The organism is Paenibacillus sp. Y301 (genome assembly GCF_059445505.1).
The window spans coordinates 1-57671 of record NZ_JCAIUL010000015.1; the positions used below are offsets into that span (position 1 = coordinate 1).

Annotated in this window: 52 protein-coding genes, 1 pseudogene and 1 other annotated feature (1 of these 54 running past the window's edge); of the genes and pseudogenes, 46 read left to right on the forward strand and 7 right to left on the reverse strand. The window is 40.3% G+C overall.

The genetic code is table 11. The features are described 5' to 3' along the window. Positions 1–383: 383 nt before the first annotated feature. Positions 384–842 (reverse strand): hypothetical protein, encoded by a 459-nt coding sequence (locus tag AC1D69_RS20360; RefSeq protein WP_495457967.1) that lies wholly within the window; start codon positions 840–842, stop codon positions 384–386. Between the two features lie 345 nt (positions 843–1187). Here AC1D69_RS20360 and AC1D69_RS20365 point away from each other — a divergent pair, with 345 nt between their 5' ends. The 11 genes from AC1D69_RS20365 to AC1D69_RS20415 all read left to right on the forward strand — a co-directional run bounded on the left by AC1D69_RS20365 (position 1188) and on the right by AC1D69_RS20415 (position 9400). Then, positions 1188–1496, forward strand: coding sequence for a hypothetical protein (locus tag AC1D69_RS20365; RefSeq protein WP_495457968.1), 309 nt, complete (start codon positions 1188–1190; stop codon positions 1494–1496). Positions 1497–1621: 125 nt separating this feature from the next. Then, on the forward strand, positions 1622–2332 hold the full coding sequence (locus AC1D69_RS20370) for an SHOCT domain-containing protein (RefSeq protein ID WP_495457969.1): 711 nt from the start codon (positions 1622–1624) through the stop codon (positions 2330–2332). 50 nt (positions 2333–2382) lie between these two features. Then, positions 2383–2601: a binding site (T-box leader), on the forward strand. A gap of 91 nt (positions 2602–2692) precedes the next feature. Beyond that, positions 2693–3955 carry a tyrosine--tRNA ligase gene (gene tyrS, locus AC1D69_RS20375; RefSeq protein ID WP_495458061.1) on the forward strand — a complete coding sequence of 421 codons (1263 nt, stop codon included), beginning with the start codon at positions 2693–2695 and terminating at the stop codon, positions 3953–3955. Between the two features lie 240 nt (positions 3956–4195). Beyond that, complete coding sequence (locus AC1D69_RS20380) at positions 4196–4348, forward strand: hypothetical protein (RefSeq protein ID WP_495457970.1); 153 nt, start codon at positions 4196–4198, stop codon at positions 4346–4348. Positions 4349–4562: 214 nt separating this feature from the next. Further along, complete coding sequence (locus AC1D69_RS20385; RefSeq protein WP_495457971.1) at positions 4563–5078, forward strand: DUF6933 domain-containing protein; 516 nt, start codon at positions 4563–4565, stop codon at positions 5076–5078. 4 nt (positions 5079–5082) lie between these two features. Continuing rightward, positions 5083–6771: an SWIM zinc finger family protein gene (locus AC1D69_RS20390; protein ID WP_495457972.1), complete on the forward strand. Its 1689-nt coding sequence runs from the start codon at positions 5083–5085 to the stop codon at positions 6769–6771. Between the two features lie 119 nt (positions 6772–6890). Beyond that, a complete protein-coding gene (locus tag AC1D69_RS20395) occupies positions 6891–7466 on the forward strand; it encodes a Uma2 family endonuclease (protein WP_495457973.1) in 576 nt (191 codons plus the stop codon). A gap of 202 nt (positions 7467–7668) precedes the next feature. Next, positions 7669–7857, forward strand: a complete 189-nt coding sequence (locus AC1D69_RS20400) for a hypothetical protein (RefSeq protein ID WP_495457974.1) — start codon at positions 7669–7671, stop codon at positions 7855–7857. Between the two features lie 571 nt (positions 7858–8428). Continuing rightward, on the forward strand, positions 8429–8854 hold the full coding sequence (locus tag AC1D69_RS20405; RefSeq protein WP_495457975.1) for a helix-turn-helix domain-containing protein: 426 nt from the start codon (positions 8429–8431) through the stop codon (positions 8852–8854). A 160-nt stretch (positions 8855–9014) separates the two neighbouring features. Then, a complete protein-coding gene (locus AC1D69_RS20410; protein WP_495457976.1) occupies positions 9015–9257 on the forward strand; it encodes a hypothetical protein in 243 nt (80 codons plus the stop codon). Next, complete coding sequence (locus AC1D69_RS20415; RefSeq protein ID WP_495457977.1) at positions 9254–9400, forward strand: hypothetical protein; 147 nt, start codon at positions 9254–9256, stop codon at positions 9398–9400. Before AC1D69_RS20410 ends, AC1D69_RS20415 begins: the two co-directional genes overlap by 4 nt. Positions 9401–9604: 204 nt before the next feature. Here the strand turns inward: AC1D69_RS20415 and AC1D69_RS20420 are convergent, their stop codons facing one another. Further along, on the reverse strand, positions 9605–10285 hold the full coding sequence (locus tag AC1D69_RS20420; protein ID WP_495457978.1) for a DUF2278 family protein: 681 nt from the start codon (positions 10283–10285) through the stop codon (positions 9605–9607). Positions 10286–10539: 254 nt separating this feature from the next. Between AC1D69_RS20420 and AC1D69_RS20425 the strand changes: the two genes are divergently transcribed. The 3 genes from AC1D69_RS20425 to AC1D69_RS20435 all read left to right on the forward strand — a co-directional run bounded on the left by AC1D69_RS20425 (position 10540) and on the right by AC1D69_RS20435 (position 13752). After that, on the forward strand, positions 10540–12063 hold the full coding sequence (locus AC1D69_RS20425) for a DUF1538 domain-containing protein (protein WP_495457979.1): 1524 nt from the start codon (positions 10540–10542) through the stop codon (positions 12061–12063). Beyond that, on the forward strand, positions 12047–12715 hold the full coding sequence (locus AC1D69_RS20430) for a P-II family nitrogen regulator (protein WP_495457980.1): 669 nt from the start codon (positions 12047–12049) through the stop codon (positions 12713–12715). Before AC1D69_RS20425 ends, AC1D69_RS20430 begins: the two co-directional genes overlap by 17 nt. 128 nt (positions 12716–12843) lie before the next feature. Continuing rightward, a complete protein-coding gene (locus tag AC1D69_RS20435) occupies positions 12844–13752 on the forward strand; it encodes a DMT family transporter (protein ID WP_495457981.1) in 909 nt (302 codons plus the stop codon). On the opposite strand, the gene AC1D69_RS20440 is transcribed toward AC1D69_RS20435, so the two are convergent. Next, positions 13733–14029 carry a hypothetical protein gene (locus AC1D69_RS20440; RefSeq protein ID WP_495457982.1) on the reverse strand — a complete coding sequence of 99 codons (297 nt, stop codon included), beginning with the start codon at positions 14027–14029 and terminating at the stop codon, positions 13733–13735. The genes AC1D69_RS20435 and AC1D69_RS20440 overlap by 20 nt on opposite strands. Continuing rightward, positions 14016–14960: an ArsR/SmtB family transcription factor gene (locus AC1D69_RS20445; RefSeq protein WP_495457983.1), complete on the reverse strand. Its 945-nt coding sequence runs from the start codon at positions 14958–14960 to the stop codon at positions 14016–14018. Before AC1D69_RS20445 ends, AC1D69_RS20440 begins: the two co-directional genes overlap by 14 nt. 144 nt (positions 14961–15104) lie before the next feature. Here AC1D69_RS20445 and AC1D69_RS20450 point away from each other — a divergent pair, with 144 nt between their 5' ends. The 8 genes from AC1D69_RS20450 (at position 15105) to AC1D69_RS20485 (ending at position 27843) form a co-directional block, all read left to right on the forward strand. Further along, positions 15105–17858: a glycoside hydrolase family 2 protein gene (locus tag AC1D69_RS20450; protein ID WP_495457984.1), complete on the forward strand. Its 2754-nt coding sequence runs from the start codon at positions 15105–15107 to the stop codon at positions 17856–17858. 213 nt (positions 17859–18071) lie between these two features. Further along, entirely contained in the window at positions 18072–19010 is a 939-nt protein-coding gene (locus AC1D69_RS20455) for an ArsR/SmtB family transcription factor (protein ID WP_495457985.1), read from the forward strand. Positions 19011–19302: 292 nt separating this feature from the next. After that, positions 19303–20655, forward strand: a complete 1353-nt coding sequence (locus AC1D69_RS20460) for an ABC transporter substrate-binding protein (RefSeq protein WP_495457986.1) — start codon at positions 19303–19305, stop codon at positions 20653–20655. Between the two features lie 79 nt (positions 20656–20734). Beyond that, on the forward strand, positions 20735–21622 hold the full coding sequence (locus AC1D69_RS20465) for a carbohydrate ABC transporter permease (protein WP_495457987.1): 888 nt from the start codon (positions 20735–20737) through the stop codon (positions 21620–21622). 2 nt (positions 21623–21624) lie between these two features. Further along, complete coding sequence (locus AC1D69_RS20470) at positions 21625–22431, forward strand: carbohydrate ABC transporter permease (RefSeq protein WP_495457988.1); 807 nt, start codon at positions 21625–21627, stop codon at positions 22429–22431. Beyond that, entirely contained in the window at positions 22428–23495 is a 1068-nt protein-coding gene (locus AC1D69_RS20475; RefSeq protein ID WP_495457989.1) for an acyltransferase family protein, read from the forward strand. The genes AC1D69_RS20470 and AC1D69_RS20475 overlap by 4 nt, the downstream gene beginning before the upstream one ends. A gap of 5 nt (positions 23496–23500) precedes the next feature. Further along, positions 23501–25261 carry a glycoside hydrolase family 2 protein gene (locus AC1D69_RS20480; protein WP_495457990.1) on the forward strand — a complete coding sequence of 587 codons (1761 nt, stop codon included), beginning with the start codon at positions 23501–23503 and terminating at the stop codon, positions 25259–25261. Positions 25262–25431: 170 nt separating this feature from the next. Continuing rightward, on the forward strand, positions 25432–27843 hold the full coding sequence (locus AC1D69_RS20485) for a family 43 glycosylhydrolase (RefSeq protein WP_495458062.1): 2412 nt from the start codon (positions 25432–25434) through the stop codon (positions 27841–27843). A gap of 108 nt (positions 27844–27951) precedes the next feature. Here AC1D69_RS20485 and AC1D69_RS20490 read toward each other — a convergent pair whose 3' ends face one another. Continuing rightward, positions 27952–29013 (reverse strand): type I restriction endonuclease, encoded by a 1062-nt coding sequence (locus AC1D69_RS20490; RefSeq protein WP_495457991.1) that lies wholly within the window; start codon positions 29011–29013, stop codon positions 27952–27954. Between the two features lie 329 nt (positions 29014–29342). On the opposite strand from AC1D69_RS20490, the gene AC1D69_RS20495 reads away from it, so the two are divergent. From AC1D69_RS20495 to AC1D69_RS20520, 6 genes are all read left to right on the forward strand, one after another. Further along, positions 29343–29567, forward strand: a complete 225-nt coding sequence (locus AC1D69_RS20495; RefSeq protein ID WP_495457992.1) for a hypothetical protein — start codon at positions 29343–29345, stop codon at positions 29565–29567. A gap of 84 nt (positions 29568–29651) precedes the next feature. Next, positions 29652–30491: an HNH endonuclease gene (locus AC1D69_RS20500; RefSeq protein WP_495457993.1), complete on the forward strand. Its 840-nt coding sequence runs from the start codon at positions 29652–29654 to the stop codon at positions 30489–30491. Positions 30492–31023: 532 nt separating this feature from the next. Then, positions 31024–32289 (forward strand): hypothetical protein, encoded by a 1266-nt coding sequence (locus AC1D69_RS20505; protein ID WP_495457994.1) that lies wholly within the window; start codon positions 31024–31026, stop codon positions 32287–32289. An 11-nt stretch (positions 32290–32300) separates the two neighbouring features. Next, positions 32301–32918: a hypothetical protein gene (locus tag AC1D69_RS20510; RefSeq protein WP_495457995.1), complete on the forward strand. Its 618-nt coding sequence runs from the start codon at positions 32301–32303 to the stop codon at positions 32916–32918. Further along, the gene (locus tag AC1D69_RS20515) at positions 32899–33993 is read left to right on the forward strand and encodes a hypothetical protein (protein ID WP_495457996.1); all 1095 of its coding nucleotides are present in this window, start codon (positions 32899–32901) and stop codon (positions 33991–33993) included. Before AC1D69_RS20510 ends, AC1D69_RS20515 begins: the two co-directional genes overlap by 20 nt. Positions 33994–34281: 288 nt before the next feature. Further along, positions 34282–34467, forward strand: a complete 186-nt coding sequence (locus tag AC1D69_RS20520; RefSeq protein ID WP_495457997.1) for a hypothetical protein — start codon at positions 34282–34284, stop codon at positions 34465–34467. A 290-nt stretch (positions 34468–34757) separates the two neighbouring features. Here AC1D69_RS20520 and AC1D69_RS20525 read toward each other — a convergent pair whose 3' ends face one another. Beyond that, positions 34758–36386: a DUF2075 domain-containing protein gene (locus AC1D69_RS20525; RefSeq protein ID WP_495457998.1), complete on the reverse strand. Its 1629-nt coding sequence runs from the start codon at positions 36384–36386 to the stop codon at positions 34758–34760. A 496-nt stretch (positions 36387–36882) separates the two neighbouring features. Between AC1D69_RS20525 and AC1D69_RS20530 the strand changes: the two genes are divergently transcribed. From AC1D69_RS20530 to AC1D69_RS20545, 4 genes are all read left to right on the forward strand, one after another. Beyond that, positions 36883–37212: a nucleotide pyrophosphohydrolase gene (locus tag AC1D69_RS20530; RefSeq protein ID WP_495457999.1), complete on the forward strand. Its 330-nt coding sequence runs from the start codon at positions 36883–36885 to the stop codon at positions 37210–37212. 286 nt (positions 37213–37498) lie between these two features. Further along, complete coding sequence (locus AC1D69_RS20535; protein WP_495458000.1) at positions 37499–37825, forward strand: nucleoside triphosphate pyrophosphohydrolase; 327 nt, start codon at positions 37499–37501, stop codon at positions 37823–37825. Next, positions 37809–40259 carry a DEAD/DEAH box helicase family protein gene (locus tag AC1D69_RS20540; RefSeq protein ID WP_495458001.1) on the forward strand — a complete coding sequence of 817 codons (2451 nt, stop codon included), beginning with the start codon at positions 37809–37811 and terminating at the stop codon, positions 40257–40259. Before AC1D69_RS20535 ends, AC1D69_RS20540 begins: the two co-directional genes overlap by 17 nt. A gap of 6 nt (positions 40260–40265) precedes the next feature. Continuing rightward, the gene (locus tag AC1D69_RS20545) at positions 40266–40886 is read left to right on the forward strand and encodes a restriction endonuclease (protein ID WP_495458002.1); all 621 of its coding nucleotides are present in this window, start codon (positions 40266–40268) and stop codon (positions 40884–40886) included. Positions 40887–41014: 128 nt separating this feature from the next. Here AC1D69_RS20545 and AC1D69_RS20550 read toward each other — a convergent pair whose 3' ends face one another. After that, positions 41015–41359: a helix-turn-helix domain-containing protein gene (locus tag AC1D69_RS20550; protein WP_495458003.1), complete on the reverse strand. Its 345-nt coding sequence runs from the start codon at positions 41357–41359 to the stop codon at positions 41015–41017. Between the two features lie 160 nt (positions 41360–41519). On the opposite strand from AC1D69_RS20550, the gene AC1D69_RS20555 reads away from it, so the two are divergent. The 14 genes and pseudogenes from AC1D69_RS20555 to AC1D69_RS20620 form a co-directional block, all read left to right on the forward strand. Beyond that, the gene (locus tag AC1D69_RS20555) at positions 41520–41969 is read left to right on the forward strand and encodes a hypothetical protein (RefSeq protein ID WP_495458004.1); all 450 of its coding nucleotides are present in this window, start codon (positions 41520–41522) and stop codon (positions 41967–41969) included. A 25-nt stretch (positions 41970–41994) separates the two neighbouring features. Further along, positions 41995–42324 (forward strand): S-layer homology domain-containing protein, encoded by a 330-nt coding sequence (locus tag AC1D69_RS20560; RefSeq protein WP_495458005.1) that lies wholly within the window; start codon positions 41995–41997, stop codon positions 42322–42324. After that, positions 42308–42532, forward strand: coding sequence for a hypothetical protein (locus tag AC1D69_RS20565; protein WP_495458006.1), 225 nt, complete (start codon positions 42308–42310; stop codon positions 42530–42532). Before AC1D69_RS20560 ends, AC1D69_RS20565 begins: the two co-directional genes overlap by 17 nt. Positions 42533–42773: 241 nt before the next feature. Next, positions 42774–43100 carry a nucleoside triphosphate pyrophosphohydrolase gene (locus tag AC1D69_RS20570; protein ID WP_495458007.1) on the forward strand — a complete coding sequence of 109 codons (327 nt, stop codon included), beginning with the start codon at positions 42774–42776 and terminating at the stop codon, positions 43098–43100. 598 nt (positions 43101–43698) lie between these two features. Next, complete coding sequence (locus tag AC1D69_RS20575; RefSeq protein ID WP_495458008.1) at positions 43699–45441, forward strand: ABC-F family ATP-binding cassette domain-containing protein; 1743 nt, start codon at positions 43699–43701, stop codon at positions 45439–45441. Positions 45442–45798: 357 nt separating this feature from the next. After that, complete coding sequence (locus tag AC1D69_RS20580; RefSeq protein ID WP_495458009.1) at positions 45799–46755, forward strand: ABC transporter permease; 957 nt, start codon at positions 45799–45801, stop codon at positions 46753–46755. 33 nt (positions 46756–46788) lie between these two features. Further along, entirely contained in the window at positions 46789–47685 is an 897-nt protein-coding gene (locus tag AC1D69_RS20585; RefSeq protein WP_495458010.1) for a carbohydrate ABC transporter permease, read from the forward strand. A gap of 76 nt (positions 47686–47761) precedes the next feature. Then, positions 47762–49426 carry an extracellular solute-binding protein gene (locus AC1D69_RS20590; RefSeq protein ID WP_495458011.1) on the forward strand — a complete coding sequence of 555 codons (1665 nt, stop codon included), beginning with the start codon at positions 47762–47764 and terminating at the stop codon, positions 49424–49426. 152 nt (positions 49427–49578) lie between these two features. Beyond that, positions 49579–51120, forward strand: coding sequence for a response regulator (locus AC1D69_RS20595; RefSeq protein WP_495458012.1), 1542 nt, complete (start codon positions 49579–49581; stop codon positions 51118–51120). Then, entirely contained in the window at positions 51117–52895 is a 1779-nt protein-coding gene (locus AC1D69_RS20600) for a sensor histidine kinase (protein WP_495458013.1), read from the forward strand. The genes AC1D69_RS20595 and AC1D69_RS20600 overlap by 4 nt, the downstream gene beginning before the upstream one ends. A gap of 12 nt (positions 52896–52907) precedes the next feature. Next, a pseudogene (locus AC1D69_RS20605) lies at positions 52908–54651 on the forward strand (ABC-F family ATP-binding cassette domain-containing protein). Positions 54652–54905: 254 nt separating this feature from the next. Continuing rightward, positions 54906–55871: an ABC transporter permease gene (locus AC1D69_RS20610; RefSeq protein WP_495458014.1), complete on the forward strand. Its 966-nt coding sequence runs from the start codon at positions 54906–54908 to the stop codon at positions 55869–55871. A gap of 14 nt (positions 55872–55885) precedes the next feature. After that, positions 55886–56755 (forward strand): carbohydrate ABC transporter permease, encoded by an 870-nt coding sequence (locus AC1D69_RS20615; protein ID WP_495458015.1) that lies wholly within the window; start codon positions 55886–55888, stop codon positions 56753–56755. A 60-nt stretch (positions 56756–56815) separates the two neighbouring features. Then, on the forward strand, positions 56816–57671 hold the 5' portion of the coding sequence (locus tag AC1D69_RS20620) for an ABC transporter substrate-binding protein (RefSeq protein WP_495458016.1). The gene runs 713 nt beyond the window's last position; only the first 856 of its 1569 coding nucleotides appear in the window; it begins with the start codon at positions 56816–56818; its stop codon lies beyond the right edge, outside the window.

Below are 57671 nucleotides of genomic sequence, written 5' to 3' on the forward strand. Positions count from 1 at the left end.
CCGTCTGTTTTTTGAATTCCTCATTAAACCGTTGTCGTTGTTCCCTCATAAAAGGACACCTCTTTCTTTGTTAAGTAAATTATCCAGTTTCTCTTAACAGGTGTCCACTTTTTATTCTAGCTACAGATTTCCTGTTATACATGAATAAAATGGGCTATACCAATTATTTACCGGGAGGTCTTCCCTTTAAATTAAAATCAGCCCCGATGAAGACCTCCCGGTAAATGATATCGTGGTAATCTAAACTAAAAGAACCGCAAAGAGCAGTTCCTTTTTCAAATAGAAGAAACAAATGGCTTTACGACCGCATCCCTCCAATGAAAGTTGGGTTTATCCAAAAAAATACTTTCACTGGAAAGGATAAGTTTCACTCCATGGATGCACTACGCTTGATCTACACCATCCGGACCATCCACGATGTCCAATACGCCAACAGCCAACGTACCCACCGCAGCCACTTTTATTAGCCCTTTAGCGCCTTCTTTAACTTTATCATAATCCTCTTCGGACAACCCTTGTACAACTTCTTTACCATTGGCATAGGTATATTTCACAGCACCGACTACACCTTTAGCTGTTGTAGAAAGGGCACCACCGATATCTTTCATTCCATTACTTGATTGTTGGTCATTGTTAGTGATGAGCCCCGCCGTTGTGTCATATACGCCACTAGCTAGGTCACCTGCCGTCGTACCTGCAATAATCGAAGCTTTCTCCACACTGTCACCGATTTCCTTTACGAAAGGGCTACCGGTAAGCTCGCCAACGACGCGGACACTTCCACCGATCACTTTGCCTGTAACTTCACCTGCGACTTGACCAAGACCTTTTAAGAAACTCATAACCACAACCCCTTTGTAGGATCTGAATAAATTGATTGTACGCTGAACGGGGTGACCATGACAAGGGACGAATGAATTGAGTTACACGGATAATCCTCATAATAGATATTCTCATCAATCTGTAGCCAAGGCTATTGGATCATGGTAGAGTCGCATGTAAATAGCTACAGGAGGTATTTATGGAAATCGAATTATTATCCCTATTAGGAATAGGATTTATTCTAGGCATCAAACATGCCATTGAACCGGATCATGTCATTGCTGTATCAACCATCGCTAGTCAAAATACATATATATGGGGCAGTCTCCGACCCACCAGCTCCTCCGCGCAACAAAATCTCCTACATGAAGTCAATGATCATTGGTATGATCCACGGACTAGCTGGAAGTGCAGCTATGGTGTTATTAACCATGTCTACCGTATCAACAGTGTGGGATGGAGCAGTATACATCCTATGTTTCGGAATGGGTACCATCGCCGGAATGTTATTTTTCACAACGATACTGGGTATTCCATTCGTCCTTAGTTCTAACCACAAGCGTGTTAACATGTCTCTAACATCCATTACCGGTGTAGTAAGTATCCTATTTGGATTGTATTATATGTACAATCTTGGGGTTACTGAAGGATTGTTTTCATTATGGATGGGGTGAGATAGGAAAGAAGACCCTCACATAATGCTATGGACCTATTTTGCAGAAATATGGTAGAATTTAGGAAATATTGGAATTGGGGAAGAATAATGAGTTTAGGAATGTGGATATTGGTTTTTATAGTCATGTTTATTATTATTGCTGTGTTTCAGTTAACAAGAATGAAGAGAATGAAGGATGTAGCTTTAAATAATCTTCAACTCATGAAACAACAATTGAAGAATACACCAACGCAAGAATTTGTTTCAGCTGATAATAAATATATTCTTTCGATTGATGAAAAGGCCAAGAAGATAAACTTTACCACACAACAACATAATAAGACTTACGATATAGAAGATATTTTAGGAACTCAAGTCATTAATCATGTATCTACATCACACGATACAACAACCAGAGAGACGGTATTTGGTAACTTGTCCTCGACTACGACGACACATAAAAATATCAGTCAGATTGAATTGAAAATTTCAATGAATGATATGGAGACGCCATATTACAGTATTTTCTTTTTTGATAGTCTGGTTGGAGTGAGTGCGGGTCATCCATTTATAGAAAAGGCTGAAAGTAAGTTGAACCACTGGATTGCAATTATTAATATCATGAGGGGTAAAGGAAATGGAATTCGAGTTGAAGGACTCAGTGGAATTCAGGGGTTACCCGCTAACTTGCAATCGATATTAGAATCAGCAACAGCACAAGCGCAAGTATCGATTACACCATCTGAACCCCAAGACTCCGTTGCAGATGAGTTAATCAAAATCTCCAATCTTCTACAACAAGGAATGATTACCCAAGACGAATACAATACACTCAAAGCTAAGTTGATTTCTTAAATAATTGACAATAGACTTGTCATTCTCTATACTGATTTTAATCTAATACACGGTATACGTTGAAGGAATTAGTAGCAGGCTGTCACTGTTCATCAGAAAGCTAGGGGTCGATGTGACCTAGCACAAACAGTCTCGTGAATTACACTCCGGAGTATCTTAGGTAACACTAAGCGGACTAGCCAACGATAATAGGGCTATGAGTGGTATGAATAGTGGCAGCACTGTTTATGCAATTTGGGTGGTAACACGGTTATTATATCGTCCCTATGTCTATTGTAGACATGGGGGCGATTTTTGCATTTTATTGTATGCATATGGATGGACCAAGACTTATAAAGGGGATGGATGATCATGAGTAACATGAATATTATTGATGAATTAGAATGGCGCGGTGCGATTAACCAACAGACAGATGCAGAGGGTTTGCGTGAATTAGTTAGTGAGAAGAAGATTTCCTTGTACTGTGGTGTCGATCCAACCGGAGATAGCATGCATATTGGACATTTAATTCCATTCATGATGTTGAAGAGATTTCAAGCCTTCGGACACATACCTGTTATTCTGATTGGTGGAGCAACAGGAACTATTGGTGATCCAAGTGGACGTTCATCCGAACGCCAATTACAGACATTAGAGCAAGTCCAAGACAATGTGAACGCCCTAACAGCTCAGATGAAGAAGTTATTCGTTACGGATAATGATGCTCAGTTGAAAATGGTCAACAACTACGACTGGACTCATTCCATCAATATTATCGATTTCTTGCGTGACTATGGGAAGAACTTCAGTATCAATGCGATGCTGGCCAAAGATGTGGTATCTAGCCGTCTAGATAGTGGGATTTCTTTTACAGAATTCACTTACCAGATTCTCCAGTCCATGGACTACCACCACTTGTATGCTGAAGAAGGCGTTCAATTACAGATTGGTGGATCGGATCAATGGGGTAACATTACGAGTGGTCTAGATTTGATTCGGAAAAAAGAAGGTTCAGAAGCGAAGGCATTCGGATTAACGATTCCTTTAATGTTGAAGGCAGATGGTACGAAGTTCGGTAAATCTGCAGGCGGAGCAATCTGGCTAGATCCTGCTCAGACATCACCTTATGAGTTCTACCAATTCTGGTTGAATCAAGATGATCGTGATGTCGTGAAATACCTGAAATTCTTCACGTTCTTAACGAAAGAAGAGATTGAAGAATTAGAGAATAAGGTTACAACAGATCCAGGTAAACGTGAAGCGCAAAAGGTACTTGCTGAAGAAATGACGAAATTCGTTCATAGCGAAGAAGCATTAGCGCAAGCGATCAAAATCTCACAAGCCTTATTCAGTGGAGATATTAAATCATTAACAGCCGATGAAATAGAGCAAGGGTTCAAAGAAATGCCTACATTCGAAGCAACCAAAGAAACGAAGAACATCGTGGACTGGCTAGTAGATCTAGGAATCGAACCTTCTAAGCGTCAGGCAAGAGAAGATATTAATAACGGAGCCATTTCGATGAATGGTGAAAAAGTAGAGGATGTTAACACGGAAGTAACTGCAGACCAATCATTTGATGGTCGGTTTATCATCATTCGTAAGGGTAAGAAGAAATATAGCTTGATTCGATTAGTGGATTAGGAAGGGTTTGGTTACAACAGACTACAGTTGAAGAAAGATTGAGTTTGCGAGTATGATGCACAACTAATAAGAAAACCGTGGAATCCATGACATGGGTGCCTCGGTTTTTTAATGCTATTTGGATGAGTAGAGCCAATTTAATCAATCTAGCCCAAAGTAATGTTGAATGGAAGACTGTACCTATTTCATAATGAGAGTATATACTCATACCAAGCCAAATCGTTGCTTGGGGGAAATTTGATGGATAATGATAAAGATGATAAGGAAATGGCCACAAAAAATCAAGATACTCAAAAGACCACAACTGCGAATAATGATGACGCTGTTATGAATATAGCTAAAAAAGATATGGATAAATACAGGGAAATGCTTGATAAGTTGGCTAAAAACTAATGCAAAACCGTTTCGTAAAATGAGGTTAACCAGCTAAATCTGGTTAACCTCATTTTTGAATTAAATAGTAGGATATTCAAGGACGTATAAAGCTGATCTTGCCAAATGATATACTCCCTTATCGATCAAGTAGTCTCCAGTTTAGAATACATGCTACTATTGAAAAGATAACAATTACAATATTACAATTCATACATAAGGGCAAGGTGAAGATATGTTTATAGAATGCACTAAAAAACTAGCGGATGCTATGAAAATAAAGACAAATGATATTACGCCGATTAAGCGTGAGCCATTCTATGAATGGCATGGTAATCTATTTATGTTCGATCGAAGAAAAGGCGTTATTCTCATGAACAATCAGACGCGATACTGTATTGTGTTATACGGATTAAAGGCTGAACATTTTAAAAAATTTGACCGTATTGTTCTAGATGCTATACATGAAACATTCCTCGCAGAGGGTTTCTCGGAGAAACAAGTAGATACCTATATAGCCAATTGTGGTGAAGTGAGTTATACCAAGACGCATGATCGAAGTATCCTCAGTCAAATCAAAGAATTCCATATTCATATATCTTGGGAAATTGAAGAACACATACCCAGTGAAACTTTGAATTTAGTAGAACTTAATAAATGGACTGGTCGGTTGATGTGTGGATCACTTGGCTATGCAGAACCTATAGATTTATTGAAGAAGGAAATGAGTAAGATCGAGAGATGGAGCTGATCATATGAATCTTTATAGTATTGAGAACGATATTGATAATAAAATATTTGCAAGAGGGTATGACTATTACGAGAATGAATATATAGCATCAGTCCAGCTAACGGAGGACAATGTCTTTGAGGCGCAAGTTGAAGGCACGGATCTTTACAATGTTAGAGTTAAACTTGATCATAATGATGACATAATCGCAACTCTGTGTAATTGCCCGTACGATATGGGTGAGTATTGTAAGCATCAGGTAGCTGTGTTTCTTGCTTTGCGTGATCTGAAAGAAAGTATAGACTCTGAAGGTACCATTAAATCTCCCGTGTTCAAACAAGGAAAGATTCCTGATATCAAACAGACATTAACTAACATGACAAAAGATGAGCTTGTGGAATTTCTGCTAGATATTGCATCTGAGTATGAGGAAATTAGGTATCGTATTGCGTTGAATTTCAATTATGAGCAAGATGAAGATGAAATCGCTCAGGCAATTGACCTTATCCGAACCTATATAAGTAATAATTCCGATAGATATGGATTTGTATCCTATAGAGGTATCAGTGCTGCTACTAAGGGAGCAGATATGATTCTGGATAAGGCTCGGGTTGCATGTGTACAGAATAACAACATACACGCTATAGAACTTGCACTTTGCGTCATTCATGAAATGATGGAGCTGCTACAGAGAGCAGATGATTCCGATGGTGTAATTGGAGAAGTCATAGGGGAAAGTCTTGCTTTTATGAGTGAGATTACAGCCAATAAGGAATTAAGTTTAGTGGACAAAGAACATATTTTCGAGAAGTTGATCGCAGAATCAACCCATAGACGATATGGGGATTGGGTGGATTGGAAGCTAGACATTCTTGTAAGATGTTCTGAACTTGCGGATACTCCGGACTTAAGGAATACATTAGAACAACATTTACTATCCATCATAAACAGTGGAGAAGGAGATTCGTGGAGTGTCAATTACTTAACGGAAAAGATAAATCTAATCAGATATCATATGATTCAGGAACATGATGGGCTGATAAAAGCACAGGAATTTATAGAACAGAACCTTCACTATTCGAAGTTTAGAGTAATGGCGATAGAGATAGCATTGGAGAATAAGGAGTATGACTACGTCATTAAACTTACTCTTGATGGAGAACAGAAGGATGCAAGCTGGCCGGGTCTTTTAAATCAATGGAAGAAATATCGGTATACAGCATTTCATCTCGCAGGGAAGCTTGAGGAACAACGAGCGTTGGCAATGGATTTCATATTAAATGGCAGTACAGAATACTACAATAAATTGAAGAACACATATAATACACAAGAATGGCTCTCTATCTATCCTCAAATCATTCTTCTATTGGAGAATCAGAAGTGGAATTCTGATGACGTATATACCTACATCCTGATCGAGGAAGGCGAGCGACTCAAACTTCTTGAGTATGTTAAAGGAAGACCCTCATCGGTAGAGACGCTATATAGTCACCTTATTCCTGAATTCAAGGAAGAGGTTTACAGGGTTTACGGGCAATACATTGAGCAAGCTGCTTCATATGCAAGGAACAGGAAGGATTATCAAAGCGTATGTGCGATTATTCGGAGGTTGAAGAAAGTGGGTGGGAAAGAGCAGGCATCTGAGATCGAGCAGAAACTGTTCAACCATTATGCCAATAGACCAGCATTCAGAGATGAATTGTCTAGAGTGTAATCTACTGATTGTTATTGTTTAAAAGACTTGGTTGATGTGAAAACTCAACGTAGGAGCAATAATCTGGTTAGCCATGCTACAATGATTTAAATATGATTTATAAGAGGAGGTCAAATATTGTGTCAAAACCAGATGAGAAGAGCCCTCACACATATGAAGAATGGTTAACATGGGACGGAACCTGGGAGCTAATTCATGGCAGAGCATATAATATGTCTCCTGCATCAACCTCTTTACATCAATTTATTGTGGGAGAGCTTCATTTTGCCCTACGGACTTTTTTTCAAAATCGGAATTGTTATGTATTTGTTGCTCCTTTTGACGTCTATTTTAGCGAAAATGATGAGTACACTTCACCTGATCATATCACGCAGCCAGATCTCTCGGTTGTTTGCTCCAAAGATCAAATATCCAAAAAGGGCTGTCACGGCGCGCCTTCATTGATCGTAGAGGTATTGTCACCCTCCACCGCACTCAAGGATTTCAATGAGAAATTCAATTTATATCAACATTATGGGGTTCAGGAATATTGGATTGTCGACCCGGGTAATCGAACAGTTCATATCTATACACTGCACAATAGTACGTACGCTGTGAGGAAACTATATATGGAGCAGGAAACGATCCAATCCGTTGTGTTTGCAGATCTAGAGGTATCAATGAACAGAATATTTAGTCTCGAAAATAACTCATAATCTACATTCGGATGATGCTAGCCTTGAATCACAATATAGATCAGACATACAACAAACTCAATGTCTTGTAGGCATTGAGTTTGTTGTATGTCTGAAGGGGCACGGTCACAAGGATCAATGAAGATAGATAAATGGAATAAGAGCAATTCAAGTCAAGAATGACTTCTCTTTTTGAATTAGGATAGATCCAGGAGGTGAGAAAATGAAACAGGCTAAAATCGTCATGGCGGTGCAACAAATGCAGGAATATATTGATGACCATATATATGAAGAGATTACCCTTAAGCAGCTCTCTAATGTAGCGGGATATTCTTCGTGGTATTCATCCAGAATTTTCAAAGAAATCGTTGGAAGAACGCCTTTTGATTTACTAGTTTTCGCAAACTCGTGACTTTAGTCGTGAGTTAGAAGACTTCGGATAAGGCGTGTTTAAGACACGTTAATTTACCTGACATATGTTATCCTAAAAACTGACTTATACGGCTTAATATCAATAAATAATATGGGTTTGTTTTATGACAACATATGTCTGAGATGAAACATGGGGTATCGAGGATACATTGAGGCACGGCCGGTTGTTGCAGTGAATTAACTCGGGGTGCGTGTGTTCCACTTGTAAGTGAGAACTTGTTATTATAACGACAGTGGAAAATGTGTTAGAGCAGTTAGATAGACATCCATATGAATACTCATGGTTTGAATAACCCGAGGAATCCGTGATAGTTACATGGGGGCTCGGGTTTTTGTGTGTCGTAAGCTTTTAATCGATCTTTCGAGTGTATGAGAATATGAAAGAGTCAATGAAGGATGTGAAAATGTCCCTTCCTGAAGCTATCTTACCTTAGCAGAATAAGGATATCATTTACATTTATAATAACTGGATTATAATTAACTTAACTTATTAGTTAAGTTAACAATATTGTTTATTTAATTCCAATTAAGTAGAGGAGGAGCTGAGTAAGTTGATAAAAAATGAAGCAGCTTATCAAAAAGCAAAGGAAAAATTGAAGGAAGATAAGGATTTTATTGCGAAAGAAAAAATGCGTTTTAAAGAAATGGGTCTAAATGATGAGCAGATTGATATGGCAATTGAACCGTTAATTTCATTTCACGAACAATTAAATGAAGAAGTGGAGTATTATGAAAGAATAAAAAGAGGATCATTTAATCCAATTCACAAGTTTACGGACATAGGAAAAAACCTCATTGCTTATCGAATATATATCAATATGTCTCAATCCGATCTAGCTAGAAAGCTGGAAGTATCCGATGCACAGGTGTCCCGAGATGAGCGTAACGAGTATTATGGAGCCACTGCAGAGAAAATCGAAGCGGTTATGAGCGCAATGGGAATGAAGGCAACGATAAACATTGAGGTTGCTACATGATACCGAGTCAACTGCAACACCTTCTATTAAAAAAACTCATTGTCGTGTAGTCAGGGTCTGTGAAGAAATACTTATATCCATAACTACAAGAAGACTTCTCAGTTCTAAACTTATTGTTTCATTTGTGGTAGATGATTCTGAGTATGGGAGGTAAGAACAAATGAAACTCGTCAAACTTGAGAATGAAGAACTATCTAGCGCTTTATCGCATGGAAAGGCTTATATTCAGGTAGGTAAATGCAAATTTATGCTGGTTGAGATCGAGGAAGTTACCCAGTCTCCTTATTACGATGTCACAGATCATGAAGAAGAGAAGCTTTTACTTGAAGCAATTATTGGCAATAACCCGTCCTTGTCAAAGGAAGAAGTGTTAGAGCAGTTAGCTAGACGTAAGAAACGATGAATATCATTTGGAAACAGACGGCATTACAGTCATTAATCCAGTTGGATATATGGAGAGAAGATAAAGGTTGGTCGTTAATTAGCGATCATTTGGTAGATGTCATTGAGAATTATTTTGTGAGGATCGATGAAAAGAATGATTAGACAGATTAATACATATTGATTACAATAACCGTAACAGATCCCACCTCGCCTCTTTACAATGCGTACCAAGGTGGGCCTTTTTTTTTAAATATGAGAATTTATAAGTACTTCTGCTTATAAATAGTCTTATATTTCAATGCTAAACGTTTCTTCGCCACTAAAGGACGGAGAGGCCGTTTATGCTTGGAAGGAATCAATGGATCTTCAGACTTCTCCGGTTCGTTGTTGCATGTGATCACAGAATTCTGTTGGATGACCATGGTCATCGGTACACCAAGATTGAGACGAGAAAGCTAAGAAAATACCAACCCACTTGTCAATGAATTGGATGAGTAATCCACCGTCTTGATAAGCTCCGTTATCCCCCTTCCAACGTCCAACATTTCCTTGATTCATATGAATATTGTGCATGCCATTTCCGGGTTTGAATCTAAATATTGAATCGCGTGCGCCATCAGGACCCCATCTAGAGCCGTAGACATATAGAGTGGCTTCATCATCAATAGCTTTCTGAATATATTTGGTCATGAGATCATTTAGATCATTATCTGGTCCAGTCATATGATGAGGTAAAGGTTGCATGGCTGAAGAGTCGAGCAATGGGCTACGGATATAATCAAGAGCAATGTCTCGGTTGTTCTTGTTAATGGGCGTGTACCCTAGGTTCAACTCAGGTAAAGATGTGATCGCGGATGCATTGAAATGCTCATCGACTAAATAGAGAACTTCCGATTGGTCAGAGCTAGACATGACGTTCACTGCAATTCTGTAGTGCGTATCATGACCATCGATCACTTCAATTTGAAAATGGGGATCGTGATCATCACGTTCCTCTTTGTAAGCTACAACTTTACATTTTAATACACCGAATCTTCTAACGGGCATGATTACAGCACCTTCCATATATATTAGGCAAATAGTTGATGAACCTTATTCTAGTGTGCAAAGTGTGGGAGGAGCTTACCAACAGCGTATGATGATAGGTTGAGGTCATAAGCTTAGTATAATCGGTTATTGCATTTCGGAAAATATTAGTATCAACTAAGTTCGCGATGCGATAGAGGCGTATATAGGCAATGATTCTCACATAAAAATCACTATGATTAAAGAAATACATTAAATCATCAAATATTGACAATTTGACAGAAGGGACTGACTTTGATTTGAATGTGCTATTTGAAAAATTAAAAGAAGTACTGTATGCCGTTCTGCCGATTACGTTCATCGTGTTGATCTTACATTTCACCTTGGCACCCCTGGATTCGATGTTGATCTACCGATTTCTGATCGGTGTAGTGTTTATTGTGGTTGGCTTATCTATCTTCTTATTTGGAGTGGATATTGGCATTACGCCGATAGGGAACTCCATGGGATCCGTGATCGCCAAGACCAACAAAATATGGATCGTAGTCGTTGCAGGTCTAGCACTTGGTTTCTTCATCTCGATTGCAGAACCTGATTTACACGTCCTCGCAGCACAAGTCGATACGGTTACATCAGGAATGATCTCGAAGATAAGTATTGTGGCCATTGTGTCCGTTGGAATCGCGATTATGTTGGCCATAGGTCTTATAAGAATTGTGTATAACATCCCCTTGTATAAAGTATTGATGGTCCTGTATCTGATGATCTTCGCAATTGCGATATTTACATCACCGGAGTTTCTAGCGATATCATTCGATGCGTCGGGTGCAACCACCGGTGCACTCACCGTTCCGTTCATTCTGGCTCTTGCCATGGGTGTGTCTGTATTGAAGAAAGATAGTAAAGCATCCGAGAAAGATAGCTTCGGATTAGTTGCTATCGCATCGACAGGAGCCATTCTATCGGTGATGATTATGAGTATTGTGACCAAGACAGATAAAATTACAGGCAGCTTAGAGCATCACACCTCAACCTCCACATCCATCATCGGTCCATTTATCCACGAAATTTCCAAGATCGCAGGAGAAGTATTTATCGCACTACTTCCGATTTTACTCATATTCATGGTGTTTCAGAAATTTTCCTTTAAATTGTCCAGAAGAACCTTTAGAAAAATAGTGATTGGCGTATTCTTCACCTTTATTGGCCTTGTTCTATTCTTATGTGGTGTATATGCCGGGTTCATGGATGTAGGGACCGCACTCGGACATACGTTAGCTTCATTAGACAATAAAGCTTACGTTATTATTATAGGATTCATTCTGGGTCTGGTGACCATATTGGCCGAACCTGCGGTTTATGTATTAACGCATCAGGTAGAGGATGTAACAAGCGGGTATGTCAAAAGAAAAGTGATTCTGTTTACACTCTCTATCGGTGTCGGCTTTGCCGTTGCGTTATCGATGTTACGAATTATTGTTCCTGAAATTCAGCTCTGGCATTATCTCTTGCCTGGATATATCATCTCGCTGACGATGACGTTCTTCGTTCCGAAATTATTTGTTGGTATTGGTTTCGACTCAGGAGGCGTCGCCTCTGGGCCAATGACAGCTACGTTCATATTAGCATTTGCACAAGGTGTGGCTGAATCCATCGATGGAGCTAATGTGTTAGTAGATGGGTTTGGCATGATTGCCATGGTGGCAATGACACCTATTATTGCTTTACAGGTGTTAGGATTTATTTTCAAAATGAAATCTAAAAAAGGAGGGCTAGAGAACAGTGGAGGAACTAACTGAAATCGTAGAACTTGAGTTAGTCTGCATTATCGTGAATTTCGGATTGGGAAGCAAAGTATTGCATATAGCTAAACAACATGGGATCTCGGGAGGTAGTGTATTTCTTGGAAAAGGCACGGTACACAATCGAATTCTACAATTCTTAGCATTATCTGATGTGAGAAAAGAGATTGTATGGATGATTTCAGACACACAGACGGGAACTCGCGTCCTCCATGAGCTGGATAAAGAGTTCAAATTCGATAAACCCAATCACGGCATAGCATTTACTACATCGGTCTCTAACGTTATAGGGGCTAGGAAATATAAAAAAGAAATTAGGAATGCAAGAAGAAAGGGAGGGGATCACATGTATCACAACATTACAGTGGTAGTAGATAAAGGTAAAGCAGAGTATGCGATTGAGGCAGCGACCCAAGCAGGGGCTAGGGGTGGGACCATCATCAACGCGAGGGGTTCAGGCATCCATGAGACTAGTAAGTTATTCTCTATGAATATCGAACCGGAGAAAGAGATTGTCATGATCCTATCGGAAGAAGATAAGACCCAAGCGATCGTAGATGCTATACGAACACAGCTCAAGATCGATGAGCCAGGTAACGGGATTATCTATATTCAAGATGTGAATGAGACATATGGGTTGTATAATTGAAGAAATGAACTAATTCACAAGCCAAGAAATCTGAATACGGATTTTTTGGCTTTTTTCTATTAGCTGTAGAGTGTTGTCATATGGATGTTATAATAAGGAAAAAATATAGAGCGAAGAGGTGCAGCATCTTGCAGAAGAAGAGTGTGTACTACGGTGGTCTTATATTGGTATCGGCTATATGGGGACTTAACTTTGGGTTGTCACGCCTGGCCATGGATGTTTTTGATCCGGTGCTATTGGCATTTCTAAGGTTCTCGTTGGCTGTTCCATTCTTTTTCATATTGCTCAAAATGAAGGAGAAAAGTGTTGGGTTGCCTCTTGGGGTGTTGGTAAAGTTAATGGGTATTGGATTAGTCGGTATCACCCTGCTTGAGATTATGGTGCTATACTCCATCCAGTATACGACGTTGGCTAATGCCTCCCTGCTCAATGTAGCACCGTGGCCAATATTCGCAGCGTTATTCGCTCCATTCATTACGAAAGAGAAGGTAACCGCTCGACTTCTGATCGGGGGCGCTATTGCTATGGTTGGGGTCTATTTCATCATCAGTGGGGGGACAGGGTTCGAATGGTCTTCCAAGCATATGGTCGGAAATCTTATGGCTCTTGGCGTCAGCTTCATCGGAGCACTATTCAATCTGTCATGCATGCCACTGATGAGAACATACTCAGCTTTGCGTATAAGCACTTGGTATATATTTTTTGGTGCGCTATTTATGTTCCCTCTAACTCTATCATCCTGGGGAAAAGTAGCATGGGCAAACTTAGGCGCTACCGAATATTTGGTGGTCGGTTACAATGTCATCTTCTGTACTGTTATTGCTTTTGTCGTATGGAATGCCTGTATGTACCAAGTAGGAACGGCTCGATCTAACTTTTTCCGCTATGTCGTCTCAGCCGTTGCTGTCCTGATGGGATATATGTTCTTTAAGGAAAGTGTGGGCTTATGGCAGATCATTGGGGCAGTATTTCTGGTTGGTGGTTTGATATGGATTACTTCTGAGCGGACTGAGAGTGCTATTGCTGTAAAACTCTAGTTAAGCTTGGGGATGAGAGCAAACCCTCTATCTTGATATGGGGATCGTGATCATCACGATCGTCTTTGTGAGCAACAACTTTGCATTGTAATACTCCGAATCCGAATCTTTTAACTGGCATGATTAATGCATCTCCCGTGAAACCAGACTGAATATTCTTACATAATAATACATATTGAGTACAGTAACAGATCCCACCACGCCTCTTCACAATGCGTACCATGGTGGGACTTTTTTTATTTAGGGCAGCAAATGCATCCAGCTTATGGTCGTTCACGTTCAGAACGGCGAGTAAAGGAGAGCACGATATCCTGGGCATGGTCACCGAAATGGCTGCCGAAGAGATTGAGACCGCGCCTGTTAACCGCATCCTCTCGTATTTCGAAACGGAGCCGAATAGGTTTATTAAAAGCCAGATCGAGCATGTCGAGAGTTGTTGGAGAAGAGGGAACATGGTTAATCTGACTGCCTTTACTTGAAATGCTCCATTCGGTCAGCATACCGTATTCCGTTCCACTCTTCCATCGTTCTGGTGTTAGCTTGCCTTTGCGATCACCGAAGTCGGAAGGACAAGTATAAATGCCGACGAGCTGGTCATTGATGGTTAGGGTAATATCAGTTGCCCAATCCTCACGGAACGAGGACGCTTCTGAACATAGTTCTGCCGATATACGAATCTCATCCAGTATGACGCCTGGGGGTAGAGGATTGGCGAAATAGTATTCGACATAACCGGATTCTGCGAACCATAGTAGGGATGCATCGATTCGATCCGGCATATAGAATACTCGTGGATCATCCTGGGATCCGATAACACTCCCGTCTTTTCCTGCCATGCCGCAGGACGGTTGTATAGAACAGTTGGAGAACATGCCGATGGGCATATGTATCTCTTCTGTTGGATGTAGTCCTTCTCCTGGTTTCGAAGGAAGTTCAAGTTGGATAGCACGGCAAGTGACCGAGCATATTTTCTCACGGTTCGCACCCTGTGTGGAGACGATCAGATTTACCTGCTCCAGTGTTTGTACGTTGATAGAAATAGTGGGCTGGGCTACACCAAGGACCTCGGCTAACTGACTGACACTCATCGACCTGTCACCAAGTGCTTCAAGTATACGAACACGGACATCTCCAGATAGCGCCTTAGCTACGTCCAAGATACGCGATGCTGGATAACGAATACTTTCTTGTATTATTATTTCGCTCATAAATTGTTTTCCTTTTCGTAATGATGGAATGAGATTATTGTACAATGAAGATTGGGTATTGTAAAACTATAATAAACATTGCGAAAAACATATACTGGTGCTAAAATGGGCTCAACTTCACATTTGAAAGGTTGTGTTCATGTAATGAGTACTTCTGTATTGAATTCTGAAAGTCTGAACATTCCTCGGTCTGAACATCCCCATCCGCATTGGCAACGTATGGATTGGATGAACTTGAATGGTCAGTGGTCATTTTGTTTTGACCCCAACGATGAAGGGATTAGAAGTCAATGGCATACCAATCATGAAATCGCTTACAATTCTTTGATTACGGTTCCTTTTTCTTGGGCAAGTCCTCTATCTGGAATTGGCAGTGATACTAAAGGGATAGGCTGGTATCGCCGTACTCTGACTTGGCAGCCTTTCGTACAAGGTTCACGACTATTTCTGCGCTTTGGAGCCATAGATTATTCTTGTGATGTGTGGATTAATGGTATGCATGTCGGTTCTCATCAAGGTGGTTACGGCTCATTTGAGTTCGAAGTTACTCAGTCCTGGCAAGTTGATTGCGAGAATACGATTGTCGTAAGAGTAGAGGATTTCGATCACGATGATCAGGCACGTGGCAAGCAGGGATATGGAGAGATTCGCGGGATATGGCAACCGGTTTGGTTGGAATCCCGACCGCAAACGTATGTGAAGGATGCTAAATTTGTAACCTTCATTGACGGACAGGTTGAAGTGACGGCAAGAATCACAGCGCATGAAGCTGGAACAGCAGAATTAACGCTGCAATTTGCAGAGGGTTCTATCCAGCATAGAGTAAATCTAGACCTTGTAGCAGGTGAGAATGAAATTAAGATCTCTTTAGTAGTGAATAATCCCCAGTTGTGGAGTCCAAATACGCCTTATCTATACGAAGGGGAAGTGCAGTTATCAGGATGTTTTGGCACAGATGTAGTGAGTACTTATTTCGGAATTCGTGAAATCCAAACCGTTCGCTTCGAAGAACGCGGATATCGCTGGATTACATTGAATGGCAAGCCCATTTATTTGAATGGTACCCTTGACCAGTCCTTTAACAAGACAGGTTATTTCACTTATCCGTCGGATGAAGAAATGCGGGATGAAATATATCTCATGAAACGTTTGGGGTTGAATTTTGTTCGTATTCATATCAAGCCTGAGGAGCCACGTAAGTTGTATTGGGCCGATAAGCTAGGTATTCTCGTTATGGAAGATATGCCTTGTTTCTGGGGTAACCCGGATGAAAAAGCGCGTACATCCTATGAAAGGGAAGCACTTGAGATCATAGAGCGGGACTATAATCATCCATCTATTTTCTCATGGGTTATGTTCAATGAGACTTGGGGACTGAAGACAGACGCTAAAGAAGCGGGCGTGACGGCTGACATACGACAACAGAGCAGTTATCTGCCGGAGACGCAGGAGTGGGTCCGAGAGAAATATCACTGGGCCAAGCGGCTTGACCCAACCCGGATTATTGAGGATAACTCACCATGCAACTATGATCATGTCGAATCGGATATCAATACATGGCATTTGTACATTAATGGGTATGATCAGCTTCGTTCCCATCTAAACGAGGTTGTGGATAAAATATTTGTGGGTTCTGACTTTAACTGTATCGGCGGTAACGTACAATCCGATGCACCGCTAATGAACAGCGAGTGCGGCAACGTCTGGGGTATTGAAGGTGGAGCGGGTGACAGTGATTTGGCATGGCATTACCGTTATATGATGAATGAATTCCGTCGACATGATAAGCTGTGCGGGTTCGTATTTACTGAATTCCGCGATGTTACGAACGAGTTCAACGGCTATTACCGGCTTGACGGGTCCGATAAAGATTTTGGTTATGATGCCTTTGTACCTGGCATGACCATTGCTGATCTGCATTCACCGGATTTCATCGTTATCGATGCACCACCGTGTCAATCCGTGGAAGCAGGCATGAAGGTTAATGTTCCTCTGTTGCGTTCTAGCTTCTGTGACCAACATCATGGGGGGAAGCTTCAGTTGAAGTGGGAACTGTGGTACGACAATATGGGTACCCGAGTTGTTGCAGAGTGCGGACATATTCCTGTGAAGTGGGATAGCTTCGGAGTAACTCCTCTTCCGACTTTGACCGTTACTATGCCCGGTCAGGACGCAGTGGCGGTGCTCGCCATTTCCCTGATCAATGAAATAGATGATGTTCTTACCCGTAACTTCATTACGTTTGATGTAAGAAGTAATAAAGAGGACGGAGTATTTGAAGGGAAAGGTGACTTTGTAAGTATTCCAGTAGGGAACTTTATAGAACAGACCTTTAAGCACCAGTGGGGAGCTATTCAGGGTGGAAAAGTCAACGGTGCTGGAGAAGGAAGCTACGTATATGACGTCACTCTACCGGATTCAACGGAGAAGAAGATGATTGGTGAAATTGAAATTATGTTCGAAGCAGGTGCTAAGCGAGTGCTTGCGCGCAATGTTGAAGGAGCAAAGGACAACGAGATGGGGATGAGCGCCATGCATGGTGCTGATGCGAAAGTGGAATATAATCCGAATACGTATTATATGACCGATGATGTGCGTCACCCTTCACAAGTCAATGTTCTAGTTGATGGTATACGGATTGGCTCATTGTATTTACCGGACGACCCGGCCGATAGTAGAGGGGTATTGTCATGGCATTATCAGGGGGTTGCGAACAAGTTAGACGAGGCAGGTTCTTATGGTTATTTGTGCAAGGTGAATGTTCCGGGTCAGTTAGCTTCCAAGCTGGATCGTAACCGTTCTTTCCGCCTGGAATTGCAAGCAGAGGTAGGCGGGATCGCTTTGTATGGCCGTAATGCTGGACGTTACCCGTTTGATTTGCTGATTCGGTATAACTAATCAAATCTTACAGTTTTCTATCGTTTTTATTACAGGAATATTGTTTATATTGTATAAGAAAACCGGCATATTAGGTGTCGGTTTTTCTGATTTCACAGGAGAAATGCTTATCTGCTAACGATTATCTGATATATTTAATATTATTGCTTTAATACAGTTTATTGTAGTAAGGTACTTAAGAGATGATGTATGTAAATTTCGTAGGAGGTTCTTATGCTAGAAGTTGGTATACACGAAGCGGATAAGTTGGTTCAGGTCGCTCACGCCCTTTCAACGCGATCCAGAGTCGACATTCTTCGCCTTCTTAATACACGGAGCATGAATATTATCGAAATTGCCGAGGCTTTGCAGCTTCCAGTTTCGACGGTCGCCAATAACGTGAAGGTGCTCGAAGCGGCCAGACTGATTAATACCGAACTACTTCCGGCCGTGCGCGGGGCCATGAAGGTATGCAGCCGGAATTATGACGATATTCTGATTGGGTTAAATTCGATTGTCCGATCAACAAGGGACGGAATGAAGTTGTATGAGGTGGAGATGCCTATTGGGCATTATGGTGATTGTGAGGTTCACCCGACATGCGGGATGGCTACACATGAAGGAATGCTGGTAAGAGAGGATGAACCAGCCAGTTTCTATCATCCGAAACACGTGGCGGCTCAGATCATCTGGTTCCGCAAAGGGTATGTGGAGTATCTGCTTCCCTTGGAGATCCCCCAAAATGCAAAGATTCAATCGATTGAGCTATCGATGGAGATGTGCTCGGAGGCGCCCAATTACGACAATGATTGGCCATCGGATATTTCAGTATGGGTGAACGGAACAGAAATCGGAATGTGGACCAGCCCTGGAGACTTTGGAGACCGACGGGGCGTGCTGAATCCGTCATGGTGGCTCGATTGGACGACTCAATACGGATTGCTAAAAACATGGCGCATCGACCAGGAACGAACTACGCTGGATATGCAAAAAGTGTCGGATGTCACATTGAATGATCTGTATTTGAATCAGCGTCCGAGCCTCCGGGTCCGGATCGGAGTCAAGTCGGATGCGGTTCACAAAGGCGGCGTGAATCTCTTCGGTAAACAATTCGGAGATTACGATCAGGATCTAGTCATGCGTGTATCCTATACCATGGATGAGCTAGAATAAGAGAAACCATCATTTCATACCGAAATGATGGTTTCTCTTATTCTAGGTTAATAATTGGGCATGTATTTAGGAAAACTTGTCCTTTTATTATAGATCGAGATAGGGACTTGCATCATTCATTACAATATATTTGTAATGAATGGGTTAATTAATAAAGTGTTACAATAAAATAGTTTGAAAGCGTTGACAAATGATATATTCGGCTTTATATTAGCTAAATAGGTACAATAAATGTGTAATAAAACAATATTGATGTTTTGTACCTTCACCAAAAGTTATAAGGGGGGTCAACATGAAAAAAAGCTTTGGGATCATGCTTGCTTTATTGTTTTCTTTTTCCGTGATTTTAAGTGCATGTAGTGGCAGCAATAATGGCAACTCGGGAAGCAACAATGGAGCAGCGGGTACAAATGACGGAACGACCGGCCAAAATAATGAAAGCGCTTCAAATGGTGATGGAGAGAAGGTTACCCTGTCATTCTGGACGTTGTTCTCGGGCGGTGACGGCGACAATATGCAGGCGATGATAGATTCCTTTAACAAGGAACATCCTAATATTCAAGTTAAGAATACGAAGCTGGAGTGGGGAGAGTATTACACGAAGCTCATTACCGCAGTTGGTAACGGCAATGGTCCGGATATCGGTATTTCGCATATTTCCCGTCTACCTGACCTGATCAACCAAGGAGTTGTGTCCGAATTGGATGATGTGGCTACCGAAGCTAGTGTAGACTGGGCAACCTTTAATCAGAATATTCTGGATGCTTCCATCGTGGATGGAGCTCATTATGCGGTGCCAATCGATACGCATCCATTCATCATGTACTACAACAAGAAATTGCTGAAGGAAGCGGGAATGCTTGATGAAGCAGGCAAGCCTATTATGGAACAGTCGGCAGACGGGTTCATCACCTTCTTGACTACGCTTAAAGAGAAATTGCCTCCGAAAGTAATGCCATTTGCTATGTCAAACACAAATGACGACCCGTTCCGTCTGTGGTGGTCGCTCTACTCCCAATTAGGCGGCAATGACGTGGTTTCCGATGATCTGAACTCGGCGCAGATCGATACAGATAAAGCGGTTCAAGCGGCTCAGTACATTCAGGACTTATATCATAAATATAAAGTGATTAAATTGAACGATCCCGACTTCTATAAGAATTTCCAAAGTGGCACGGCAGCCATTATGATGACAGGTGTTTGGGCAACAGGGACTTGGGAATCCACGAAGGATCTTGAATTCGGCGCGATGCCGATTCCTAAGGTATTTGACCAAGAAGCTACCTGGGGTGACTCACATACGGTAGTTCTTCCGGTAACAAAGAAAGAAGATCCGGCGAAACGGAAAGCGGCAATTACTTTCGCCAACTGGCTTGCGGACAACGGTCAGGTCTGGGCGAAGGCTGGCCATATTCCTTCCAAGCCTTCCGTCTTTGAGAAACAGGAATTTAAAGATCTTCCATATCGTAGTGACTATGTATCTGTAGCTTCTACTGTTAAATTCAGCAAAGCATCTACGAAGAATTGGCAAATACGCGATTTGGCCATGTTTAAATACTTGAACGAAGTGTGGGCGAACAAATTGACTCCGACAGACGGAATTGCCAAAATGACAGATGAAGTGCAGAAGGTATTAAACGAATAATAGATCAAGGTAATGAATTCGGCAGACTTTGCGGCATTTGCCGTAAAGTCTGCCGGTCATATGGGGAGGTAATACGCTTATGAAAATGAAGAAATTGAGAGTAGATGTGCAGGCATTACTGTTCCTGCTCCCCTTCTTGGTCGTTTATTTCCTCTTTACCATCTGGCCAATGATCAAGGGCGTGGAGATGAGCTTCTATAAATGGACGCTTATCAAGAAGATGAAGTACGTTGGATTGGGCAACTATGAACGGATGTTTCATGATCAAGATTTTTGGGCATCCATCTGGCACTCTACGATTTTTGTAATCATCACAACACCGTTAATGATCATATTGGCAATTATTTTGGCACTCATAGCCAATCGTAACTCCAAGCTACAAAGACTTTACCGCAGCGTGTTCTTTATTCCGAGTATCCTTTCCGTGGCGGTTGCCTCCTTTCTAGGATTGTTTGTTTTTCAGCCTTATACGGGGCTTATAAATTCTTTGCTTCATTGGGTGAAGCTGCTTCCTGAAAGTTCGGAGATCTTTTGGCTGTCAGAGACGAATTTGGCTTGGATCGCCATCTCGCTATTAACATTATGGTGGACCGTCGGTTTTAACTTTATTTTGTACTTATCGGCAATGCAGGATGTACCGGATGAGGTCTATGAAGCGGCGCGTTTGGATGGAGCGAGCGATTCACAAGTGTTCTGGAAAATTACGCTCCCACTGCTCAGCCCGATTACCAAAACGATAACCATGCTGCAAATCATAGCCTCTTTTAAAGTGTTTATGCAGATCTATGTCATGACTGGCGGGGGTCCGTTGGATGAGACTCGTCCTGTCATACAACTGATTTGGCAAACGGGCTTCCGTAAGAATGACCTTGGATATGCATCCGCCATGTCCTATATGCTATTTGTTATTCTTCTTATGCTGTCTGGTCTGCAGTACTGGATGAATAACCGGAAGGAGGTTGACTAGCGATGAAATGGTTCTATCGGATTGTTTCAATGTTTATGGCCATATTATTTGTTTTTCCACTGATCTGGATGCTTGTGGTATCGGTGAAAAAAGAAGGCATGAAAATTACGTCCGTAGTGGACTGGTTCACACCACCGTATTCCTTCGCTGTCTATCATGAAATTATTTCAGGAACGAAATTAATCAATTGGTCTTGGAACAGTTTTTTTATAGCCGTTTGTGTAACCTTATTGACCCTGATGATCTCTGCAATGGCCGGGTTTGCATTGTCCAAGGTTCCGTTCAGGTACAGGACGTTTATGTTTTTTTTCGTCCTCGCTGGCCTGCTTATTCCAGGGGAAGCGATCCTCATTCCGCTGTACCAGGTAGCCAAGGATATGGGGATTTTGAATTCTTACATGGGACTGATATTTCCGGCTCTAGCTTCACCCTTCGCCATTATAGTGCTTAAGAGTTTCTTTGACGGAATCCCGAACGATCTGCTAGAAAGTGTTCAGATGGACGGCGGCGGTCTCTGGCGGATATTCGTAAGTATCATGCTTCCGCTTACCCGTCCCGCGCTCGTATCGATCGCTATTCTAACGTTTATTGGCTCTTGGAACAATTTCCTCTGGCCGTTCTTATCAGTTACCGATGACAACCTGTTCACGTTACCGATGGGGATTCCTACATTAATGAACCAGTATACGGAAGATTATGTGAAGCCCATGGTTATAAATGCTATAGCTTCTCTGCCGATCATGCTTCTATTCCTGATATTTGAACGTCAGATCATCAAGGGAGTCAGTCTCTCGGGAATTAAAGGATGAGCGGAGTCTTAACGGCTACGGATCAGCGTGAAAGAGCGATTGATATATTCAAGGGCCTGTTAGTGCTTGGGATGGTGTATTGCCATTGCTTGCAATTCTTCAGCGACCAGATGATCTTCCCGCAAGGGCAACAATTTATCGACGTCATTAACTTGATCACGTTCTCAGGTTTTGTGTTCAGCTTCGGTTACGTATGCCAGTTGGCTTACTATAGCAAGCCGTTCTCGCGGGTATGGCACCGTATGTTGGTAACGGCAATTAAAACCCTATTAGCCTTTTATGTTTCCGGGACAGCATTTCGGTTGTTTATTGATACACGTCCGCTGGAATGGAATACGGTTAGGCCGATCTTGCTACTGAGCGACATGCCGGGCTGGTCAGAGTTTTTGTTATCCTTTACTTATGTGATCGTTCTCGGTTTGTTGTTGTTTGTTCCATTGAAATGGGTGATCGGACGAAAATGGGTCGGGTTCTCCATGGCGGGAATCCTGCTGTTGACCACATTTATTCCTTATGAGGCGATCCATGTGGTTGCTTTGGCTCCTTTGCTTGGTACAAGAGATTTTGCTTCATTTCCAGTGATACAATATTTCTCTTATTATCTGCTAGGCATGTTGTTTGCCCGCTATCGAATCGCTTGGGACTTACGTGTGCTGGCTGGAGCAGTCATTGCCTCGGGTGCTTTTGTCTGGAAGTGGCTCTCGTCGGCGAATGCTTCCCTGCCTGAGCGGTTTCCACCCTCGATTTGGTGGGTCGTTGGGCCGGCATTATTGTTGTACGGATATTATCTTGTGTCTCGGTTGATGGAGAAATATCCGCTTCCGTTTTTCCCGCTGGAGGCGATGGGGCGGAATGTACTTTGGTACCTAGTCATGAGTAACGTACTTATCTTTGCGCTGAAATCAAATCAATCTCAGTTACTATTGGGGTTGCTGGATACGTTGTGGATGGGACTTGGGCTGCTTGGGGTCATCGGATTCAGCATATGGATTATTACCAAGCCAACGCGCCGCACTGCTCATATAAATAAAACTAAGATATACCTATTGGAAAAGAAGGAGTAGAAACAATGGCTGACCAACGAGTACGCAATGAATATCCCCGGCCACAATTTATACGTGAGGCATGGATGAGCTTGAACGGGGAATGGGAATTCGATTATGACGACGAAGGGATGGGGGAGCGAGAAGCATGGTATGAAGATCATGTGTTCGGTAGTGAAATCAACGTACCGTTCTGTTACCAGAGCCGATTAAGCGGAATAGGTGATACAGGATTTCATGATATAGTCTGGTACCGGAAAGTATTTTCCTTACCGGACAATTATAAAAAGGGACGCATGCTCCTTCATTTTGGCGCCGTAGATTATGAAGCGAAAGTATGGGTGAACGGGAAGGTTGTAGTGCAGCACGAAGGTGGACATACGCCGTTCCATGCCGACATTACAGATGTCCTTACTGAAGGTGACAATACCGTCGTTGTAAAGGCAACCGATTACAGCCGGGATGTGACTTTGCCACGGGGCAAACAGTACTGGGAAGAGAAATCCGCGGGGATATTCTATACACGCACAACTGGAATTTGGCAGAGTGTATGGCTTGAACCGGTATCGGAAATACATATTGGGAGAATCCGGTTGACTCCTGATATAGACGCAAATAATATTGCATTGGATGTTTTTCTGACCGGTTATCGCCCGGGAGTCGTGGTTAGCGTAAAAGCTACCATTACATTTAACGAAGAATTTGTTGTGGAAGATACGTTTTCGCTGCGACATGAGTCAGCCAATCGGCATATTCATCTTGAAGATTTCAACGACCATGGTCTGGGACGCTGGTGGACGCCTGAGAAACCGAATTTATATGATCTGGAATTAACTTTAAGTGTAGACGGTGTGGTTGCGGATACGGTGAAGAGTTATTTCGGCATGCGAAAGATATCCATAGAAGATGGAAAATTACTGCTGAATAACCGCTCCTATTTTATGAAAATGGTGCTGGATCAAGGTTATTTCCCAGAGGGTATATTGACTGCCCCAAGTGATGATGACCTGCGCCGGGACGTGGAATTGACGAAGGAAATGGGCTTCAACGGAGCGCGCAAGCACCAGAAAATTGAAGACCCGCGCTACTTGTATTGGGCGGATCGCCTGGGACTGCTGGTGTGGGGAGAGATGGCGAATGCTTATCAATTCTCGGAGTCATATGTGGCGCGAATGACCAAGGAGTGGATTCAGGCTGTGGAGCGGGATTATAATCATCCGTGTATCGTGACCTGGGTGCCGATCAATGAGAGTTGGGGCGTGCCCAATATTCTGGTTGATAAGCAACAACAGCAGCACGCATTATCGGTCTATCATATGACGAAATCACTAGATCCGACGCGTCCTGTCATTTCGAATGATGGATGGGAGTTAGTGAGCACCGATTTGGTGACGGTCCATGATTATGAATGGCGACGCGAAGTGTTGACGGAGCGGTATGCTACCAAGGATGCGGCACTAAGCGCCCAACCGGGTAATCGGTGGATTCTGGTCCCCGGCTTCCCTTATGCAGGTCAACCGATTCTGGCAACGGAGTTCGGAGGTATCTCCTTCAAGAAGAATGAGTGGGAAGGATGGGGATACTCCGGGGCGGTGAATGAGGAAGATTTCGCAGAGCGGTTGAAGAACATCGTGGAGCCAATGCTGCAATCTCCTGTCATTCAAGGATTCTGCTACACACAATTCAGTGATGTGGAGCAGGAGATTAACGGCTTGTTGACTTATGACCGGAAGCCGAAGCTTCCGCTGGATATGATTCGCTCTATAGTAGAAGGAACTCGGAGTTAATACGACAAACGGCAGATTACGTTATCTAACGATCTGCCGTTTTTCTTTTGAGGGAAAGGAGGATAGTTGCTATGCGCTTTGGGAAATGGCTGGTGATCGTTATACTGCTGCTAGCAGCGGGGGCTTGCTCACCTGTGGAGCAAGAGCCGACCCGGACTTGGAGTAACCCTATGTCATTACCGGATGAATGGGAAGAGTATGGACTTGGAGACCCCTTTGTTTTTTCATTTAACGGGTATTATTACTTGTACGTGAGCACGCGAGATACCGATGCTGGGGTTAAAGTATGGAGCTCACCGGATTTGATGGATTGGACGTATCGCGGATTGTGTACGGAGGATCCGGTTACAACAGCTGCGTATGCGCCCGAGGTCCGGTACTGGAACGGCAAATTTTATATGTATACTTCCCCGGCGGGAAATGGCCATTATGTGCTGGAAAGTGAGACGCCCGTGGGACCTTTCCGTGTGGCGACGGACAATTTCGGAAGAACGATCGACGCCTCGACTTTCGTGGACGATGACGGCACCTGGTATTTCTATTATGCGGGAACTGGAGGGATAGATGCTGCACCGATGGATTCACCGTTGTCTGTAACGGCTGCTGGTGCTCCCACAGGAGCGTATATGGATGGCTGGACTGAAGGGGCAACAGTATTTAAAAGAAACGGGTTGTACTATATGACCTATACCGGAAATCATGTGTTCAGCAATGGTTACCGGATCAATGCGGCGGTCAGTGAGTCGCCCTTAGGGCCATTCAAGCCGTTTGAAGAGAATCCCGTCTTGGTACGAACGGAAGGGAAAACGGTCGGACTGGGTCATAACTCGCTTGTCACCGGGCCGGATCTCGATTCCACGTACATGATCTATCATAATCTGGAGGGACCGGGCATTGTAGGGCCACTGCGCCATATGAACATGGACCGTCTATTCTGGGACGGTGACAGATTCTCTGTAGCCGGACCCACAGACACGCCCCAACCTGCTCCGGCTTTGCCCGTATTTTTGGACAGATTTGAGCGGGATAAACTCGGCAAATCGTGGCTTGAATCGGGGAAAGGAAAATGGTCGATCGATCGCGATAAGGGAGCTGTTGTCCAAGCGGCGGATACGACTGGCACAGCTATGATACGGACTAAATCCGAGACGGAGTCTGAGTTTACGGCAGAGTTTTATCTTCGCGCGGAGAGCGAAGCGAAAGCGGAGTCTAGGATTGGAGGCGTCTTCTCATACAAGGATGAAAAAAACTACGGAGCGGTATGGTTAAATCCCAAGATGGGTCGGATGGAGCTGACTGAACGTTCCGGCGGGACAGATCATATCCTTGGAGAAGCTGATCTACCCGAGGACTTTGATTACAGTCAGTGGCATAAAATCCGGATCGAGCATGCTCCTGCCGGGATTGTTGGTAACGCCAATCTGCACGTATATATTGACGAGATGCAGAAATACGCCGGATCGTCGGCGACAGGTGGAGGCGCTATCGGTTATGCTGCGGTTGGACTGGATGTGTGTTTCGGTTACGTCGCGTATAGCAATGATGTGAACGGTAGCAGCGACGGAAGGTCCTATCAGCCGTTGCCGGGACAAGTGCAAGCGGTTCATTTGGAGGAAGGTAAGGAAGGTGAAACCTATGGGGTTACACAGGAAGTAGATGCGGATGCCAAATCTCCATATCGCCCGAGCACTATGAGTATGGAGAGCGATGGCAACGGCGGTTACGTACTGTCCGGATTGCAAGCGGGGGACTGGGCGAACTACTTAGTGAATACGGGGGAATCCGCGCCGTATTCGATTCGGTTCCGTATCCGTCCTCTATCGGAGAGTGTGGGATTCCAACTGGTTGACCAGGATAACAGGGAGATTGCGGGATTCTCGGCAGCTCAGGAGGAAGCGGGAGAATGGCAGACGGTATCCTCAGGGGAAATCATGTTGCCAGCGGGGCAACAACGCTGGAAGCTGAAGATTACAGGTGGAACTCTGGACCTTGACTGGTTTCGGGTTGAGCGTTACCAGTCTGTCGAGAAATGGGAGGATAACTTTGACGATGGCAATGATTTTGGCTGGACTCGGTTTGAAGGCATGTGGTCCGTGAAGGATGGAGAACTGCGGGCTTCTTCGGTGTCACCTGCCAAATCCTTGGCTGGCGAACCCGACTGGTCCGATTATAGCGTTCAGGCCGATCTACAGCGGAGGGAGAATGAAGGGCGAGCGGGTCTGCTCGTTCGGGCTACGGAACCGGCAAATGGGCTGGATCAGAATCAGAACCGGTCCGATTACGTCCGCGGATATTACATTTATGCCGATGCCGAAGGTTTGCATCTTGATAAAATCAACTATGGCATTATCCCATTAAAAAGCGTGGCCTGGGGAACGAATGCTCCTGGAGCGGATGGCAAGTTTCATTTAAAGGTGTCTGTGCGAGGTGCAACGATTGAGGTATATACGGGCAATTCAAGCGAATCGGTCCTTTCTTATACCGATCGCAGTGCTTCACCATTTCTTCAGGGACGGATCGGTCTGCAGAGCGAAGATGTTGCGGTCCGCATAGATCGGATCGGGGTAGATCTGTTACATTAAGAGTGGATAATCTTTGATGCGAGATAAAAAAACCGAGAAATCCATAATTAGGAATTCTCGGTTTATGTTTTACTATAAGATGTTTAGTCGCAAGTAGCATAGTATTGCTTACACAAACCTACTTGCAACTTCATGGAGTTTATCACGAAGCTCACTAATATGAGATACATTTGATAGTGTAATCGTTGTCTTCTGTTCATCATTAAATTGTATATATTTATTGCTACTGTTAAACCCTAATCGGCAGACCCACTTGCGAATGCTATTATCGATTAGAATGTTAAAATAGCTTAGATTATCTCGATAGCTGATTCTTTCAGAATCAATAATATCTTTAAGAAGTATTTTGATTGTTACATACCCTTCCAATTCTTCTTCGGTAGTTACAACTTCCGCTTCAGAGACTATTTCTTTAGTGGTAGCGCTCTCGCCTTCTGCTTGTACTGTTACACTGTCATTATTATTTAAGGCTGCTTTTATTTTATCATTCATCATGTCATTAACAAATTCTTTGAGAGATTTTTTGACGATAAGATTAAACTTTTCAATAACTTGTTTTGTTTTTTTACCAGTATAAACATCAGATAGAATAAAAGATACGAAATCATCGGTAGGATTATCCCACTGAGATTTAAGGAAGTTTTTAATTTCATTTGTATATTTGAGTTCAGATGCGGTCGTAATAATATCTTCAATGTTGAAGTTTTCTTTTCTGAATTTATATAGTTCGCTTAGTTGATTGTCACGGATATCCAATAGATTGAACTCGAAAAACGGGACAGTGTCCATTTTGTTCTGTTCTTCTAAATCTGTATAAAAGCGATAGGTTAATCCGTTGGTAAGTATAGCGAATTTGGCCTTTGTAGTTCCGAAATATCTGAATAATTGAGAGTCATGTTTAGTTAACTTCTCCTGAATAGATTTTGCTTCTACTAGAATCATAGGTTCGCCACTCTTCATAATGGCATAATCGACTTTTTCACCTTTTTTGATGCCTACATCCGCAGTGAATTCAGGCAAAAACTCTTCAGGATTAAAGACATCATAATTTAGAAGTTGGAAAAATGGCATAATTACAGACGTTTTAGTAGCTTCTTCTGTTAATATGCTATCTTTTAATTTTAGTACTCTATTAGCAAAGGTCTTTACTTGTTCCGGAAAATTCTCCAAATTGCACACCCCTTTTGGTTATTTTTACCTATGTAATTCATTTTATCATATTAGGTCTTAAGTAGGTGATTTTTTATTGTATTTAGAGAGGACCGAGAGATAATATAGACAAATAATGTACATATGACTAGTTTCTAATAGCTATATTTTAGGGAGGTTATCCCTCCCCTTTGTCGAATCCTCACTAATAGACATATCATCCTACTCCATCGCAAAAGAGGTTACTACATGAAAAAAGAACTCTAAGAGCAAATCATTAATAATATAACGTCGCAGCAGTTTGCTGCCTAGACCCCAGAATATATGAGATTGGAAGAGAAGCGCTAGATGTGGAAGAAGCGTGGAAGATGTTGTCCAACTATTTGGCGAGGGTACCCCGTAGGGCACTTAAAGTCGTACGGGAACAAAGCAGCGACGGAGAAGCGGTATTGGTGCAGATTCGGATTTGTAAGGATATTATCGATACATTGAAGAACACGGTAGGGCAGGAAGAGTACAATGAACTCCGGTTATATGAACAGGGTGAAGTACCCACTTACGTGTATTCGAAATAAAATCATATCCGTGAGATCAAGGATGAAAAGGTAATTGCTACCTGCGGACATTCCAATCGCAAAAAAACTTTGAGAGGTGTTACTATGAATTTTGTTCCGTCCTATAAGATTGGTGATGTTGTGGAAAACGGAGATATTGTTAGCGAATTTAAATGTGGGAATATGGGTGGAATGCGTCGATCCAAACAAACAAACACATTAGTTATTATTTCTGATCATACAAAAGGATTGTATGATGATAAATGGTTTAATGATGTTCTTCACTATACAGGCATGGGAAAATCCGGTGATCAAGATAAGAGTTTTATGCAAAATAGGACTCTTTCAGAATCGGCTTCAAATGGAGTTGAAGTTCATCTGTTTGAGGTGCTTGAACCTGCACAATATATTTATAAAGGGGAAGTTATATTATGTGATGAGCCATATCAGGAGGTTCAAAAAGGTGAAGATCATGTATTGAGAAAAGTATGGATGTTTCCGATTCGTTTAAAATCAGGAGAAATAGTGATAGATGAAAAAGTTGTAAAAGAACATGAAGAAAGGAAGCAACGGCATGCTGGAAAGCTATCGACTTTAGAAGTGAAACGTAGAGCTGAAGACAGCCAAAGTGAAAGGGTTGCAGTCAGATCCGTTAAATCATCAGCCTATATGAGGAATCCATATGTATCAGAGTTTGCAAAGCGATTAGCGAATGGTAAATGTCAATTGTGTGGAGAGAAAGCACCATTTCATGATAGAAATAAAAAACCATATTTAGAAACACACCATATTGAATGGCTATCTGAAGGTGGGGCGGACAGTATTGATAACACTGTAGCCCTATGTCCAAACTGCCATAGGAAGATGCACATCGTTAAACTAGAAAGCGATAGGATGTTACTCCAGGCAAAAGCAAAAGGTCTATTGGAGGGGTATTCTACATGAGTTGTTGTATCAAGGGTACATATCCGATTTCTTATTGCTGACAGGAATGACTGGTTAACAATAATGAATAAAAACTACCAGGTATTTAGCTGTGAAATTCCAAGTGTAGAACAAATACATGCGTAGTATTAGATTTCTGAAAAGGCTCTTTTTTATGTATAAAACTTGGCAATGGTATAAAAAGGCATATCACCTTCTTCAAGGAGGTTCTAATGGGAACACAGTAACATTCAATATAGCAGGCCTCCCAATTTTTTTATGGGTGGATAACTAGTTAAACTAAAGAAATGTCTGACTATAGGGCAGTGCATTACAGTCACTCGACAATAGAGTAAACCCTATGAAAGTCAATTACCTACATCAGATACTATCAAGAATAAATAAGATCATTAGTTGCAACTGAATGAAATTTATAGTATAAGTAGCCCCCTCTAAGGGTGGTCATTAAGAAAATCCGTGTGTATCAATACTAAGGTATGTTATTATTTGGATATTATTATTAATAGTATGAGTCAAATTGGGGGACAAAGATTTGAACACTTTGGGTGTGCTTAGGAAGTTTTTTGGGAAATCTAATCGAGAAACTGTTGAAAAACTAATGAGAGAAAAAGGGGTTTACCCATCAGATAAAAAAATTAAAACGAAAAGAGAGTTATTACCTCATTTTTTGAAACTTTCAGAGGTTATAAGTCTTGAAGAATTAAATGATTTTGTTGAACTTGCTGTATTTGTTAAAACAAGAGGGCTTCCAGCATATACTCACAAATTAGCTGATAATAATTATTTTAGTAATAAATCTCCAGAAGAATATAAAAGTAAATTTAATTGTACAAATAATCCGATTTCAGACATTTACACTGTAACAACATCATTAGTTAAAGATTCACAAAATAATTATTTTGAGATACATTTTATTGTTAAAAAGTATGAAGAATCTTGGAGAAATGGTGAACTTAATATTGAAAGTTTATCAGCAGTTTATAATTCAAAAGTAACTATAGATTTAGAAAATAATATTCTTACAATTATTTGTGGAGATGATGAAATTCATGGAGTAATTGAGAAATTTATTGGCGTTGTATTCAGATTACCAATTCAGACATACAGAATAAAAGATACAAGAAGTACATTGTCTTGGACAGATAATGCAAGTTATAAGACTGCACTTTTTCTTGATTTTATTTTTAATCGATTAAAATCAAAAGATATCGAATCAACTTTCTCACATCTGAAATTCAAAGTTAGTAGTGACGATATTAAAGAGGTGACGATTAATGGGAAAAATATTATAGCATCATATCTTGCATGTGAATATGTCGTGTTAGGTAAAGATATTATTCAATTCAAGACTGTTATGCAAAAAGATTATCAAACTTTTACATGTAATTTCGAACTTAAAACTAGTTCAATGGATATATTGAAAATTGTTATTCTTGATCTTCAAGACGAAGTGCTAAAGGATAGTGTCATGAATATAATTCAAAGAGAGTATATCTCCATGTGTGAAAATGGGATTTATGACTTAGAATCAACAAGAGAATTACTTAATGAAATATACACTCGATTTAATGATAAAGACAAATTATTTAATGAAGTTATAGAAAACAATATTATTTCAGTAGTTACACATATAACTAATCTATTAAACTTTATTGAAAAAAAAGAACAATCAAGAAATGAATTGATGGAAATGCGTGAAAACATCAATATTCTATTTGAAACTCTAGATTTAAAGAATAAGAAAGTACATATTAGGGAGATATCTTCTTGGTTGACAGAAGAAGAATTAGAAGTTTAGGGGTGTGAAACTTGTTACTATTTGATAAAGAGTGTGTCTGTTTCAAGTGTAGCAATCCTGATATAGATTTTTTTTCATTGAAAGTTAATATGTTTGATGAATTTGTAATAACACAGTCCAATACTGATACTATACATGCGAGTTATAACTGGATTGATACTGTTCGTTATAGTGATAAAGTGATAAAAAGAACTGTAAAATCAGTTTTTTTGTGGTTTTTCAAAGAAGAATCACTATTATATATTTTTACTAATTCAGAAAGCAGTTCATTTTATGTCAAAAATAAATTGAATGAATATTTTAATGCACAACTAATAAAAATAAATTTATTTGATGTTGTTCGTCATCATCTAATTAAATCGAATAATCAATCATTTCAATTATCTAGTTTATTAGTTTCCAAAATAAGTGGAGATAGAAAAAGATTGGTTTCTATTAAAATAGATAGGGAGAATAATGAAAGATTAAGTGAATTTGTTAATGAGGAAAGTTTATGTTGTATCAATCTTATTGACAATATAAATGGACTACATTTTAATATTGATTGTGCTTCTGTTATTTCTTTTAATGACACATCAAAGATAAATCAGATTGGTGAGGTTCTGAAGAATGTTAATAAATATGCTTAAAACAATTTTAAGATGGTATTCAACAATAATTTTACTCGTAATTATTAGTAGTAGCATTATTATTTTCTTTTTAGATATACCTGTAAAATTGCCTAATGATTTTAATGAAAAAATGGAAGTATCAAGCTGGATTTTTTCTGGAGTTATATCTCTAGTTTCCTTCCTCTCATTGTTTATAACTTTTGTATATGATAATAAATTACTAGTAGCTTCTAGGTATTTAAAGCAAATCTTGAAACCATATGGCCTTGATTTAGAACAATATAGAACAAGTTTAGTTGAATATGAACAACATGTATCTAAAGGAATAACAATTACTGCTGTTTATTGGATAATTTTCATTATATCCGGAGTCTCAATTCTTATTTGGGGTATTTTTCTAAAGTTATTAAATACCACCTTTGTATTTTCGTATGATAATTTATCTAATCTTTGTTTAATTGTTATGTGGTTGATGCTATCTATACTATTATTGTTTCTATCAGTATTTCTGAATTTAATTAAAAATAATAAGAATCCGCTCGGAAGTGGTTACCTTCCCAGTCCAAAGGTATTAAATGATTTTGATTTTATATTCAAAAACGAAAAATCTAGTGACATTAATGAGATATTCTCAATTATCTGTCCTAGACTAGAATTCTATGAGAATCCTACTGGACAACAAGAATATGATTTGAATATTATGTTTCCAGTACAACTAGGGAATTATAAGTATGTGTTTAAAGTGTTTAATAATAATAGTAAAACTGTATTGAGGTGTTATGGTTACTTGGGAGTAAGTTCTGGTTTAGGTGAGAAATTGTATATACCTTTATCTATTGATATTTCTAAGGAACTCTATAATGAGATCAAAGCGGGAAGGGCAGAACTTAAAATTTACAATTCCAGTAATCAAGTTATGTCTAGGATTAGTTTATTAATAACTAAGGGGTTAAATGGTAATGTGTACTACAGCCATGTTAATAGAGTTATCACTTATATAAGAGAAGAGCGTGATCTCGATGTTGGTCTTATAAATTCTATTAGCATTAACACTCATAGTTTTCAAAACGAATTTATTACAACATATAATTAATTTCAAAAATATTGTAAATATAAGTTACCAATCTTAATCTAGATTAAGATTGGTAACGGTAGAATGTATTCATACCTAAACACTGATAAGAGAACAAAGTTTCTTACGAAATCATCTATAATTGTAAAAGAGTTCTAGTGCTGTTATGACAATTGTTCTTGAAATTAGTTAGAGCTTGGGTTAAATTATCTATCAAATTGATTGATAAGGAAGCACCTATTCAATCACAGTCTATTAAGCTGTGGTATGAACAGGTGCTTTGTTACTTAAAAAAGGAGGTAATGATCAATGAGAATTATTACAACAGATGCTGATTTGCAGAATTGTATTTATTTTGATCAAGAAGTTGAGGTCTGGATAGAAGGCGAGTTAGATATGATTGGGAAAATAGTGAGATACACCGAGGATATAGTACAAATGAATGATGTGAAATACATAAGAGAGAATACTTCTCTAAGTGTAGAATCTATCTAATGAAGATTAGATTAATGTAATAACAGAACGCTTAGATTTGATTCATTTGTTGGAGGATACTCGCTTAGGTCATCAAATTCTAATAGTATCAATCTCAGCAATTCAAAGCAAACAATAATACTTAAATTAAGGAAGCGATATATTACAATAATCATAATTTCTAAAATTATGGTTATAACCCCTTTATCCGCATTGTTATTAGTTAAAAGGGGAAGAGGGGCTAGTACAAACTACGCCCCTCCTTTTCACTTGTGGAGAGTGTAAAGTGAAATCCATCTCTCACATTTTTTTCACTCCATTCTTGATTTAAAGAATCTCTCTGTATCCTTATCCATGAAGTGTACATAGCAGCCTTTCATTCCACGCGTTAAAAGAACCCTGTAAGTGTTTTTCACTAATTCAACAAATTGTTCCTTAGAGCGTTTTACAACAGTGTCGTAGGAATGTTCTTTATGCCCTGCCCAAGATTGACAATCAAAATCATAGGTTAGGTCCTTCCCGAATATGATGCCTACATAATCGAATTCAAACCCTTGTGCAGTATATACACAACCGACTTGGTTAATTCCATTAGGATCATAAGCCCATAAAGATGATTGAGGAATACTTATATCCAATCTTCTAGCACCAGGTTTAGCATTCCATGGTCTATTAAAGTCACCAACTATTACATCTTCAATTAGCGTTCCATCCGGATTTGGTTCTGACCATTTCCAACAAAAACCTGCTGTTAATCTTGCAGAGTTTCCTACGCTAACTTTCTCTTTTATTGCATTGTCTAAATCTACTGGAGAATTAAAAACCTTAAACTCAAAATCATCATTTGAATCCCAAATAACATTTGCAGTTTTTTTAATGGATAGTGTATTGTTAATCCAATTTATGAATCCATCTGAACCGTTACATCTGAATTGTGCATCTAGTTCTTCCAGATATATTTGGCAATTGTTTTCTAATGCATACTTAGTGATGTAAGATACAGAACCAATCTCATCTGGTCGCACTACTTGATCATCATCAATGAAAAAGACAGAGACTTTGGAGGCGTTAATAATTTCTGCAATTTGAGGTAGATCAGTTCTGTGTTCCTTCTTCATGAATCTATTATTACTAGTCTTCCTAATTCGATGCGCCTCGTCACAAATTAATACGTCTATTTCATTGTCTTTTGCATCCATATAGCTATTAAAATATTTAAACTGAGCACTGCCTCGTTTGCCGATTATTTCACGTAAAGTCTCAGTAAATGCTTTAGAACCAGTGGCATAGTGGGCATTATACCCATCTAATAATAGGTCTGCCATTAGATTAAGAGCAATAACCGACTTGCCCGTTCCAGGACCGCCTTTTATAATAACAACTTGTTTCTGTTTATCATGAAATCCATCTCGAGCAAAGGCAAATATCTTATCATAAATTATTTGTTGCTTATCCAATAAGATATACTCCGAATTCCCTTTTATTGTAGTACCTACATGATCCATTAACTTCTTACTTGCTCTGTATTTACTGTTTTCAATTTTATTGAGAATTTCCATACCATCACCGCAACTTACCTTTGACTGAAGATAATCTTTTAAGTTGTTAACATCGTCTCCTGTGAATAACGGATATTTGTTTAATGATTCGGTAAACTTATCGGCAAATATCACATCATCTGAGTAATAGTTATAATTATGTAGATAGGCACAGGAATATAGATCAATAGGATTATCTCCATCATAAAATGCAGTGAGTGTGTCTTGTAAGTACAATTGATACTGCCCAACCTGTACTGAGGGATGAAGAAGGTCTTTTTTTGAACCGGCCACCCATGTAACAACCTCATTTTGACCATTCGACTCTTCGCAGCGGTCCCATTGCTTAAGCTCAATTATTACGGCATTCTCTGCTCCATCAGCATTTTTGCCAGTAATCATGCAATCCAGCCTCTTGGAATTAATGGGTAATTGGTACTCAAGGAAAATTCCATTGTCGTCGGTTAAGTCTGAATATTGAAAAATTTGAGAAATTGCTCTCAGGGAATTCTTCCAGGAGTTAACTTCAGAGTCTGAGGGGAAATATCTGAAATGAAGAAAGAAGCTTGATTTTAATTTTTCAGCAATTTGATTCTGGATTGTGTCTTCTATAAACTGTGCAGATGTTCCCGAGTATAGTTTCATTTTGATGCACCTCGATGTTATTATTTAGGCTTATAGGGAAGTCGATATTCGCAACTGAAGTCTTTCGACAAAAGTTCACAGTAATCCTTCACATGACGTTAAGGATAAAGCTAACTATTTATTAATTTCAAATGAAATCATTTCTTAGTAACTAATTTAAGTGGTATGTTATTAATAATTAGTGCACTTTAGTTAGGTAGATTGATATCTTTCAATGAGCTTTATAAATTATACACCTTAGGAGGTTTCGGTATTGCAACAACTCACATCAAGAATAGTTGATTTTAGGGATCAGAGAAACTGGGGACAGTTTCATAATGCTAAAGATTTAGCGATTTCACTCTCACTTGAAGCGAGTGAACTCTTAGAGTTATTTCAATGGAAACAAAGTGATAATGTTGTTATGGATAGAATGGAGGACATTAAAGATGAACTTGCAGATGTCTTGTATTATGTGCTTTTAATGAGTCATGATCTTGGAATTAATATAGAGGAAGCTCTTGAATCTAAACTGATGAAAAATGATATGAAGTACCCAGTGGACAAGGCGTACGGGAGTAATAAAAAGTATACGGAGTTATAGAGGTGGTATATATAGCTCAGAGCAATTACAATATTGCGATTACTTATCCTACACAATATTAAGCTGTAGAAATTAGGAACGCCTTAAGGAGATGGGGCGTTCTAATCCATTCAAGGATCTGAAAAAACCAATACGATAAAAGAGATCAAATAATAAACCTTACAAGCCCCTAATTAATTCCATAGTGATATAATGACGTAAGGAAACCAGAGTTACATAGAATGGAAGTTACAATAAAGTAAGACTCATTTTCTACAAACTACTCATATACAGAGGAGATATTCTAATGCCTACATATAATAAATTAGTAAGAGATAGCATTCCATTCATCATTACATCCCAAGGAAAAAAATGCAGAACGAGCATTCTAAATCCAGAAGAATACAAGGTGGAATTGAAAGTAAAGCTTAATGAAGAATCAGAAGAATATTTCAAAGCAGACAATAATCAAGAAGCTTTGGAAGAGCTGGCAGATATGTTGGAAGTGATTCGGGCCTTGGCAGAGACGCATGGATCGGATTGGGAGGAACTTGAGAAGATTCGGGCGGATAAGGCGGAAGCACGGGGTGGGTTCCAGGAACGAGTGTATCTAATAGATGTCGATGAAGCTTAATATTAAGTTAATTACAGATAATCTGGCTGATGATTTGATAGCAGGGATAAAGAATGCTTCGAGCATATATATTATGACATCCTTTCTGATGCAGTCAGGTGTGAGCTTGTTAGCTCCACATTTGAAAAATGCCTTAGAACTCGGAGCCGAGGTTAAGATATTAGCGGGAGATTATCTATATATAACCCAGCCCGAAGGGCTTCGAGGACTGTATGCCATTGATGATAGAATAGAGGCGCGATTATGGCGCAGTATGGGGACGTCTTTTCATCCCAAAGCGTATTTGTTCGACTATGACAATGGAGAAGGGCTGCTGATTGTTGGCTCTTCTAATTTCTCATTCTCTGCCTTAAAGACAGGATTTGAATGGAATCTAGCGATGAATGCAGAGGCTGAACCATATACGTTCCAGAATGCATTGGAAAAATTCATACAGAGCTTTTATAACGAGACAACTCTACCTGTCAATCCTGATTCAATTAGCTTGTATGAGCATGAGTATTTGCAGTACCATCAGAAGAATCCTGAGTTGATCCGAAGGATCACGGAGATGGAAGAAGCAGAGATTCGAAGTGAAGTGCAAGAGAAACCGAGAGAGGAAGAGAGCGAAGATTCTCTTGTTTCGATCAGTCCTAGACCTGCTCAAGAGGCGGCACTTGAAGCGTTAGAGCGGACACTTGAAGAGCAGTACGACAAGGCTATGGTTGTTATGGCAACGGGGCTTGGCAAGACGTATCTCGCAGGATTCCTTGCGCAGCGTTTTAAGAGAGTACTGTTTATCGCGCATCGTGAAGAAATTCTTTATCAAGCTAGAAACTCTTTCAAGCGGATTATGCCGAATAAGTCATACGGGATATATAACGGACAATTCAAAGAAGGAGAGGCCGACTGTGTCTTTGCTTCTATTTATACGTTGGGAATGAAGAAACACCGTGAAGGCTTCGCGCGGGATGATTTCGATCTGATCATCGTGGACGAGTTCCATCATGCCGCTGCTGTATCATATATGTCGGTGAATGAGTATTTCAAGCCTGTATTTCTGCTGGGGATTACAGCTACGCCAGATCGGTTGGACGGGAAAGATGTATATGCGTTTTGTGATGGTAATGTTGCGTATCAGATTCATTTTATTGAAGCGATCCGAAAAGAGTGGCTTGCCCCATTTCACTATGTGGGTGTGTATGATGAGACGGATTATACGAAAATTAGATGGATCGGAAATCGTTATGACGAAGAACAATTACTATTAGTTCAATTGAAAGAGTCACAAGCTGAGAAAATTTATGAAGCATGGAATCGGCATAAGCAGACTCGGACAATCGGGTTCTGTTCTTCGATTCAACAAGCGGATTATTTGGCGGCTTATTTCCGTAGTAAGGGTGTATCTGTGCTTAGTTTACATTCGCGTACAACGGAGATGTCTCGTGGAGATGCGATTCAAGCATTGGAGATAGGGGAACTGGAAGTTGTGTTTACAGTCGATTTGTTTAATGAAGGAACGGATATTCCGAGCGTGGATACGCTATTGTTCGTACGTCCGACAGAGTCGCTCACGGTATTTACTCAACAAGTAGGCCGTGGACTGAGATTGGCAGAAGGTAAATCTCATTGCGTCATCATTGATCTGATCGGTAATTATCGGAATGCTGATGTGAAGCTGAAGCTATTTGCAGAACCGAATGAAGATGCTGGCAAGGGCAAACGTGAGGAGATCATCCCTACGCTACCACTGAATTGTGAGATCCACTTGGATACAGAGGTGGTCAATCTTCTACAAGAATTGACTCGTAAAAGACTACCTCACCGCGAGAAGCTTCAACATGATTTCGTCAGCTTGAAGCAGGAGTTGGGTCGAATCCCAACATACCTAGAGCTTCATCTACATGGGAACTCGGGTAGCCAACAATACAAGAATGAATTCGGTTCTTATATCGGATTTCTGCATTGGGCGGAGTTGTTAAGTGAACATGAAAGTGAGTTGTACCTTCGTTATGAAGCATGGATTCATGATGTAGAGAAAACGGTGATGACGAAGAGTTACAAAATGATTGTATTGCTCTATATGCTAGAGCGTGGTGAGTCACGTTGGACAGAACCTATAACACCGGACGAGATGGCTGAATTCTTCCATAGATATCTTACGGAGAAGGAGTATCGCAGACGGATTGATTTTGCGGATAAGGATTCGAGAAAGATGTGGGAGTGGAACGAAGCTACTGCAACGAAAATAGCCCAACTGATCGCTCTTATGCCAATGAGCAAGTGGAGCGGGGCCAAAGGTAGCATGACACGGTTTGAAAATGGGTTGTTCTCGCTCGGGTTCGAAGTGGACATGGAGGATCAGGCTGTGCTGCACCGTTGGACAGAGGAAATTTGTCTGTATCGATTACATTTGCATTTTGAGAGAAGAGAAAAGACAGAAACGAGGAAATAGACAGATATGAAAGAAATAATAGGGTTCATGGTGGTCGTTATTGTACTCGGTGTCATTGCAGGTTTATTACAGCCAACGAAGAAGAAAAAGAAAAGAAGTGTACATAAGAAGAACAATGTAAGTAAAAAGAGTAGTACGAATAAAGCAGGGAGTTCTATTCAAAGATCATCCATGGTATGTAGAACGGACGAAGTGATTTTGACAAGGCCGCTGGATGATTTGAACGGTGCTGAATTCGAGCGTCTGCTTGCACTTTATTTTCGAGGTCAAGGTTATATGGTCAAAGAGGTAGGTGTTGGTGGTAAGGATGGTGGCGTTGATCTAGTCATTATCGATAAGCGTGGAGAGAAAACGGCTGTTCAAGCTAAATGTTATGCTGACCATAATAAGGTTAATGTACAAACCGTTCGTGAACTAGTAGGAACCAAACGAAATCATGATTGTATTCTTTCATTGATAGTAACTACTTCTGATTTAACTGGGCCAGCCAAGAGTGAGGCGGAGGAGTTCAAAGTGGATTATTGGCACGGCGGTTTAGTTGAGCAAAAGCTTCAATCTTGGGGTGAATGGCAACCAACTAATAAGAAACTGAAGTCAGTAACAACTAATAGGGCCAAAGTGAATTAGTCTGAGTTCAACGATGAAATAAGATGTTGGTGGGAAAGTATCAATGCAGTAAAAAGACACTGATGAATAGGATCTCAGTGTCTTTTTTGCTATATTGATTGTTTAATATATCTGTCGTGTACTGTATTTCACTTATTATTAAAAATCTCTCTCAACACATTCTTGGCCATTGCAATTTGCTGAGGATCTGATTTCCGAAGCATCATCATAATTTCATTAACATTCGCATCCGATTCTGTCTGTTCGTATTCTTCATTTATGTAGTTAAACAGTTGAGCAACATTAACATCCAATGCGGTTGCTATTTTTTCGAGATTCAATAAAGCTACATTTTTTTCACCTCGTTCAATCTGTCCAATATATGAAAAATGAAACCCTCCTTTTTCTCCAAGGGATTCTTGTGACATTCCTCTTTCTTTTCTTAAGACTCTAATTCGTGCACCAACTAGTTTAAGTATTTCTTTCTCCTTCATTTACTACACTCCTCTATATTCAAAAGTGTAGTCAAGTTTTGAAATGATAAACACCGTATTATAAATATTATTAATATCTATAAGTATCAAAAAAATGTATAATGGTTTTATTACTAATTTATGTATTTGTATGGCGAAATAATTAAAGAAGGTGATTCCATTGAACAGTATTTCCAACAGTTCAGAAATCAAATCACGCTTATTAGACAGAATTCATGGTTATCATGCACTATCGCAATCACATATGGATTTGGCTACGTTACTTTTGAAAGGAAATTTGACCAGTACTTGTGTGATTATAGGACAGATGTCAGTAAAGGCTATGCTTAAGGCAGTTTACTTGAAGGAAGATAATCGGGGCGTATTCACGGATATGAATCAGATTTCATTCGAGGAACTACTATCTTTTGCACGAGATCATGACCTTATTGATTGGGATACAGAGCAATTATTAAGCAAAATATTCTTTCTATCGAGTCTAGAGAATATATCATTGGTCATGAACCTTGATAAGGATCATGTGATGATGATCATGAGGAGAGTAGAGGAATCATTAAAAGTACTATCTGAGAGAATAGGAGTCTTTAATGAGGGGAAATATTACTTCTAACGAGTCTATAAGCAAGGCTGCGATTTTGGGCTTTATTAGCCCAGAGGATTACAGCGACGGTAAGTTTGCACAATGGTTTTCTAACGGATTGGTGAAAAGTGACCCAAGTTTCGCTATAGCCTTGAAAGAAGTTGAAGGTACTATTTTACCATTCACAGAGTATTATAGAAACGTAATTAGCAACGAACAAGTTAACGATTTGAGTCTGATGTTAGGTACAGGAGTGATCAGTGGCTACGCTGATGGTAGTTTTGGTGGGAACAGGAATGTAACTTTCAAAGCTATTTGGGGCAAGAGTCTTAAATTTAATTACGATATAGCCGATTTGAAATTGTACTATGGTATCGTATATTGATCTATTTAAGGATGCTAAATACAAGAGTGTGTATACTAATATGTTTGGTGCTGATGATAACACAAGGATGTCACGCGTTGCTGATAGCACACATGACTTACGTTATGTAGTTTACGTAGATTTTGCACTTACTACTAAGGATGGTGCTCCTGAGACTATGGCTATACTTAATTTCACTACATCCAGGTTATTCGGTATTAGATTATAAGGTTACCTTTAATCATTACAAAGCTGGACAAACGGTGCGTACTTGGGCCTACGGTACTAGATTAGGTAAGTTACAAGGCGATTCTGATACCACTACTGCAATCGATGGTTCGGAGGTTTATATCGGAATACCATTTAAGTAGTAAAAACAAATTCATGAGCAACATAAAGTAGATATCACAACATAGAAGAACATTTATTTCTTGCAAATAACCACACGCGTATACGGAAGGAACGGTTCCATGCCTACATACAACAAATTAGTACGAGATCGTATTCCATTCATCATTACATCCCAAGGGAAAGAATGCAGAACTCGCATTCTGAATCCAGAAGAATACACGGCGGAATTGAAAGTGAAACTTCATGAAGAATCAGAGGAATACTTTAAGGTGAATAATGATCAAGAAGCTCTAGAAGAGTTGGCAGATATGTTGGAAGTGATTCGGGCCTTGGCAGAGGCACATGGATCGACCTGGGCGGAGCTTGAGAATATTCGCGCGGATAAGGCGGAATCCCGTGGGGGATACCAGGAACGCGTGTATTTAATCGATGTTGAAGAAGTTTAATGAAATGCCGACAAAACATAAGGATACGAGTATTAATCCCTATATATGTTTGGGTGTATAATGGAGGGAAACAGAAGAATCAGGAGGTGCCATTTGTGAGTAACTTAGAATCATTAATGGATGAGATTATTATCGAAAACCATGAGGCATTGAAGGAGTTAGCCGAGTGAAGAATATAATTATTGAAAATAAGCGGATAGGTGTAGGACAATAATAACTATATAGTGGCTTTGTGTATGTGTTTTCTCAGGTTACGTAAAGGAAAACGATGGAATGCGTACGAAGTAGCGAAGGTGGCGGAATTGTCCTGTAGAAGCGAAAGCGTTCGCCTACAAGCTTTCCGTAGGAAAGCTACTTCGAAAGCATATGCTTGCACTCTGATTTCAACCGCTAAAAAGCGGAATACAATCAAGAAATCAGAGGGCAACAGCGATCGGAAGGACAATCCGTCATCGTAGCGGCATCCTACGAGCACTCTAAGTTCTATTTTTCCATGTCACGTACAACTTTAATCTGAAATGATTGTAGTTAGATGTAAACAGTGTTATTCTACAACTTCAGTACATCTAATAATTTAGTTAGAAAGAAAGGTAACACTATGATAACAGTTGATAACTTATCCTTCTCATTTCCGCAAAAAGAACTATATAGAAACATTACATTTACGCTTGAAGAGGCACAACATTGCGCTTTTATAGGAACAAGTGGCAGTGGGAAAAGTACACTGATCGATATATTGATGGATCCCGAAAGATATCTGTATGAAGGTAAGTTAGAGATAGACCCAACGTGCAGAATTGGGTATGTTAGTCAGTTCTCACCACTAGACAGAAGTAAAGAAACAACCGTATTCGAATATATCGGTGAAGAATTTATTAAGATACAGAATGAAATAAATGTGATTTGCACGGAGATGGAGACATCTACGGATATTGAAGCGTTATTAGAAAAATATCAACTCGCTTTAGATGCATTTGATGCGATGGATGGGAATGATTATGAGAGCAACATTCATAAGCAACTAAATCTTGCTAACCTCATGAAGCTAAGAGATGTTAGAGTATCCGACCTGAGTGGCGGGGAATTCAAGCTGATTCAAGTTATTAAGGAAATGCTGAATAGTCCAGACTTAATGATAATGGATGAACCCGATGTATTTTTAGATTTTGAGAACCTCAATGCGCTGAAGAATCTGATTAATGCGCACAAAGGGATGCTGCTCGTTGTTACGCATAACAGATATCTATTGAATCATTGTTTCAACAAAATGTTGCACCTTGAGAACATGGAGCTCCAAGAGTTCGACGGGCGATATATTGAGTATAACTTCTCATTACTTGAGACGAAGATTGAGTTACAAGAACTCACCATCGCTGAGGCTGAAGAAATTGAGCGAAATGAGATCATCATCGATAATCTTAGAGCTATCGCAGAATATAATTCAGAAGCATCTAGAGGAAGAGCGCTCAAAGCTAGAGTGAGATTTCAAGAAAGATTGGAAGCACGTAGACTTAAAGCGCCATTCGTAGATATTAAGCAACCGAATATTAGCTTAGATATGGATCATGAACTGGAAGAAGACACTACGGTTATAAATGTCAGTAATTATGGTGTTGCCTTTGATGAGTTACTGTTAGAGAATGTTAACTTTGAGATCAAATCTACGGATAAAGTAGCCTTGATCGGTGCAAATGGTACGGGGAAAACAACGTTACTCCGGGATATTTTTAAGAATAATCATGAGTCCATTGAAATAAATGCTGATGCGAAAGTGGCTTATTTATCTCAGCTGCAAGGCGAAGTTCTAAAGGATTCGAATACCATCCTCGAAGAATTCATCGATGCTGGGTTCGAAACGTATGATGAGGCTAGATCCTATCTTGCTCACTATGGCTTTGAAGGCGAAATCGTTAATCAGAAGATCGAATCTTTATCGGGTGGAGAAAAAAATATCCTTCAATTAGCGAAAGTTTCTGCTAGTAAAGCCAATGTTTTACTTCTGGATGAACCGACAAGTCATTTAGACACCTATACACAACTCGCACTAGAGAAAGCCATTCAAGAATACAAAGGCGCGATTCTCATGATTTCGCATGATTTCTATTCTGTGGTCAATGGGATGGATTATGTGTTAATCATTGACGATAAGACGATTAGAAAAATGACTATAAAAAAATTCAAAAAGATGATTTATGCGCATCATTTTGACAGAGACTATTTAGAGATGGAACAAAACAAAAAAGCAGTTGAAACGAAAATAGAATTGGCTTTAAAAGATAATCATTTCGAACTTGCAAAAGGTTTGCTTGTTGAGCTAGAAGCGCTGATTAAGTTGCTGTAAATCATAACCCTACTATGGACCGCTGTGCCGAGGGAATATATCAAGAAGAGGACATAGAAGAATGGATTATTGAACATCAAGTGTAGTAATGCTTGATGTTTTTTTGTGTAATGATGAGTTGGAGTTCAAGAAGGCCATCTCATTCAGTATTTTTATGAAACTGGTGAGGGTCTTTTTTTGTTTTATATAGCTCGATAGATTCGTATTAGAGGGTCAAGGGACTCCACGTTGAGAAAAAATTATCCTTCTATGATTGAAAAGTATCATTTTTAGTTGTTTAAGTAGATATTATTGATTTTGCTCTCAGGATAAAATATATGGAGAACAACAAGAGCAAAGAGCAAGGGGGATTGAGTAGTGGCACAACTTTCCGTAGAGAACGAGCTGAAATTAAAACCGAAAACAAAGAATGTGTTCAATCGATTTATGGCACAAATGGATATCCAATTGATGGTACTTCCAGGTTTACTGCTTATTTTTGTGTTTAGTTACATTCCGATGTACGGTGTCTTAATGGCATTTCAAGATTACAGTATTTTCAAAGGTTTTGGGGCGAGTGAATGGGTGGGGATGAAGCATTTTGATATGTTCTTCAACTCGCCGGAGTTTTGGACAGTCATGCGAAATACAGTTGTCATAAGCTTGTTGAAATTCTGTATAGGTTTCCCAGCACCCATCCTTCTTGCATTGATGCTTAATGAAGTAAAGAACATGATGTTTAAGAAAGTCATACAAACGGTAAGTTACCTTCCCCATTTTATGTCTTGGGTGATCGTCGCTGGATTGATCATGTCAATGCTTTCGACCGACAATGGAAGCGTTAACATTCTACTTGAGAAGATGAACTTTGTTGATGAACCGATTAACTTTCTATCGATTCCCAACATGTTCTGGGGCATTCTTGTATCAACGGGTGTCTGGAAAGACATCGGCTTTGGATCCATTGTATATTTAGCCGCTATCGCTAGTATTGATCCTAGTATGTACGAGGCTGCATCAATGGATGGAGCAAGTAAATTTAAACAAATATTTTTGATCACGTTACCTTCTATCATGCCAGTTGTCATTATATTTATGATATTAGCGATTGGGAATTTGCTGAATGCAGGCTTCGAGGATATACTCCTACTTGCTTTAAACCCAATACTTAGGGAAGTGTCTGATGTCATTGATACTTACGTTTATCGAGTGGGTATTCAAAGCTCGAGGTACTCATATGCCACTGCGGTAGGTTTGTTCAAAGCATTAATCAGCGTCGGACTTCTAACGATAGCCAACTATGCAGCACGCAGAGGTGGCAACAGCTTATGGTAAACAAACAACTTAGTCCGGAAAGGCGATGATGCAATGATCAGATATAGCTTTGGAGACCGCATCATGACGGTTACCATCTACATCCTACTTACAATATTAGCTTTTATAACCTTCTATCCCTTCTGGAATGCGCTCGTCATTTCATTTAACACGGGTATAGATACCTCGAAAGGTGGCATAACCTTTTGGCCACGAGACTGGACGTTGGAAAATTACGGGATTGTACTTAAGGATAAACGAATGGTCAACGCATTCATGGTCTCAATCGCAAGGACGGTTGTCGGTACTATATCGTCGATATTGTTCACGGCTATTTTCGCTTATGGTATCTCGAGGAAAGAGCTGATAGGTCGCAAATATTATATGATCATGTGCATCGTTACGATGTATTTCAGCGGCGGGCTCATTCCTACTTTCTTGCTCATTCGGGAAGTACATCTGATGAATACGTTCTGGGTATTTATTATCCCATCACTTATCAGCGTTTGGAATATGATCATTTTTCGGACCTTCTTTCAAGGCTTGCCTGCAGGTCTTGAGGAAGCGGCCAAAATCGATGGGAGTGGCAATTGGGGAGTCTTTTTCCGGATTGTTATGCCACTATCTGGACCCGTTATCGCAACGCTATCACTTTTCACGGCAATCTATCATTGGAATGATTGGTTTGGACCAAGTATCTACATTACAAATGAGAAGTTGGTTCCTATACAAACGATGCTCAAGCAAATATTGAACTCTAACACTGTATCGGATCAAATGTCTCAGCTTGATTCAGCGGCACAGGGCCAACTGGCCAAAATGAGAACGGTATCAAGCAAGTCTCTGTCCATGGCGACAATGATGGTGGCTACACTTCCGATTATTATGGTGTATCCGTTCGTGCAGAGATATTTTGTGAAGGGTGTTCTTGTTGGATCTTTGAAAGAGTAAGACAAGCATGTGGAATTGGTTTTTGAGCGAAAGCTTTGAACATATAAATATGAGCTTGAAAGGGGAGTTTTAACAGATGAGGTTTAAAATTAAATTGCTCGTCCCGATCGTCTCCACATTTATGGCCGTTTCATTATTGGCTGGTTGCGGCGGCAATGGCAATGGAGGTAACTCCAGCAGTGGCAAAGCTAATAATACTCCAAAAGAGACGGCTAGCGAAACGTCAACATCTGTGTATGAGCTTGGTAAAGAGCAGCTTGATTTCACGCTTTATGGTCATTACGATTGGTACACCATGCCAGCATGGGGTGGCGAAATTACAAGTACATGGATTAGAGATAACAAGAAAGTAAACGTTAAACCGATTCATTCGGGTGGTGCAGCTCCTTCGAAACTGAACACGATGATCGCGAGTGGCGAGCTACCTGATGCGATTTGGTTGGAGCGCGTTGAGGTTGAGAAATTACGTGCGGCCGACTTGCTCGTACCGTTTGATGACTATATTGATAAATATCCGAATTTGAAAAAGTGGTTGGGCGATGAGGGTATTAATATGCTTCGTTCCGATGATGGTAAATTGTATCAATTCCCTAACTGGTATACAAAGCAACCGAATGGTAATTCAGGTTATGTTGTGAACAAGAAGATTTATACAGAGCTTGGTTCACCTAAGCTAGAAACAACTGATGACCTATATAGTTATTTGAAGCTTGTAAAAGAGAAATACCCGGATGTTATTCCTTACGAGCCGCATTTAGCTAAAGACGGACAAGGAATTGATGTCTTGTATTCAGCTTTTAAAGAAAATAATCAAGGATATCCTGGCATGCGCGCTGTTAAGAACGGGGATAAATTGACTTCGATTTTCCTTGATCCTGAATTCCGTGAAGCACAACAATATATCACTAAGCTATTCCGTGAGAAATTGATTACCCAGGATGCTATGACACAAACGGTTGATCAGATTGAAGAAAAAGTAATGTCAGGCCGCATCGCGGTGTACGCAAGTGCAAGTCCGACGGAAATTGGTATGAAAGCTGATGCCGAGCTTACCAAAAATGATCCAGATGCAGGTTACTTCATGATTTGGCCGATTCACAAGGAAGGTCTTGATAAAGATAAGATTTACCCTGGAACATACGGGATGCTTGGTTGGAACGTAACAGTTATTACGAAATCAGCTAAAGACCCAGAAGCAATCTTCGCTTTCTATGACTGGCTGACTGGCGCTGAAGGACAAACCGTATTAATGTGGGGCCCTCCAGGCATCTATTGGGATGGCGTAGAAGCAGACGGCGAGACGCCGAAATTTACAGACAAATATACGTCTGATCGAGCTGGACTAGGGAAGTTGCAAGCGGACACAACGGACCTGAACTGGGTTGGTAATACGGTGTTCCTAGATACAACGAAAGCTAAGTTTGAAGCGAACTTACCCGTGGAGCAACAAAACTGGGCAACTCGCTATCAACGTGAAATAACTTGGGCAACGCAATCTAATGTGACAGAATTCATTAACATTGATCCACAACCAGAAACAGAAGAAGGCATTATTCGTCAGCGTATCGAGGATCTGTACCTTGAAGTGAGAGCAAAAGTATTGTTCGCTAAATCTGATGAAGATGTACTTGCCATCCTTGATAAGGCGGAGAAAGATGCTCAAACGGCTGGTTATGACAAACTCCTTGCATTCAAAACAGAGAAATGGCAAGCAAATCTTCAGAAAATGAAAGCAGAATAATTAAAAAGCAATAATTAAAGCTTTTCAAAAAACGCCAGGTATACTAAGCTTCTTAGTGTACCTGAGTTTTTTTCGTTTTCAACTTACTTCTCATGCTGAAACCAAAATCCTGGTTGCATTTTCGCATTTCCTGAAATGGAGTTGAGAATATCATGTATAAAGTATTGCTGGCAGATGACGAAAAGCTAGATTTGGAAGGAATGCGTACGTTTATTCCTTGGCAGGAGCTCAATATGGTGGTCGTGGCCGGTGTAATGAATGGTTTCGATGCTTGTAAGGTGTTGGATGAGGAAAGGATCGACATTCTAGTAACGGATGTGCGTATGCCGAATATGTCGGGGTTGGAGTTGGCGAGACGAGCACTTGAGAAGTCGAAGGATATTAAAATTATATTTGTCAGCGGTTATCAGGACTTTAGTTATGCCAAGCAGGCGATGTCGCTTCATGCCGTCAATTATTTACTGAAACCCATGGATGATCAGGAGCTTATTGATTCCCTAATTAAGGTGCGTGCTGACCTGGATCAGGAGCAGGTTCGGCAGGAAACTTATGGTCAAATGGTCCCAATTATTAAAAATGAATTACTGCTACAACTGTTTGAAGGACCGATCAACGAGAAGACAATTAATACGCTTAACCAAGAGTATGAAATGAATAGTTTTATATGGCCAGGTCGTGCGGCAGTTCTTGAAATCGATGATCTGGCGTGGAAGAAGGGTGACAAGAACGGAAGTGAGCAGGGCGAAATGCAGCAACTCGTATCGATTTGTACGGAGCTCGGCGTTAGGCATATTTGTAAAATAAGCAAAGCTCGAGTAGCTGTGCTCATTGAGCATATGGGTAACGATTCCTTACTGCAACGGATTATGGACCGGGTGAATAGGGAAAACCATTTCTCGATTACGGCTGGTGTTGGAGAGCAATATTACTCAACCTCCGAATTAACGGCCTCTTATCATCAAGCGGTGGAAGCATTGGATTTGAAAATGTTCTATGGCAAAGGTAAAATAATCGGTCACGGCGAGGTCAGACCATCGGAGAAGGAGGATATGAAGTATTTAGCTACAAAGCTTGAGGCGTTATTCGTGGCGATGTCGGATTACGAGCTTGTCTGCATTCATGATGAGTTGGATTCTTTGTTTCAGGTAGCCAAAAGCTTAAAATCGAAATTTACGTTACGGAATTATGCGCTCTATATTGTCATGAAGCTAGATAATTATTTACAAAGAACAAATGAAAGCGTATTCCAACTGTTGGGGATGGAGCTGGATCATTACGAAATCATACAACAATTTGAAACGATAAGTGACATCCATTCATGGCTTAGACGGAGAGTTTATGAGACTTCGGAGGCACTACAAGCAAATAAACATAGGAAAAATTGGAAGATTATTAAGCAAATGATTGATTATATGAAAGAGCGAATGCATGAAACCATTACGCTGCGTGATCTAGCGGAGCAGTTTTCGTTCTCGCCTAACTATCTCGGATTAATTTTCAAAGAGGAAACAAGTAAAAATTTCAGTGAATATTTCATCCAACTGCGAATGGAGGAATCATGCGAGCTACTTAAAACGACGAATATGAAAATATATGAAATAGCCGATCAAGTGGGCTATCGTCACTTGCCTTATTTCAGCAGGCAATTTAAAGAGACATACGGCATGACGCCATTGGAGTATAGACGAACATGACTACGCACAAGAAGGAGAATCGTTATATTCCGTTCGGTATCAAGCTGATGCTTACGTACAGCGTGTTTATAATAATACCAGTGCTTCTCGTCGGCTATGCTGCTAATATGATCTTTACGAACTCGATACAAGAGCGAACTCGCGAGGTAAATCACGGAACATTGCAACAGATGAAGGATAATATTTCTTACAGAATAGAGGATATGTCTCGTATTTCGGGCATGCTTTATTTTGATAGCAATCTAGCTTCTTATTTACGCCATTATGAGGAGGGCTGGGTTAGCTACGAGGCAACGACAAAGCAACTTCTCCCGAAGATACTGACGACCATTGGATCTGCGAACAATAAAACGAGACTTGAAGTCTATTTACATAACGATACGCTTCCAGAGATTTATCATAACTACAATAACAACGATCCTCTGAAGGCTGAAGGTCCATTATTCGATTTATACAATATTTCTAGAATTAAGGATAAGGCGTGGTATTTGAATTATCCGGAGGAAAATTATGGTGTAACGATGCAATGGAAGCAGGTGGAGGACGACTCGGAATTTGGACATATCTCACTTTTAAGACGGCTCGTCGATACGAATAGTCCGAGTATAATTGCGGAAATAGGTTTAGTTCGGATCAGCCTGAGACTAACGGATTTGCTTGAAAGTGTCGATTCCGAGAAAATTGGCAAAGGAACGAAGATTTTCGCGTTGGATGAGAACCATAAGATTATGTTCTCCTCCGGTGATACTGATAATAATCTTGGTGAGACGCTGAGCAAGGAGGATACTGATAACTATTGGATTATTGATGAGGCTATTCCGCAGTTAAATTGGCATTTGGTTGCGCTTGTTCCGACCGATATTATGGAGAAGGCGACAGAAAAGGTTAGAGTATGGACGGCATTAATCTGCTTAGCCTGTTATATCGTATTTTCAGTAGCTGGTTTATACATATCCCGTTTTTATTCTCGCAAAGTATCGAAAATCGTCCGCGTTCTCGATTCGTTTAAAGAGGGTGACTTTCATAAGGTCATACACTTTAAGGGGAAGGATGAATTTACGCGTATTTCGGTAGCTCTTAATGAAATGGGTCAGAATATTGATGAACTAATTCAAGAGCTGTATATGACGAACATCAAGAAAAAGGAAGTAGAGCTAGAGTCGCTCCAGGCACAAATTAATCCTCATTTCTTGTACAACACGCTTTCCTCGATCAGCCGGTTGGCGAAATTTGGCGAGGTGGACAAGCTGCAGCGAATGGTGCTTGATTTGGCGAAATTTTATCGGCTATCGCTTAATGAGGGCAGAACAGTTATACCAATCAAAAATGAGCTAGAGCAGATGGAAGCCTATATTAACATTCAGAAGACGAAGTTTGGAGACGGAATGCAGGTGATATTCGATGTTCAGTCGGATATTATCCGATTTCAGACGGTAAAGCTTATATTACAGCCTTTTATCGAAAATGTGTTAGAGCATGCATGGTATGGCGATTGCATTAATATTCGTATTGTCGCCAGGCTTGTGGGGGAGCTTATCACGTTCCAAATTATTGATGACGGCATCGGCATTCATCCCGAAATACTTCGCCAACTTTTTGATCCTGCGGAGAACTTAAACGTTGGCTATGGCATTCGCAATGTAGATGAAAGAATCAAACTTCACTTTGGAGCAGAATACGGTGTGAAGATTGTGAGTAGAAGTGGCATCGGAACGTCTGTTAACATTACGATTCCTGCTCAGAAAAGGGATAAACTATCGGGCCGTCCGAGTTAAAGTAAGACCACTATGATAACAGTTGATAACTTATCCTTCTCATTTCCGCAAAAAGAACTATATAGAAACATTACATTTACGCTTGAAGAGGCACAACATTGTGCTTTTATAGGAACAAGTGGCAGTGGGAAAAGTACACTGATCGATATATTGATGGATCCCGAAAGATATCTGTACGAAGGTAAGTTAGAGATAGACCCAACGTGCAGAATTGGGTATGTAAGTCAGTTCTCAGAACTAGACAGAAGTAAAGAAACAACCGTGTTCGAATATATCGGTGAAGAATTTATTAAGCTACAGAATGAAATCAATGTGATCTTAACGGAGATGGAGACATCTACGGATATTGAATCGTTATTAGAGAAATATCAACTCGCTTTAGATGCATTTGATGCCATGGATGGGAATGATTATGAGAGCAACATCCATAAGCAACTAAACCTAGCCAACCTCATGAAGCTAAGAGATGTTAGGGTATCGGACCTGAGTGGTGGGGAATTCAAGCTGATTCAAGTCATCAAGGAAATGCTGAATAGTCCAGACTTATTGATAATGGATGAACCCGACGTATTCTTAGATTTCGAGAACCTCAATGCGCTGAAGAATCTGATTAATGCTCACAAAGGTATGCTGCTCGTTGTTACGCACAATAGATATCTATTGAATCATTGTTTCAACAAAAATCCTACACCTTGAGAACATGGAGCTCCAAGAGTTCGACGGGCGATATATTGAGTATAACTTCTCATTACTTGAGGCGAAGATTGAGTTACAAGAACTTACTATCGCTGAGGCTGAAGAAATTGAGCGAAATGAGATCATCATCGATAATCTTAGAGCGGTTGCAACATATAATTCAGAAGCATCTAGAGGAAGAGCGCTCAAAGCTAGAGTTAAATTTCAAGAAAGATTGGAAGCACGTAGACTTAAAGCGCCATTCGTAGATATTAAGCAACCGAATATTAGCTTAGATATGGATCATGAACTGGAAGAAGACACTACGGTTATACATGTGAGTAATTATGGTGTTGCCTTTGATGAGTTGCTGTTAGAAAATGTGAACTTTGAGATCAAATCTACGGATAAGGTAGCCCTAATCGGTGCAAACGGTACGGGGAAAACAACGTTACTCCGAGATATCTTTATGAATAATCATGAGTCCATTGAAATCCATGCGGATGCGAAAGTATCTTATTTATCTCAGCTTCAAGGCGAAGTTCTAAAGGATTCGAATACCATCCTAGAAGAATTCATCGATGCTGGGTTCGAAACGTATGATGAGGCTAGATCCTATCTTGCTCACTATGGCTTTGAAGGCGAAATCGTTAATCAGAAGATAGAATCTTTATCTGGTGGAGAAAAAAATATCCTTCAATTGGCTAAAGTTTCTGCTAGTAAAGCCAATGTATTACTTTTGGATGAACCGACAAGTCATTTAGACACCTATACACAACTCGCACTAGAGAAAGCCATTGAAGAGTATAAAGGTGCAATTCTCATGATTTCGCATGATTTCTATTCTGTGGTCAATGGGATGGATTATGTTCTAATCATTGATGATAAGACCATTAGAAAAATGACTATCCGCAAATTTAGAAAGATGATTTATGCGAATCATTTTGACAGAGACTATTTAGAGATGGAACAAAACAAAAAAGCAGTTGAAACGAAGATAGAATTGGCTTTAAAAGATAATCATTTCGAACTTGCAAAAGGTTTGCTTGTTGAGCTAGAAGCGCTGATTAAGTTGCTGTAAATCACTGAAATAACACGAGAGGTTATGCATTAGTTCTCTGAACTTTTGCGAAGCCTCTTTTTTTTGCGTTTTTATATCCATTTTTTAACGAAAACATATAAAATTAGTATCATATTAAATATTTTAAATATCAAATCATACGTTTTTTAACCTTTAAGTGAAAAGAGAATTATGCAAACTTGGTTAAAACATCTATGATCACATTGTAAATATAAAGCGCTTACATAAAAGGTAAGGAGGAAGGAGCGATTCCATTGAGTCAGCTTATGGTAAGAACAAGAAAAGAGTATCCAAAGAAGAAGAATAGAATAGGTCTGTTTCGAGAGTTATGGAAAAATGGTTGGTATTATATGATCGCGCTCCCAGGACTGATTTTTTTCTTGGTATTCAGTTACATGCCACTGCCAGGGATGATCATTGCATTCAAAGATTATAACTTTCGCGATGGTATATTCGGAAGCAAGTGGGTAGGCTGGGATAACTTCACCTTTTACTTTAATGGGGAGTACGCTTGGAGAACGACATTCAATACGTTATTCATTAATGCAAATTACATCGTCTTCGGTACACTTGTTGCGATTGCATTTGCCATTCTCTTAAATGAAATCAGGCACGGGCTTCTTAAAAGGCTGTACCAAAGTCTCATGTTCTTGCCCTTCTTCTTCTCTGCTATCGTTGTAGGAAACTTTGTTTATTTGATCTTCAGTTCCAAATTCGGTATTGCCAATCAGTTATTAACCAGTGTGAATCATCTTCCAATTGATTGGTATTCGAATGCGCAGTATTGGGTTTCTATCCTGGTTGGCGTATTTATCTGGAAGAACACGGGGTACGCCGTAGTTATTTATCTAGCTACAATCGTAGGAATAGATGATGAATTATATGAAGCAGCTTCACTGGATGGAGCAGGTAGATGGCAGAAGATTCGGTATATTACTCTTCCTTTATTGGTACCGACCATCACGATTCTGACCCTGTTATCGATTGGTAAAATATTTTATGGAGATTTCCAAACGATCTATTCGATCGTCGGGGATAATGGATTACTTTTCTCAACTACGGATGTAATCGATACTTATGTGTTTCGGGCAGTTAAAACGGTAGGCGACATCAGCATGCCTGCTGCCGTTGGATTATATCAATCTGTCTGCGGCTTCATCTTTGTGCTCGGGTGCAATTGGGCAGTGAAGAAATATAACAATGAGAATTCATTGTTCTAGATAGGAGGGAAGTAGTGAAGAACAACGGTAGAGTATCGCAAATTATATTTCATATCATAGCTATCGCTTTTTGTATTTTTACGACGGTCCCTTTTATTCTAACCATTATTGTATCGTTGACGGATGAGAATTCGGTTGTCAAACATGGCTATCAATTTATTCCAGAGAAGTTCTCATTCGACGCGTATAGGTTGATATTCTCAGGAAGCTCAATCTTTAACGCCTATGGCATTTCTATCGTTGTGACAGTCTTGGGAACGGCACTGAGCTTGCTAGTCACGACGATGTTGGCCTACACTATAGCATCTCAAAAGGTAAAGTATAGAAATTTCATAGCACTTTACGTATTCATTCCGATGATTTTTAACGCAGGACTTGTGCCTTGGTATATCTTTGTCACGAAGTATTTACATCTGAAGGATTCCATACTGGCCTTGATTTTGCCGATACTGGTTAGTCCCTTTAATGTGTTTCTAGTCCGAAATTATTTCAGATCACTACCGCCAGCGCTTGTTGAATCTGCGGAGATCGAAGGAGCCAATCCTCTATATATTTTCTGGAAAATTATTATTCCACTCTCTGCACCGATCATTGCGACCGTTGCGCTGTTCTATTCGCTAGCCTACTGGAATGATTGGAATCTAGCCTTATGGCTCATCGATTCCCGTGAACTATATCCTTTGCAGTTCATGTTATTCAAGATTCAATCCATGATTAATTATATGAGTTCTCAGGGTAGCTATGGAGCTGGAAACAGTACATTGCCTTCTATTACCGCTCAAATGGCCATGGTGCTTGTGACCATTGGACCCATCATTCTCATTTACCCATTTATCCAGAAGTATTTCATCAAAGGGATTATGATTGGCGCTGTAAAAGGCTAGATTGTAGCCTGATAACGGGTTCAACCTGGATAAGTCAAGATAATAGAGGGAGGAAAAAGTATGAAAAGAGCACATGTAAAAGTAACGGGTATCTTCATGGTTATGATTCTATTACTAAGTATGCTAGCAGCTTGTTCACAGAATGAGGGGAATAAGGGGAATACGTCAGCCAACAAACCTACCAATACGACAGAGAAAACGGGCGACGAAGCGACAACACCGGATACGGCGGTCTCTCAAGTAAAGGGAACTGTCAAAATCGTTCTTCCTGGCGATGAACCTAAGGATATGGCAGGTGTCAAATCTGCTATAGAAGCGAAGCTTCAAGCAGATGGTTTAAATCTCAAACTGGAATTCACCTACTTCCCATGGGATCAGTATTCCAACAAGCTCAACCTGATTGCAGCATCCGGAGAGGACTATGATATTGCCTGGACACATGTAAGCTGGTTATCCCAGATTACGGCTAAGAACGTCGTCCTTCCTCTGAATGATCTACTTGATAAGCAAGGCCAACAGCTCAAAGAGGACATACCAGCGGCTAACTTCTTGAGTGCATCGATTGATAGTAAAGTGTATGGCATTCCAACACTTGTTCCTACAGCGGAGAACAACAATTTCTTCACCATTCGCGGAGATCTAAGAGAGAAATACAACCTAGGACCTATTAATACGTTAGCAGATTTCGAGAATTACTTGGATGCGATTAAGAAAAATGAACCGGATATGGTCCCTATCGCTAATGATGGTAACCGTGGTCTCTTGAGAGAATTCGGTGATGTGTATCTTCCAATCGGGGATATCGGTGCGGGACCTGCGTATATCGATCCAACGGATCCGAAGCTTGAAGTAAAGAACTTTTACGAATCTGATATTTTCAAAAACATTGTAGAAACCAAAAGAAAATGGTATTTGA

What these genes read in the sequence shown, in the direction of transcription:
- tyrS (WP_495458061.1), top strand. Translation starts at nt 2,693, where the DNA reads ATGAATATTATTGATGAATTAGAATGGCGCGGTGCGATTAACCAACAG.
- AC1D69_RS20370 (WP_495457969.1), top strand. Translation starts at nt 1,622, where the DNA reads ATGTTTATTATTATTGCTGTGTTTCAGTTAACAAGAATGAAGAGAATG.
- AC1D69_RS20575 (WP_495458008.1), top strand. Translation starts at nt 43,699, where the DNA reads ATGATAACAGTTGATAACTTATCCTTCTCATTTCCGCAAAAAGAACTA.
- AC1D69_RS20450 (WP_495457984.1), top strand. Translation starts at nt 15,105, where the DNA reads ATGAGTACTTCTGTATTGAATTCTGAAAGTCTGAACATTCCTCGGTCT.
- AC1D69_RS20365 (WP_495457968.1), top strand. Translation starts at nt 1,188, where the DNA reads ATGAAGTCAATGATCATTGGTATGATCCACGGACTAGCTGGAAGTGCA.
- AC1D69_RS20400 (WP_495457974.1), top strand. Translation starts at nt 7,669, where the DNA reads ATGAAACAGGCTAAAATCGTCATGGCGGTGCAACAAATGCAGGAATAT.
- AC1D69_RS20515 (WP_495457996.1), top strand. Translation starts at nt 32,899, where the DNA reads ATGTTAATAAATATGCTTAAAACAATTTTAAGATGGTATTCAACAATA.
- AC1D69_RS20520 (WP_495457997.1), top strand. Translation starts at nt 34,282, where the DNA reads ATGAGAATTATTACAACAGATGCTGATTTGCAGAATTGTATTTATTTT.
- AC1D69_RS20590 (WP_495458011.1), top strand. Translation starts at nt 47,762, where the DNA reads ATGAGGTTTAAAATTAAATTGCTCGTCCCGATCGTCTCCACATTTATG.
- AC1D69_RS20410 (WP_495457976.1), top strand. Translation starts at nt 9,015, where the DNA reads ATGAAACTCGTCAAACTTGAGAATGAAGAACTATCTAGCGCTTTATCG.
- AC1D69_RS20465 (WP_495457987.1), top strand. Translation starts at nt 20,735, where the DNA reads ATGAAAATGAAGAAATTGAGAGTAGATGTGCAGGCATTACTGTTCCTG.
- AC1D69_RS20525 (WP_495457998.1), bottom strand. Translation starts at nt 36,386, where the DNA reads ATGATTACTGGCAAAAATGCTGATGGAGCAGAGAATGCCGTAATAATT.
- AC1D69_RS20480 (WP_495457990.1), top strand. Translation starts at nt 23,501, where the DNA reads ATGGCTGACCAACGAGTACGCAATGAATATCCCCGGCCACAATTTATA.
- AC1D69_RS20585 (WP_495458010.1), top strand. Translation starts at nt 46,789, where the DNA reads ATGATCAGATATAGCTTTGGAGACCGCATCATGACGGTTACCATCTAC.
- AC1D69_RS20455 (WP_495457985.1), top strand. Translation starts at nt 18,072, where the DNA reads ATGCTAGAAGTTGGTATACACGAAGCGGATAAGTTGGTTCAGGTCGCT.
- AC1D69_RS20500 (WP_495457993.1), top strand. Translation starts at nt 29,652, where the DNA reads ATGAATTTTGTTCCGTCCTATAAGATTGGTGATGTTGTGGAAAACGGA.
- AC1D69_RS20385 (WP_495457971.1), top strand. Translation starts at nt 4,563, where the DNA reads ATGTTTATAGAATGCACTAAAAAACTAGCGGATGCTATGAAAATAAAG.
- AC1D69_RS20570 (WP_495458007.1), top strand. Translation starts at nt 42,774, where the DNA reads ATGCCTACATACAACAAATTAGTACGAGATCGTATTCCATTCATCATT.
- AC1D69_RS20595 (WP_495458012.1), top strand. Translation starts at nt 49,579, where the DNA reads ATGTATAAAGTATTGCTGGCAGATGACGAAAAGCTAGATTTGGAAGGA.
- AC1D69_RS20545 (WP_495458002.1), top strand. Translation starts at nt 40,266, where the DNA reads ATGAAAGAAATAATAGGGTTCATGGTGGTCGTTATTGTACTCGGTGTC.
- AC1D69_RS20390 (WP_495457972.1), top strand. Translation starts at nt 5,083, where the DNA reads ATGAATCTTTATAGTATTGAGAACGATATTGATAATAAAATATTTGCA.
- AC1D69_RS20565 (WP_495458006.1), top strand. Translation starts at nt 42,308, where the DNA reads ATGGTATCGTATATTGATCTATTTAAGGATGCTAAATACAAGAGTGTG.
- AC1D69_RS20415 (WP_495457977.1), top strand. Translation starts at nt 9,254, where the DNA reads ATGAATATCATTTGGAAACAGACGGCATTACAGTCATTAATCCAGTTG.
- AC1D69_RS20485 (WP_495458062.1), top strand. Translation starts at nt 25,432, where the DNA reads ATGTCATTACCGGATGAATGGGAAGAGTATGGACTTGGAGACCCCTTT.
- AC1D69_RS20540 (WP_495458001.1), top strand. Translation starts at nt 37,809, where the DNA reads ATGTCGATGAAGCTTAATATTAAGTTAATTACAGATAATCTGGCTGAT.
- AC1D69_RS20470 (WP_495457988.1), top strand. Translation starts at nt 21,625, where the DNA reads ATGAAATGGTTCTATCGGATTGTTTCAATGTTTATGGCCATATTATTT.
- AC1D69_RS20380 (WP_495457970.1), top strand. Translation starts at nt 4,196, where the DNA reads ATGGATAATGATAAAGATGATAAGGAAATGGCCACAAAAAATCAAGAT.
- AC1D69_RS20600 (WP_495458013.1), top strand. Translation starts at nt 51,117, where the DNA reads ATGACTACGCACAAGAAGGAGAATCGTTATATTCCGTTCGGTATCAAG.
- AC1D69_RS20460 (WP_495457986.1), top strand. Translation starts at nt 19,303, where the DNA reads ATGAAAAAAAGCTTTGGGATCATGCTTGCTTTATTGTTTTCTTTTTCC.
- AC1D69_RS20550 (WP_495458003.1), bottom strand. Translation starts at nt 41,359, where the DNA reads ATGAAGGAGAAAGAAATACTTAAACTAGTTGGTGCACGAATTAGAGTC.
- AC1D69_RS20445 (WP_495457983.1), bottom strand. Translation starts at nt 14,960, where the DNA reads ATGAGCGAAATAATAATACAAGAAAGTATTCGTTATCCAGCATCGCGT.
- AC1D69_RS20360 (WP_495457967.1), bottom strand. Translation starts at nt 842, where the DNA reads ATGAGTTTCTTAAAAGGTCTTGGTCAAGTCGCAGGTGAAGTTACAGGC.
- AC1D69_RS20475 (WP_495457989.1), top strand. Translation starts at nt 22,428, where the DNA reads ATGAGCGGAGTCTTAACGGCTACGGATCAGCGTGAAAGAGCGATTGAT.
- AC1D69_RS20420 (WP_495457978.1), bottom strand. Translation starts at nt 10,285, where the DNA reads ATGCCCGTTAGAAGATTCGGTGTATTAAAATGTAAAGTTGTAGCTTAC.
- AC1D69_RS20535 (WP_495458000.1), top strand. Translation starts at nt 37,499, where the DNA reads ATGCCTACATATAATAAATTAGTAAGAGATAGCATTCCATTCATCATT.